55 protein-coding genes, 1 tRNA gene and 2 pseudogenes (1 of these 58 only partly in view) are annotated in these 55797 nt (G+C 68.8%); 28 read left to right on the top strand and 30 right to left on the bottom strand.

The genetic code is table 11. The features are described 5' to 3' along the window. From ftsW to NUV94_04450, 8 genes are all read right to left on the bottom strand, one after another. Positions 1-12: the 5' portion of a putative lipid II flippase FtsW gene (gene ftsW / locus NUV94_04485; GenBank protein ID MCR4392038.1), read on the bottom strand. The gene continues 1101 nt to the left of window position 1, outside the view; the window shows 12 of its 1113 coding nt (coding positions 1-12); its start codon is at positions 10-12; the stop codon falls past the left edge of the window. Positions 13-110: 98 nt separating this feature from the next. Further along, positions 111-1430 (bottom strand): Mur ligase family protein, encoded by a 1320-nt coding sequence (locus tag NUV94_04480; protein MCR4392037.1) that lies wholly within the window; start codon positions 1428-1430, stop codon positions 111-113. A 105-nt stretch (positions 1431-1535) separates the two neighbouring features. Next, the gene (gene ftcD, locus NUV94_04475; GenBank protein ID MCR4392036.1) at positions 1536-2444 is read right to left on the bottom strand and encodes a glutamate formimidoyltransferase; all 909 of its coding nucleotides are present in this window, start codon (positions 2442-2444) and stop codon (positions 1536-1538) included. Continuing rightward, positions 2425-2850, bottom strand: a complete 426-nt coding sequence (fabZ, locus tag NUV94_04470) for a 3-hydroxyacyl-ACP dehydratase FabZ (protein ID MCR4392035.1) — start codon at positions 2848-2850, stop codon at positions 2425-2427. Before fabZ ends, ftcD begins: the two co-directional genes overlap by 20 nt. Positions 2851-2856: 6 nt before the next feature. Continuing rightward, on the bottom strand, positions 2857-3645 hold the full coding sequence (locus NUV94_04465; protein ID MCR4392034.1) for an OmpH family outer membrane protein: 789 nt from the start codon (positions 3643-3645) through the stop codon (positions 2857-2859). A 29-nt stretch (positions 3646-3674) separates the two neighbouring features. Next, positions 3675-5789 (bottom strand): BamA/TamA family outer membrane protein, encoded by a 2115-nt coding sequence (locus NUV94_04460; GenBank protein ID MCR4392033.1) that lies wholly within the window; start codon positions 5787-5789, stop codon positions 3675-3677. Positions 5790-5818: 29 nt separating this feature from the next. Then, the gene (locus NUV94_04455; GenBank protein ID MCR4392032.1) at positions 5819-7342 is read right to left on the bottom strand and encodes a YifB family Mg chelatase-like AAA ATPase; all 1524 of its coding nucleotides are present in this window, start codon (positions 7340-7342) and stop codon (positions 5819-5821) included. Beyond that, positions 7323-7688: a YraN family protein gene (locus NUV94_04450; GenBank protein ID MCR4392031.1), complete on the bottom strand. Its 366-nt coding sequence runs from the start codon at positions 7686-7688 to the stop codon at positions 7323-7325. The genes NUV94_04455 and NUV94_04450 overlap by 20 nt, the downstream gene beginning before the upstream one ends. A gap of 55 nt (positions 7689-7743) precedes the next feature. Here NUV94_04450 and NUV94_04445 point away from each other — a divergent pair, with 55 nt between their 5' ends. The 5 genes from NUV94_04445 to coaD are packed head-to-tail and all read left to right on the top strand — an operon-like array spanning position 7744 to position 13515. After that, the gene (locus NUV94_04445) at positions 7744-9030 is read left to right on the top strand and encodes an amidohydrolase (protein ID MCR4392030.1); all 1287 of its coding nucleotides are present in this window, start codon (positions 7744-7746) and stop codon (positions 9028-9030) included. Between the two features lie 54 nt (positions 9031-9084). Continuing rightward, positions 9085-9357 (top strand): 30S ribosomal protein S15, encoded by a 273-nt coding sequence (gene rpsO / locus NUV94_04440; GenBank protein ID MCR4392029.1) that lies wholly within the window; start codon positions 9085-9087, stop codon positions 9355-9357. 5 nt (positions 9358-9362) lie between these two features. Continuing rightward, positions 9363-11723, top strand: coding sequence for a polyribonucleotide nucleotidyltransferase (gene pnp, locus NUV94_04435; protein ID MCR4392028.1), 2361 nt, complete (start codon positions 9363-9365; stop codon positions 11721-11723). Next, positions 11720-13003, top strand: a complete 1284-nt coding sequence (locus NUV94_04430) for an insulinase family protein (GenBank protein ID MCR4392027.1) — start codon at positions 11720-11722, stop codon at positions 13001-13003. The genes pnp and NUV94_04430 overlap by 4 nt, the downstream gene beginning before the upstream one ends. Then, the gene (gene coaD / locus NUV94_04425) at positions 13003-13515 is read left to right on the top strand and encodes a pantetheine-phosphate adenylyltransferase (protein ID MCR4392026.1); all 513 of its coding nucleotides are present in this window, start codon (positions 13003-13005) and stop codon (positions 13513-13515) included. Before NUV94_04430 ends, coaD begins: the two co-directional genes overlap by 1 nt. Positions 13516-13549: 34 nt before the next feature. Here coaD and NUV94_04420 read toward each other — a convergent pair whose 3' ends face one another. The 4 genes from NUV94_04420 to NUV94_04405 are packed head-to-tail and all read right to left on the bottom strand — an operon-like array spanning position 13550 to position 17562. After that, positions 13550-14095: a dihydrofolate reductase gene (locus tag NUV94_04420; GenBank protein MCR4392025.1), complete on the bottom strand. Its 546-nt coding sequence runs from the start codon at positions 14093-14095 to the stop codon at positions 13550-13552. 5 nt (positions 14096-14100) lie between these two features. Further along, positions 14101-15429 (bottom strand): 4-aminobutyrate--2-oxoglutarate transaminase, encoded by a 1329-nt coding sequence (gene gabT, locus NUV94_04415; GenBank protein MCR4392024.1) that lies wholly within the window; start codon positions 15427-15429, stop codon positions 14101-14103. Positions 15430-15436: 7 nt separating this feature from the next. Continuing rightward, positions 15437-16282: an MBL fold metallo-hydrolase gene (locus NUV94_04410; GenBank protein ID MCR4392023.1), complete on the bottom strand. Its 846-nt coding sequence runs from the start codon at positions 16280-16282 to the stop codon at positions 15437-15439. Further along, the gene (locus tag NUV94_04405) at positions 16279-17562 is read right to left on the bottom strand and encodes an alkaline phosphatase family protein (GenBank protein MCR4392022.1); all 1284 of its coding nucleotides are present in this window, start codon (positions 17560-17562) and stop codon (positions 16279-16281) included. The genes NUV94_04410 and NUV94_04405 overlap by 4 nt, the downstream gene beginning before the upstream one ends. A 69-nt stretch (positions 17563-17631) precedes the next feature. Between NUV94_04405 and serS the strand changes: the two genes are divergently transcribed. From serS to glgA, 5 genes are all read left to right on the top strand, one after another. Next, positions 17632-18903, top strand: coding sequence for a serine--tRNA ligase (gene serS / locus NUV94_04400; protein ID MCR4392021.1), 1272 nt, complete (start codon positions 17632-17634; stop codon positions 18901-18903). Continuing rightward, positions 18900-19670 (top strand): ABC transporter ATP-binding protein, encoded by a 771-nt coding sequence (locus NUV94_04395; GenBank protein ID MCR4392020.1) that lies wholly within the window; start codon positions 18900-18902, stop codon positions 19668-19670. Before serS ends, NUV94_04395 begins: the two co-directional genes overlap by 4 nt. Before the next feature lie 58 nt (positions 19671-19728). Further along, on the top strand, positions 19729-21399 hold the full coding sequence (locus tag NUV94_04390; protein ID MCR4392019.1) for a right-handed parallel beta-helix repeat-containing protein: 1671 nt from the start codon (positions 19729-19731) through the stop codon (positions 21397-21399). Next, positions 21396-22559 carry an ABC transporter permease subunit gene (locus tag NUV94_04385; protein MCR4392018.1) on the top strand — a complete coding sequence of 388 codons (1164 nt, stop codon included), beginning with the start codon at positions 21396-21398 and terminating at the stop codon, positions 22557-22559. The genes NUV94_04390 and NUV94_04385 overlap by 4 nt, the downstream gene beginning before the upstream one ends. A gap of 159 nt (positions 22560-22718) precedes the next feature. Next, positions 22719-24140: a glycogen synthase GlgA gene (gene glgA, locus NUV94_04380; protein MCR4392017.1), complete on the top strand. Its 1422-nt coding sequence runs from the start codon at positions 22719-22721 to the stop codon at positions 24138-24140. A gap of 184 nt (positions 24141-24324) precedes the next feature. Here glgA and NUV94_04375 read toward each other — a convergent pair whose 3' ends face one another. Genes NUV94_04375 through gltX form a run of 5 tightly spaced genes read right to left on the bottom strand, consistent with a single transcriptional unit; the run spans position 24325 to position 30162 of the window. Continuing rightward, positions 24325-25038, bottom strand: coding sequence for an ABC transporter permease (locus NUV94_04375; protein ID MCR4392016.1), 714 nt, complete (start codon positions 25036-25038; stop codon positions 24325-24327). After that, positions 25038-25943: an ABC transporter ATP-binding protein gene (locus NUV94_04370; GenBank protein ID MCR4392015.1), complete on the bottom strand. Its 906-nt coding sequence runs from the start codon at positions 25941-25943 to the stop codon at positions 25038-25040. The genes NUV94_04375 and NUV94_04370 overlap by 1 nt, the downstream gene beginning before the upstream one ends. Next, complete coding sequence (locus tag NUV94_04365) at positions 25940-26503, bottom strand: GNAT family N-acetyltransferase (protein MCR4392014.1); 564 nt, start codon at positions 26501-26503, stop codon at positions 25940-25942. Before NUV94_04365 ends, NUV94_04370 begins: the two co-directional genes overlap by 4 nt. Before the next feature lie 17 nt (positions 26504-26520). Next, a complete protein-coding gene (locus NUV94_04360) occupies positions 26521-28689 on the bottom strand; it encodes a sodium-translocating pyrophosphatase (GenBank protein ID MCR4392013.1) in 2169 nt (722 codons plus the stop codon). Positions 28690-28743: 54 nt separating this feature from the next. Beyond that, positions 28744-30162, bottom strand: coding sequence for a glutamate--tRNA ligase (gene gltX, locus NUV94_04355; protein ID MCR4392012.1), 1419 nt, complete (start codon positions 30160-30162; stop codon positions 28744-28746). Between the two features lie 169 nt (positions 30163-30331). On the opposite strand from gltX, the gene NUV94_04350 reads away from it, so the two are divergent. The 8 genes from NUV94_04350 (at position 30332) to NUV94_04315 (ending at position 36853) form a co-directional block, all read left to right on the top strand. Further along, on the top strand, positions 30332-31228 hold the full coding sequence (locus NUV94_04350; GenBank protein MCR4392011.1) for a hypothetical protein: 897 nt from the start codon (positions 30332-30334) through the stop codon (positions 31226-31228). Between the two features lie 92 nt (positions 31229-31320). Continuing rightward, positions 31321-31560 carry a helix-turn-helix domain-containing protein gene (locus NUV94_04345; protein MCR4392010.1) on the top strand — a complete coding sequence of 80 codons (240 nt, stop codon included), beginning with the start codon at positions 31321-31323 and terminating at the stop codon, positions 31558-31560. Then, the gene (locus tag NUV94_04340) at positions 31557-34034 is read left to right on the top strand and encodes a chromosome segregation protein SMC (GenBank protein MCR4392009.1); all 2478 of its coding nucleotides are present in this window, start codon (positions 31557-31559) and stop codon (positions 34032-34034) included. The genes NUV94_04345 and NUV94_04340 overlap by 4 nt, the downstream gene beginning before the upstream one ends. Beyond that, entirely contained in the window at positions 34021-34734 is a 714-nt protein-coding gene (locus NUV94_04335; protein ID MCR4392008.1) for a hypothetical protein, read from the top strand. Before NUV94_04340 ends, NUV94_04335 begins: the two co-directional genes overlap by 14 nt. Next, on the top strand, positions 34712-35257 hold the full coding sequence (gene scpB / locus NUV94_04330; protein MCR4392007.1) for an SMC-Scp complex subunit ScpB: 546 nt from the start codon (positions 34712-34714) through the stop codon (positions 35255-35257). The genes NUV94_04335 and scpB overlap by 23 nt, the downstream gene beginning before the upstream one ends. A gap of 74 nt (positions 35258-35331) precedes the next feature. After that, on the top strand, positions 35332-35766 hold the full coding sequence (gene rpsI, locus NUV94_04325; GenBank protein ID MCR4392006.1) for a 30S ribosomal protein S9: 435 nt from the start codon (positions 35332-35334) through the stop codon (positions 35764-35766). 4 nt (positions 35767-35770) lie between these two features. Further along, positions 35771-35989 (top strand): 50S ribosomal protein L31, encoded by a 219-nt coding sequence (gene rpmE, locus NUV94_04320; protein ID MCR4392005.1) that lies wholly within the window; start codon positions 35771-35773, stop codon positions 35987-35989. Continuing rightward, a complete protein-coding gene (locus NUV94_04315; protein MCR4392004.1) occupies positions 35990-36853 on the top strand; it encodes a DUF1385 domain-containing protein in 864 nt (287 codons plus the stop codon). Here NUV94_04315 and NUV94_04310 read toward each other — a convergent pair. The 7 genes from NUV94_04310 to NUV94_04280 form a co-directional block, all read right to left on the bottom strand. Beyond that, positions 36808-37659 carry a PHP domain-containing protein gene (locus NUV94_04310; protein ID MCR4392003.1) on the bottom strand — a complete coding sequence of 284 codons (852 nt, stop codon included), beginning with the start codon at positions 37657-37659 and terminating at the stop codon, positions 36808-36810. The two genes, NUV94_04315 and NUV94_04310, sit on opposite strands and share 46 nt — an antisense overlap. Beyond that, positions 37637-38038, bottom strand: coding sequence for a transcription antitermination factor NusB (gene nusB, locus NUV94_04305; protein ID MCR4392002.1), 402 nt, complete (start codon positions 38036-38038; stop codon positions 37637-37639). Before nusB ends, NUV94_04310 begins: the two co-directional genes overlap by 23 nt. Positions 38039-38043: 5 nt before the next feature. After that, a complete protein-coding gene (locus NUV94_04300; GenBank protein ID MCR4392001.1) occupies positions 38044-38562 on the bottom strand; it encodes an alkaline shock response membrane anchor protein AmaP in 519 nt (172 codons plus the stop codon). Position 38563: 1 nt separating this feature from the next. Further along, positions 38564-38941 carry an Asp23/Gls24 family envelope stress response protein gene (locus tag NUV94_04295; GenBank protein ID MCR4392000.1) on the bottom strand — a complete coding sequence of 126 codons (378 nt, stop codon included), beginning with the start codon at positions 38939-38941 and terminating at the stop codon, positions 38564-38566. Continuing rightward, positions 38934-39320 carry an Asp23/Gls24 family envelope stress response protein gene (locus NUV94_04290; GenBank protein MCR4391999.1) on the bottom strand — a complete coding sequence of 129 codons (387 nt, stop codon included), beginning with the start codon at positions 39318-39320 and terminating at the stop codon, positions 38934-38936. Before NUV94_04290 ends, NUV94_04295 begins: the two co-directional genes overlap by 8 nt. Positions 39321-39330: 10 nt before the next feature. Continuing rightward, positions 39331-39894 (bottom strand): elongation factor P, encoded by a 564-nt coding sequence (gene efp / locus NUV94_04285; GenBank protein ID MCR4391998.1) that lies wholly within the window; start codon positions 39892-39894, stop codon positions 39331-39333. 67 nt (positions 39895-39961) lie between these two features. Beyond that, positions 39962-40417 (bottom strand): DUF2227 family putative metal-binding protein, encoded by a 456-nt coding sequence (locus tag NUV94_04280; GenBank protein ID MCR4391997.1) that lies wholly within the window; start codon positions 40415-40417, stop codon positions 39962-39964. A gap of 120 nt (positions 40418-40537) precedes the next feature. Here NUV94_04280 and NUV94_04275 point away from each other — a divergent pair, with 120 nt between their 5' ends. From NUV94_04275 to topA, 3 genes are all read left to right on the top strand, one after another. Further along, the gene (locus NUV94_04275; protein ID MCR4391996.1) at positions 40538-40810 is read left to right on the top strand and encodes a co-chaperone GroES; all 273 of its coding nucleotides are present in this window, start codon (positions 40538-40540) and stop codon (positions 40808-40810) included. Positions 40811-40820: 10 nt separating this feature from the next. After that, positions 40821-42440, top strand: a complete 1620-nt coding sequence (gene groL / locus NUV94_04270; protein MCR4391995.1) for a chaperonin GroEL — start codon at positions 40821-40823, stop codon at positions 42438-42440. Positions 42441-42541: 101 nt separating this feature from the next. Further along, positions 42542-44788: a type I DNA topoisomerase gene (gene topA, locus NUV94_04265; GenBank protein MCR4391994.1), complete on the top strand. Its 2247-nt coding sequence runs from the start codon at positions 42542-42544 to the stop codon at positions 44786-44788. A 2-nt stretch (positions 44789-44790) separates the two neighbouring features. On the opposite strand, the gene NUV94_04260 is transcribed toward topA, so the two are convergent. Next, positions 44791-45735, bottom strand: coding sequence for a sigma-70 family RNA polymerase sigma factor (locus NUV94_04260; protein MCR4391993.1), 945 nt, complete (start codon positions 45733-45735; stop codon positions 44791-44793). Positions 45736-45985: 250 nt separating this feature from the next. Here NUV94_04260 and NUV94_04255 point away from each other — a divergent pair, with 250 nt between their 5' ends. The 4 genes and pseudogenes from NUV94_04255 to NUV94_04240 all read left to right on the top strand — a co-directional run bounded on the left by NUV94_04255 (position 45986) and on the right by NUV94_04240 (position 50317). Then, positions 45986-46825 (top strand): sulfide/dihydroorotate dehydrogenase-like FAD/NAD-binding protein, encoded by an 840-nt coding sequence (locus NUV94_04255; protein MCR4391992.1) that lies wholly within the window; start codon positions 45986-45988, stop codon positions 46823-46825. A 20-nt stretch (positions 46826-46845) separates the two neighbouring features. Next, positions 46846-48240, top strand: coding sequence for an NADPH-dependent glutamate synthase (gene gltA / locus NUV94_04250; protein ID MCR4391991.1), 1395 nt, complete (start codon positions 46846-46848; stop codon positions 48238-48240). A gap of 196 nt (positions 48241-48436) precedes the next feature. Beyond that, a pseudogene (locus NUV94_04245) lies at positions 48437-49465 on the top strand (Glu/Leu/Phe/Val dehydrogenase). Positions 49466-49570: 105 nt separating this feature from the next. After that, positions 49571-50317 (top strand): Crp/Fnr family transcriptional regulator, encoded by a 747-nt coding sequence (locus tag NUV94_04240; protein ID MCR4391990.1) that lies wholly within the window; start codon positions 49571-49573, stop codon positions 50315-50317. Here the strand turns inward: NUV94_04240 and NUV94_04235 are convergent. Beyond that, positions 50298-50948, bottom strand: a complete 651-nt coding sequence (locus tag NUV94_04235; protein MCR4391989.1) for a Crp/Fnr family transcriptional regulator — start codon at positions 50946-50948, stop codon at positions 50298-50300. The two genes, NUV94_04240 and NUV94_04235, sit on opposite strands and share 20 nt — an antisense overlap. Positions 50949-51250: 302 nt before the next feature. Here NUV94_04235 and NUV94_04230 point away from each other — a divergent pair, with 302 nt between their 5' ends. Together NUV94_04230 and NUV94_04225 are read left to right on the top strand one after the other, a co-directional pair. Further along, complete coding sequence (locus NUV94_04230) at positions 51251-52564, top strand: Glu/Leu/Phe/Val dehydrogenase (GenBank protein MCR4391988.1); 1314 nt, start codon at positions 51251-51253, stop codon at positions 52562-52564. A gap of 18 nt (positions 52565-52582) precedes the next feature. Then, positions 52583-52888 carry a nucleotidyltransferase domain-containing protein gene (locus tag NUV94_04225; protein ID MCR4391987.1) on the top strand — a complete coding sequence of 102 codons (306 nt, stop codon included), beginning with the start codon at positions 52583-52585 and terminating at the stop codon, positions 52886-52888. A gap of 18 nt (positions 52889-52906) precedes the next feature. Here NUV94_04225 and NUV94_04220 read toward each other — a convergent pair whose 3' ends face one another. After that, a complete protein-coding gene (locus tag NUV94_04220; protein MCR4391986.1) occupies positions 52907-53506 on the bottom strand; it encodes an HAD family hydrolase in 600 nt (199 codons plus the stop codon). 121 nt (positions 53507-53627) lie between these two features. Between NUV94_04220 and NUV94_04215 the strand changes: the two genes are divergently transcribed. Continuing rightward, a complete protein-coding gene (locus NUV94_04215) occupies positions 53628-54143 on the top strand; it encodes a nitroreductase family protein (GenBank protein MCR4391985.1) in 516 nt (171 codons plus the stop codon). Positions 54144-54191: 48 nt separating this feature from the next. Here the strand turns inward: NUV94_04215 and NUV94_04210 are convergent. From NUV94_04210 to NUV94_04200, 3 genes and pseudogenes are all read right to left on the bottom strand, one after another. Continuing rightward, positions 54192-54279: transfer RNA gene (locus NUV94_04210), tRNA-Ser, on the bottom strand. 69 nt (positions 54280-54348) lie between these two features. After that, the gene (locus NUV94_04205; protein MCR4391984.1) at positions 54349-55044 is read right to left on the bottom strand and encodes a glutamate dehydrogenase; all 696 of its coding nucleotides are present in this window, start codon (positions 55042-55044) and stop codon (positions 54349-54351) included. Positions 55045-55078: 34 nt separating this feature from the next. Next, positions 55079-55470 (bottom strand): annotated as a pseudogene (locus tag NUV94_04200) (hypothetical protein). Positions 55471-55797 lie beyond the last annotated feature (327 nt).

The raw sequence follows: 55797 nt of genomic DNA, 5'->3' as shown, positions 1-55797 counted from the left end.
GAGGCTGCCCATGCCGGGCTAGTGTGGTCCATATGTCCCCAAACCCAAAGGACCTGGGCGGCCAGGGGTCGGGCTATCGTTCCGGGGCGCGGGTGCGGAACGTCCTCGGGTTAGGGGACAGAGGGGACGTCGCCAGCGGACAGCTGGGCGAACGCCCGCCGAAACGCCTCGCCCCGATGGGCGTAATCCCTGAACTGATCAAAGCTGGCGCAGGCTGGGGAGAGGAGCACCGTGTCCCCAGGCTTGGCGACCTGGTACGCCCGGCGCAGGGCGTCCAGGGGGTCGCGGGCGAGCTCGTACGGGACCCCCCATCCGTCGAGGAGGGCGGCGAAGTACCGCTGGGATTCACCGATCAGCACACAGTGACGGGCCTTGTCCCGCAGGAGAGGAGCGAGGGCCTCGTACCCACCCCCCTTGTGTCGGCCCCCGAGGATGAGCACCACCGGCCCGGCGACCGCGCGCAAAGCGGCGGCGGTGGCATGGGCGTTGGTGCCCTTGGAGTCATCGACGAACGGGATCCCCCGGTATTCCCCTACCGGCTCCAACCGATGGGGCTGGCGGAGGGCCGGCTGGATCTCTCGGTACGAAGGTGGGCGCGCGGAGAGCTCGGGGAAGGCCGCGCATGCCGCGGCCCACGCCGCCCGAAGGTCGTCCCCAAGGTGAGCAGGAAGCCCCTCCCCCCACCCCGCCGGCAACACGGCCTGGGTGTAGTCCACCCCCCGGCCCCGCACCGCCACCCGGGCCAGGAGCTCGGGCGGCAGGACCGCCGTGTCGTCCGCGGTCTGGCGGGCGAGGATCCGCGCCTTGGCCGCGAAGTACGCGCCCAAGGTGCGGTGGTGGTCGAGGTGGTCGGGGGCGAAGTTGAGCCACACCGCGACCGTGGGACGGAACGCGAAGGTCCACTCCAGTTGGTACGAGCTCACCTCGAGCACCCACGGTCGCCCGGCGACCTCGTCCACGGTGGAGATGGCCGGACGGCCGATGTTGCCGGCCACCACCGGGGCGAGGCCCCCGGCCGCGAGGATCGCCCCGACGAGCTCGGTGGTGGTGGACTTGCCGTTGGTGCCGGTCACGGCGATCAGGACCTTGGGGCGGGCGAGGCGAAACGCGAGCTCGATCTCCGACCAGATGAGAAGCCCCTGCGCACGGGCCTCTTGGAGCACCGGGGCGTGGGAGGAGACCCCAGGGCTGGGCACGAGGAGGTCGGCGTCCAGGGCCTGCTCGCTGTGCCCGCCCTCCTCCCAGCGCACGCCATGGCCGTGGAGGAACCTCCGTTCCTCGGGAGAGAGGCGCCGCTTCTCCGAAAGGAACAAGGACACCTCGGCCGGGGCCAGGGCCGACACGAGGGCCCGCCCGGTCTGCCCCAGGCCGAGCACGGTGATCCGACGAAGGCCGAACGCCCACCCCACGGATCTCACCGCAGAGCGCACGGAGGACCCGAAGAGACCCGCGGTTCAGAGCTCAAGGGCAACCTCAAGAGCTGGAGGTGGTGTGTGGTGATCATCCTGCGTGCCGTCCGCGGTCGATGTCCAGGATCAGCCCAGGGCCTCCTGGATGCGTCGCTCGACCACCATGTCCGGGGAGAACCGCTCCAGGGCCAGGTAGTACTCGGCCACCTGGTCCAAGGCCTCCTGGGGCACGAGCCCCACGATCTCCGTTCCCACCACCGAGACCCCGTACCGGGCGGCCTCGCGGCGGATGCACTCGAGCACCCTCGGGATCGGGGTCTTCTTGTAGTTGGTGAGGTTCATCGACACCTGGACGATGCCCCGCTCGGCCAGGGAGATGCCCAGCGCCTTCACGTACTGGAATCCGCCCGAGGAGCCGCGCACCGCCTTGGCGATGGCCTTGGCCACCCCGAGGTCGGACGTGCCCAGGTTCACGTTGAACGCGATCAGGAACTCCCGGGCCCCGATGGCGGTGACCCCAGCGGTGGGGTGGACGGCCGGCTCGCCGAAGTCCGGGGCCCACTCGGCCCTCTGGATCTTGTCGGGGAACCCCTCGAACTCCCCTTTCCTGATCTCCGCGAGGTCCTGCCGCTCGGGGCGGGCCGCCGCCTCCCCGTACAGGTACACCGGCACCCGGAACCGCTCCCACACCTCCTGTCCAAGGCGGCGGGCCAAGGCCACACAGTCGGCCATGGTCACCCCGCGCACGGGGACGAGCGGCACCACGTCCACCGCCCCCATCCGCGGGTGCTCCCCCCGGTGCCGGCGGAGGTCGATCCGCGGCAGGGCGGAGGCGAACAGGGCGAGGAGCGCGTCCACCACCCCGTCCGGCTCCCCGACCAGGGTGAACACGGTGCGGTGGTGATCGGGGTCGGATTGCACGTCCAGCAGACGCACCATGGGCACGGCCTGCATCGCCGCGGCCATCGCCTCGATGGCCTCCCGGTCGCGGCCTTCGGACACGTTGGGCACCGACTCAATCAGCTTTTCCCACATCGACCTTGACCAGGGTAACCTCGGCCTCGGCCACGGTCTCGCCGTCCACCTCGGCCCGCACCTCAGCCACGATCAGGCCCGACCGGCGCCGCACCGCCCGGGCGCGAAAGGTGAGGCGGTCCCCGGGCACCACCGGGCGGCGGAACCGGGCCCGGTCTACCCCAGCCAGCACCACGAGCTCCCCTTCCGCAAACAGGAGCCCAGCGGCTTGGGCCATCCCCTCGACGATCATCGTCCCCGGCATGAGGGACGGGTACGGGGGACGGAAGTGGCCCTGGAAGTAGGGTTCGTTGACGGTGACGCACTTCTGGGCCACCACCTCGTTCTCCGTCCGCTCCACCACACGATCGAGGAGGAGGTACGGGTACCCGAGAGGCAGGCGGCGCTTCAGGGCCTCCACGTCCACGTCATCTCATCTCGCTGGGAACAGGTTCCACAACCGCTGCTCCACGTCCGCGGACAGGTCGACCACCGCCCCCTCCCGGCGGTACAGGACCACGTCCTTGGTGCGCAGGACGAGGTCGTACCCCTTTTCCTTGGCCACCTGCTGGGAGATCTCCAGGATCTTCACCGCCGCCACCTGCGTGAGGAGCTGATCGAGCTGCTGGAACGCGGCCCGCAGCTCGGTCAGCCGCTCGCTGAACCCCTGGGGATCGAGGATCGTGACCTGGGCCTCCCGGACCGCCTTCTCCACCTCGTCCGTGATCGGCTTGGCCTGGGTCCGCACGTTCTCCAGGTCCGCCCGGAGGTTGAGGAACCCCGGGGAGGCGATCATCTTGTCGAGCATGACGAGGTTGACCTTGAGGGCAGCCTGGATGTACTCCGCCTGGAGGCGGAGGTACCGCTGCTGGTACTGGTCGGGCTCGATCTTCCCCGCCGCGTAGTCGGCCTGGAGGTCCTGGATGTCCTCGGCCTTGGCCGTCATCGCCGCCCGCTCGGCCTCCACCTGGGGCAGGAACACCCGGGTGAACAGGGTCTCTGCGTCCACCACCCCCACCTTGAGCCCGGATCCGCCCTGGGTGATGCCGGCGACCCGGCCCTCCACCGCCGCCTGACGCTCCTCGAGCTTCACGATCCGGGACGTGAGCTCTTGCGTGTCCCCGTCGCCCTTGGGGGCGAACACCAGCCCGCCCACGATCCCGCCGGCGAACCCTAGGACCAGCGCCCCCACGAGCAGGGCCACCACCACGTTGATCTTCATCGCTTCCCTCCTATGCTGGTCATTCTAGCTTAAAACATCGGGCTCATCCCGAACTCGAACGCGGGCACCCACGAGAACGGCCGATCGGATGGCCAGGCCATGTCGATGCGCACGAACATGCCGGCGACGTACGCGGCGATCTCCAGCCCGATGGACGACTTCACCCGCCCCAACTGGGTCAGGTCCGCCCCAAGGTCCCAGAACAGCGCCAGGAAAGCCCCCTGGACGAGCTCGAACCGAAGCTCGGTGTTGAGCAAGGCCAGCCGGTCCGTGCGCACGCCCCTTGCCCCTCGCACCGAGTCCACCCCGCCCAGGTCGAACCAGAACCGCTCCGGCAGGCCCACGCCCCACCGCACGAGGACCCGCCCGGCCAGGGCCGCCCGGCCATCCCAGAACGGGGCCACAATGTCCACCGGCCAGAACCGGGAGAGTTCCGCCCGGAGGGACAGGTACTCCACCCCCGGGGCGAACAGGCCCGCCTGTTCCACCGCAAGGCGCCCCCGGTTTCCGGTGCGCGGGAAGAACGGGCTGTCCCGGTCGTCGTAGGCCAGGCCGACCTCGACCGCGGTCCGGGGGTCGAGCGCCTTCTCGTCCGGAACCTCCCACGCCCGCTCGCTGGTCAGGGTCAGGGTGAGGTCGAGGTAAGGGGCCATCGGGTAGGACAGGGTAGCGCTGCCCCCGAGGGTCACCGTGGTCGGGTCCTTTCCGGTCGCCTTGCGGTACAGGTCAAGGCCCACCAGATCGTAGACGGGGAAGGAATGGGCGCGGTAGCCCAGGCTCCACGTGGTGGAGCCGGCCTCCCCCAGCCCTTGGGCGAGGGATACCGACACATCTTGCGCAGTACCAAACAGGTTCTTCTGCGCATACGATAGGTTTCCAACCAGGCCCTTTTCCTGGGGGGAGTAGGTCATCGTCCCTTGGATGCTCCCCAGCTTCTCCTGCTCGGTCACGGTCACCGTGAGCAGGAGGCCCTCATCGGTCCAGCTCGGCTCCAGGCGCACGTCGCTGAAGTACCCGAGCGCCATCAGGGCCTGGCGGGCCGCGGTGTACCGGGCCTCGGTGAGGAGCTGCCCTTCCGCGAGGTCCATCACCCGGCGGATCACCCACTCCGCGGTCCGGGGGGAGCCGCCCACCTCGATCCTCTGGATCCGCCCCTCCTTCACCCGCACCCGGAGGATGCCGCCGGCAATGCCCTCCCCTACGAACTCCACCATGAAGTACCCCTCCCGCCGGTAGTACTCGTTGACCCCGGCGAGGGCGCGCAGGACGTCGTAGTTGGTGGCCGGTCCGGTGGGCAGGGGGGCGATCCGTCCGGTCAACCGGTCCAGGGGGAATGCGGTCACCCCGAGGAGCTCAATCCCCCGCACCGAGGCGGGTTCGGCGAGGACGGTTCGCTCCGTGACCTCCCAGGTCAGCCACACCCCCCCGTCGCCGAGCTCGGGGACCACGCCGGCCTGGGCGAAGTACACCGCCCGGCCCAGTCGGGTCAGGGTGGCCTGGATGTCCGAGATCTTCCCGAGCGCCCCCACCGGCACGGACACGAGGGCCCGCGCCTCCTCCTCCGGCACGGTGACGAGGCCCCGGAACCGGTGCCCCAGCACCGGGAGCTCCTGGATCTCGATCACCAGCTCCGCTCCGGGGATGATCCGCCCGATCTGGACGGTAGCCAGGTCCTTCTTGCGGTACTCCTCCAGGACCGCCTTGAGGGCCCCCTCCAGCTTGACCTGGTTCAAGACCTGGCCCGGCTTGATCCCGTGCTCCTTGAGGATCTCGCGGATCCTGGACTCGCTCGGCCGGGGCGGGCTCGCCAGCGCCGCCTGGATCCAAGACCATAGGGTCCCCGAACCTTTGGGGGCAGGCGGCACCCCCTCGATCGTGATCCGCTCGATCTTGGGGAACTCGACCACCCGGAACCGGACCACCACGATGTCCCCTTCCACGGCCAGCTCCGGGGTGACGCTCGCGAAGTACCCGAGGCCCGAGATGGCCTGGACCGCGGCCCGCACCCGCGCCGCGTCCACCGTGTCCCCGGCCTTGAACCCGACCGCGGCCAGGATCTCCGCGGTGGGCACATTCGCGCTCCCCACCACCTCCACCCGACCCACGGTGAACGGCTGCTGGGCCAGGGCCAACGAGGCCCACATCAGGACCGCACATAGGAACGCCGTGCGTTTCACGCTATCCCCTCCTCCGAGAACGCCCGGTACTGCAGGGCTTCCGCCAGGTGTTCGGGCTGGATGGTATCGGCCCCGGAGAGGTCCGCAATCGTCCGCGCCACCTTGAGCACGCGGACGTAACCGCGGCCGGTGAGGGCGAAGTGGTCCACCGCCCGAGCGAGGAGCTGCCGGACGTCCGGGGTCAGCCGGCACCACCGGCGCACCTCCTTCGGGCCCATCTCCGCGTTGGTGTGGATCCGGCCGTCCAGCCGCTGCCGCTGAACCTCCCGGGCCGCGCCCACCCGCGCCCGCACCGCCTCCGACGGCTCCCCTCCCCCCTCGCCGAGGAGCTCGTCCCTCGTCAGGCGAGGCACCTCCACGAAGAGGTCGATCCGGTCGAGGAACGGGCCAGAGAGCCTCTTCCGGTACTGCACGACCTCGTGGGGCCGACAGCGGCAGGGGCGCAGGGGGTCCCCGAGGTGGCCACACGGGCAGGGGTTCATCGCCCCCACCAACATGAACGAGGCGGGAAAGGTCACGCTCACCCCGGCCCGGACCACGGTGATCCGCTGCTCCTCGAGGGGCTGGCGCAGGGCCTCCAGGACCTTGCGGTCGAACTCGGGCAGCTCGTCCAGGAACAGGACCCCGTGGTGGGCAAGGGTGATCTCCCCCGGGGCGGGAACCCCATGCCCCCCGCCGACCATGCCCGCGTAGGAGATGGTGTGGTGGGGGGAGCGGAACGGCCGCCACCGGACGAGCGGCCGTTCCGGGGATAGCAACCCGGCCACGGAGTGGATGCGGGTCACCTCGAGGGCCTCGTCGAACGACAGGGGCGGGAGGATCCCCGGGAGACACCGGGCGAGGAGGGACTTCCCCGCTCCCGGAGGTCCCACCATCAGGAGGTGGTGGCCGCCGGCGGCCGCGATCTCCAGCGCCCGGCGGGCATGCTCCTGCCCGCGGACGAGGGCGAGGTCGATCCAGTCCGGCGGGTCCGCCTCGGGGAGCACGCGGGGGGCCGGGGGGATGTCCCGCTCCCCGGCGAGGAACGCCACCGCCTCCCCAAGGTCGGCCACCGGATAGACGAGGAGCCCCTCCACCAACGCCGCCTCGGGGGCCGAGGCCGCGGACACCATCATCCGGGTGAGCCCGGCCTCGCGGGCGGCGAGGGCCACGGACAGCGCCCCCCGCACCGGGCGCAGTCCCCCGTCCAGGGCCAGCTCCCCCAAGAACACGACCCCGCGGGTCCGCTCCGCAGGGACCTGCCCGGTCGCCACCAGCAAGGCCACGGCCAGAGCGAGGTCGAACCCGGCCCCTTCCTTCTTGAGGTCGGCCGGGGCGAGGTTGGCGGTGACCCGGAGCTGGGGAAAGGATCGGCCCACGTTGCGGATCGCCGTGCGCACCCGATCCCGGGCCTCGGACACCTCCTTCTCCGGGAGGCCGACGATGGTGAATCCGGGCAGGCCCGCCCCCACATCGCACTGGACCTCGACGAGCTTGGCCTCCACCCCGTACGGGGTCCCGCTAAGCACCTGGGCGAACATCCTCTTCGCCGAAGGCATCCCGTACGTGCCTTACCCCATCCGGGCCCACCGCCACCACGTCGAACCGCACCGGCACCTCCTCCGCCGTCCCCCCGAGGAACGCCTGCGCCGCTCGCCATAGGCGCTGCCGCTTCCCCGCGGTCACCGCCTCCTCCGGCCCTCCGAACCTCCCACTGGCCCGTCCCTTTACCTCCACGAACACCAACGTCGGCCCATCCTTGGCAATGATGTCGATCTCCCCGCCCCGCCAGCGCCAATTGCGGGCCACGATCCTCATCCCCTGGGCGCGAAGAAAGTCACACGCCACCTGTTCCGCCCACCTGCCCTCCATCTCCACTCGCCCCATGATAGCGCACCCAGGATTGGCCGAAAAAGGGGGCCTGGGTTTATACTCGTATTTCATGCGCATCCTCATCCGAGGGACAGCGGTGATCCCACGACCAGACCGGGGGGTGATCCCCCACGCCGACGTGGTGATCGAGGGCCGCCGGTACGCGGCGGTCGTGGAAGGCGGCGGGGCGGGAGGGGAGTTCGACCGGGTGATCGACGGGGAAGGACGCCTCCTCTTCCCGGGTCTGGTCAACGCCCACACCCATCTCGCGATGACCCTGTTCCGCGGGCTGGCTGACGACCTCCCCCTCATGCGCTGGCTTACGGAGAAGATCTGGCCGGCGGAGCGGAACCTCACCGGGGAGGACGTGTACTGGTTCTCCCTCCTCGGCCTCATCGAGATGATCCGGTCCGGGACCACCGCGTTCGCCGACATGTACTTCTTCATGGAAGAGGTGGCCCAAGCGGTGGACGAGGCCGGCCTCCGGGCCCTCCTCTCGTACGGGATCCTCGCCCCCACCCCGGACCGGATCGAGCCCGAGCTCGCCCGGGCCGAGGCGTTCGTACGCGAATGGGACGGAAAGGCCGAGGGCCGCATCCGGGCCGCCCTCTCCCCCCATGCCCCATACACGTGCGGGCCGGAGCTGTGGCGCAACGCCACCGCCCTGGCCCGGGAGCTTAAGGTTCCCATCCACACCCACCTCGCGGAGACGAAGGAGGAAGTGGACCGGATGCGGACGGAGACCGGGCGGTCCCCGGCGGAGTGGCTGGAGGGCCTGGGCGTGTTCGGCGTCCCCGTCATCGCCGCCCACTGCGTGCACATGACGGAGAAGGACATCGAGATCCTCGCCGCCCATCGGGCGAGTGCGGTCCATTGCCCCACCTCCAACCTGAAGCTCGCGTGCGGGATCGCCCCGGTCGCGGAGATGCTGCGGGGCGGGGTGAACGTGGCCCTGGGCACGGACGGGGCCGGCTCTGCCGGCGACCTCAACATGGTGGAGGAGACGCGCCTCGCCGCCATCCTCGCCAAGCAGAAGGCCGAGGACCCGGAGGCCCTCCCCGCCGCCGCGGCGTTGGCCTGCGCCACCTGGCGCGGGGCGGCCGCCCTTGGCCTGGGCAAGGAACTGGGTACAATAGAGCCCGGATGTCGGGCAGATGGGGTGCTGGTGACGCTCGACAAGCCCCATTTATGTCCCGGGCATAACCCGCTGGCGGACCTCGTTTACTCCGCACAAGGGGCGGACGTGGATACGGTGTTCGTCGACGGGCGGCTGCTGCTCGTCGAGGGCGAGCTCATGACCCTCGACGAGGAAGCGGTGATGGCCCGCTGCCGAGAGCTGGCCCGGCGCTTTCGGTAATTGAACCCCCCCCAGGCGTACGCCCGCTTGGGGACGGGCGATTGGAGGTGGAACGTGGCGCTCTCGAAGGAAGCAAAGCAGGAATTGATCCGAAAGTTCGCCCAAAGCCCCGCGGATACCGGCTCGACCGAGGTGCAGGTGGCCCTGCTCACGGCGCGGATCGAGCAGCTCACCGAGCACCTCAAGGTGCACCGCAAGGATTTCCACTCCCGCCGTGGCCTGCACAAGCTGGTGGGTCAACGACGGCGGTTGCTCCGGTACCTTCACCAAACCGCCCCCCGCCGGTACACGAGGCTGATCCAAGACCTGAACTTAAGAGGTGTGTGAAACGAATGCCAGTAGTTGAGGAAGCAGAAGTAGCAGGACGGGTTTTTCGACTGGAGAGCGGCGCTGTGGCCCGCCAGGCCGACGGCGCCGTGCTCGTGACCTGGGGCGACACCAAGGTCCTGGTCACGGTGGTGTGCGCGCCCACGGAACAGGACCTGGGCTATTTCCCCCTGCGGGTGGACTTCGAGGAGAGGTTCTACGCCGGGGGGAAGATCCCCGGGGGGTTCTTCAAGCGGGAGGGCAAGCCCTCGGATGAGGCGGTGCTGGCGGCGCGGTTGATCGACCGCCCGATCCGCCCCCTGTTCCCGGAGGGATACCGGGAAGAGGTGCACATCGTGGCCACGGTGCTCTCGGCGGAGAAGGACGCCCCGCCGGACGTGGCCGCCCTCCTCGGCGCCTCTGCCGCGCTGCTCATCTCGCCGGCCCCGTTCCAGGGGCCGGTGGCCGGGGTGCGGCTGGGCATGGAAGAGGGCCGGATCGTGGTCCACCCCAGCGATGAGGTCCGGGAGAAAGGGCCGATGGACATCGTCGTCGCCGGGACCCGGTCCACGGTGACCATGGTCGAAGGGCACATGCGGGAGATCGCCGAGGACCAGGTGGTCGAGGCCATCCAGACCGCACACCAAGTGATCCGGGAGCTGATCGCCCTCCAGGACCGGTTCGCCGCTCGCCATGCGGTGACCAAGCGCGAGGCGGTCGCCCCCTCGGCCGAGGAACAGGCGGTGCGGGAGCGGGTGAAGGCCCTGGTGTGGGATCGGCTGAGCGATCTCAAGCGGGCGCCCAGCAAACGGGCGCGGGAGCGGTTGGCCGAGGCCCTGGCCGAGGAGGCCGCGACCGCGGTGGCCGCCGGCTGCCCCGAGGAGGAGCGGACGCGGATCGAGAGCCTTGCCATGGCTGCGTTCGAGGACGTGTACCGGGAGTTCGCCCGCCGACTCGTCCTGGACCGGGGCGAGCGCATGGACGGCCGCCGTCCGGACGAGCTCCGGCCGATCACGATCCAGGTCGGGCTCCTTCCCCGGGTGCACGGGTCGGCCCTGTTCACCCGCGGCGAGACCCAGTCCCTGGGCACATGCACCCTCGGCGCCACCCGGCGTGACGCCCAGATCGTGGACCTGATGATGGAGGATGGTCTGAAGCGGTTCATGCTCCACTACAACTTCCCCCCGTTCGCGGTGGGGGAGGCCGGCCGCATCGGGCCGCCGTCCCGGCGGGAGATCGGGCACGGCCGCCTCGCCGAGGGGGCGCTCGCGGCGGTGCTTCCATCCGAGGACGAGTTCCCGTACATCATTCGCGTCGTGTCCGAGATCATCGAGTCCAACGGGTCTTCGTCCATGGCCTCGGTGTGCTCGGGGTGCTTGGCGATGATGGACGCTGGGGTCCCCCTCAAGCGTCCGGTGGCCGGGGTGGCGATGGGCCTGGTGGGGGACGAGGCCACCGGGCGGTACGTGGTGCTCACCGACATCATCGGCCTCGAGGACCACTTTGGGGACATGGACTTCAAGGTCGCCGGGACGCGGGACGGGGTGACCGCGTTCCAGTTGGACGTGAAGACCGGGGGCATCTCCGCCGACCTCATGCGCGAGGCGCTGGCCCGGGCCAGGGCCGCCCGCCTGGCGATCCTCGACCTGATGGAACAGGTCCTGCCGCGACCGCGGCCCAGCCTCTCCCCGTACGCGCCGTGCCTGGACGTCCTGCACATCAACCCGGACAAGATCGGGGCAGTCATCGGCCCTGGCGGCCGGGTCATCCGCAAGCTCCAGGAGGACACGGGCACCGAGATCGACATCGAGGACGACGGCACGGTGAAGATCGTCGGCGACTCCGCCGACGCCGTGGCCCGCGCCCGAGAGATGATCCAGGAACTGACCGAGGAGCTGGAGGTCGGGATGACGTTCCGGGCCAAGGTGGTGCGCCTGGCCCCGTTCGGGGCGTTCGTCGAGCTCCGCCCCGGCGTGGACGGCCTGGTCCACATCTCCAACCTGTCCGATGGCTACGTGAAGAAGGTGGAGGACGTGGTCCAGGTGGGCGACGAGGTCATGGTGGAGGTGATCGGCGCCGACGACACCGGGCGCCCCCGGTTCAAGCTGGTCCAGGAGAAGCCAACCCTCAAGGTCGGGGACATCGTGCCCGGCAAGGTCACGAACGTCGTGGACTACGGGGTGTTCGTGGAGATCGCTCCGGGCGTGCGGGGGCTGGTGCACAAGTCGCGGCTGGGGGCAAAGGCGGAGCCGGATCAGGTGGCCAAGAAGGGCGACCGGATGCTGGTGGAGATCCTGGAGATCGACGAACAGGGCCGCGAAAAGCGGTACAAGCTACGGCGGGTGCTCCCCGAGAGCCCGGTGCACGTCGAAGGCGCCGAGGGATGACCGAACTCTACCCCGGGTGCTGGGCGGGGAAGGCGTCGAGCGGCCTCGAGCTCTTCGTGGAACCGATGGCCCATCTCCGGTCGGTGGCCCTCGGGTTGTGGGTGCGGGCCGGGGGCCGGAACGACCCGCCGGGGAGGGAGGGCCTGGCCCACCTCGTGGAGCACATGACGTTCAAGGGCACCGAGCGCCGTACCGCCCTGGAGATCGCCCAGGCCATCGATGCCCTCGGCGGGCACCTCAACGCCGCCACCACCAACGAGTACACCTCGTACTTCACCACCGTCCTCGATCACGGGCTCCCCGCGGCCCTGGAGATCCTCCAGGAGCTGGTGACCTCTCCCCGGTTCTCCCCGGACGACCTCTGCCGGGAGCAAGTGGTGGTGGGGGAGGAGATCCGCACCCTGGACGATGATCCGGAGGAGGTGGCGTTTCAGCTCCTGGCGGAGGAACTGTGGCCCGCGGGGCACCCGTTGGGCCGACCGGTGATCGGCCGCCTGGACTCGGTGGCCCGGATCCAGCCGGACGACCTGTGGGGGTTCTTCCACGACTGGTACCGGCCGGGGCGGATGACCCTCGTCGCCTGCGGCAAGGTGGACCCGGAACCCCTGCTCCTCCAGGCGGAGGAATTCGGGGCGGGGGGAAAGGATGACCAGACCCGGCCCCGCTTCCCCCCGCGCCCGGGCAACGGGGTGGCGGTGGCGGAGCGGGAGATCCAGCAGGTGCACGTGGCCCTGGGGTTCCCCACCGTGCCGGCCGCCTCCCCGGACCGACACGGTCTGGAGGTGCTGAACGCCCTCCTCGGCAGTGGCGTCAGCTCACGGCTGTTCCAGCGGATCCGGGAGGAGCTGGGCCTGGTGTACGCGGTGTTCTCGGTGACCGCCTACCACACCGATGCCGGGTCGCTCGCCGTCTACGTTGCCACCGAGGAACGGAAGCTCCCGCAGGTGCTAGATCTCATGTGGGCAGAGATCCAGGAGCTCGTTCGCACCCCCCCGGACGAGGCCGACCTCGCCCGGGCGGTCCAGCGCCTGACCAGCGCCTTCCTGTTGGGCCTGGACAACCCGAACGGGCGCATGGTCCGCCTCGGCACCGCGGCGGCGTTGGGCCGTACGCCCCTGCCCCCGGACGAGGTGGTGCGGCGCCTGAGCGCGGTGACCCCGGACGAGGTGCAGGAGCTGGCCCGGCGGTTCCTCGCCCCGGAGAAGGCGGCATGGGCGGCGGTGGGGCCGTCGGCGGAACGGCTGCGGCGCCTGATGCGTCCTCACGTGGCGGTGACCTGATGCGCGTCGCCCTTTACCCGGGGAGCTTCGACCCCATCACCTACGGGCACCTGGACATCCTCAAGCGGGCCAAGCGCCTGTTCGACAAGCTCATCGTGGCCGTGGTGGAGAACCCGCGCAAGGCCCCCCTGTTCACCGCCACCGAGCGCCGATGGCTGGTGGAACAGGCGCTAGCTGAGGAGGGCATCGCAGAGGTGGAAGTGATCACCTACTCCGGGCTCCTCATCGAGTGCGCCAAGGAACTGGGGGTGGCAGCGGTGGTGCGCGGGCTCCGAGCGACGTCGGACTTCGACTACGAGTTCCAGCTCGCCCTCACCAACCGCGACCTCGACAGCGATATCGAGAGCGTGTTCCTGATGACCGCGGGCCAGTACTCGTTCCTGTCCTCATCCATCGTCAAGGAGGTCAAGCAGTACGGGGGGGACGTGTCCAAGTTCGTGCCCGCGTGCGTGGAGCGGGCACTGGCGGAGAAGTTCGGGCAGGCAACGCCGCGGGGGAAGACCAAGAAGTGATGGATCCCCGTGGAGAACACGCGTAGGTACCCGGTCATGCCGTGGTCGGGGGCCAGGACGAGCCGCGTGTCCGCGGCGGCCGAACCCGTTCGTAGACCAGAAACGCATGGGGGTAACGGCTCCCCGCATCGGCGCTCCCCTCATCCCGCCACACCTCCCTCCACTCACGGAGATCGACCCGGGGAAAGCACACGTCGCCCTCGCAGTCGGCGTCGATCCGGGTCAGGTACAGCCGGTCGGCCAAGGGCAGAAACGCCCGGTACACCTCGGCCCCGCCGATCACGTACACGTCCTGACCTGGGAACCGGGCAAGGACCTCGTCGATGGAGCGAACGACGAGGCAACCAGGGGCAACGAACGCGGGGTCCCGGCTGAGGACGACGTTCGTCCGCCCGGGCAGCGGCCCGCCGATGGATGCGTACGTCCTCCGACCCATCACCACCACGTGGCCCCACGTGAGCTTCCGGAACCGGGCCCGGTCCTCGGGGAGGTCCCACGGAACCCTCCCCCCACAGCCGATGACCCCGTTCCGGGCCACCGCGGCCACAATGAACACCCTCGGCCGCCGTGCTTTGGCCATCCCCCTCACTTCACGGCCGCAGCGAACGCCTCTCCGAGCACGGCTAACCCTTCGGCCAGGGCGTCGTCCGGGGTCGTGAGCGGCACCAGGAACCGGATCACGTTCCCGTAGAGCCCGGCGGTGGGGAACACGACCCCGCGGCGCAGCGCCTCCTGCTGCACGGCCTTGGTGATCTCGGGCGCGGGTTCCTTGGTCTTCCGATCGCGCACGAGCTCCATCGCCATCATCGCCCCCACGCCCCGGACCTCGCCGATCACCGGAAAGTGGCGCGCGAGGTCTCTGAGCCCCTTGGTGAGCACCTCGCCGATGTGCACGGCGCGGTCGAGGAGCTTCTCCTCCTCGATCACGTCCAGCACCGCGAGCGCCGCGGCGCAGGCCACCGGGTTGCCGCCATAGGTGCTGCCGATCGCCCCCGGGATCGGGGCGTCCATCACCGGGGCCTTGCCAACCACCGCCGACAGGGGGAGTCCCCCGGCGATGGACTTGGCCACGGCGATCAGGTCCGGCTCCACCCCGAAGTGCTCGCACGCGAAGAACTTGCCCGTCCGGCCGACCCCGCACTGAACCTCGTCGGCCACGAACAGAAACCCGTAGCGATCGGCCAAGTCGCGCAGAAACGGGAGGAACTCAGGGGGAGGGACGATGAACCCGCCCTCCCCGATCACCGGCTCCACCACGACACAGGCCACCTCCCGTGGGTCCACGAGCGAGAGCATCCGGCGCTCGATCTCGGCCATGGACACCGGGGTCCGGTAGGGATAGGGGTAGGGCAGGCGGTACACGTCCGAGGCATACGGGCCGAATCCAGCCTTGTACGGGATCGCCTTGTGGGTCATGGTCATCGTGAGCAGGGTCCGGCCGTGGAACGCGTTCTCGAACACGAGCACCGCCTTCCGCCCCGTGGCCGCGCGGGAGAACTTGACCGCGTTCTCGACCGCCTCGGCCCCGGAGTTGAAGAACGCGCACTTCTTGGGGGTCGAACCAGGGGCGAGCTTTCCAAGCCGCGCCGCCAGCTCCACCAGGGGCGCGTAGGGGATGGCGGTGAAGTCGGTGTGCAGACACCGGCTGGCTTGGGCCTGAACGGCGGCCACCACCTTGGGGTGGTTGTGCCCGACGTTCATCACCCCCCACCCGCCGGAGAAGTCGAGGAATCGGTTGCCGTCCAGGTCCTCAACCACCACGCCCTCGGCCTTGGCCGCCACGAACGGGGCCAGGGTCCCGAGCGGTTTGGCCACGACCTGTTCCTTCTGAGCCATCACCGCCCTGGACTTCGGCCCAGGGACCTCGGTGACGATCCGGATGTACTTGCGCGCCAATGTGACCTCCTGATGCACCGATGCGTTATTCCAGGGTGACAACCTCGTCCGGGGGGATGAGCCGGACGCTGAACGGGAGCTTTTTCTGGGCGACCTCCCGCTCCACCGCCGCGAGCTCTCCCCGGTACCGGCTCGATATGTGGAAGGCAATCAATTCCTTTTGCACCTCCGCCTTCCGCGCGACCTCGATCGCTTCCCAGAGGGTGGCGTGTTTGTACTCCTTCCGGTCCTCCTCGGCAAGGAACGTCGCCTCGTGGCAGAGCACTTCCGTGCCCTGCACCAAGGCCGGGTTCAGCGGCACGGAGTCGCCGCCGTAGGAGAACAGGTACTGCACGTACTCCTCGGAGATCTCGTCCTTCCTTCCGGCCCGCACGAGGCCGAGGATCTCGTCCTGGGAGAACCCCCGGTAGTCGGGCTTGAGCCGCCGACGGACCTCGGCCACGTTGTACCCAAGCGAGGGCTCGCCACGGCTGTGCACGGTGGCGAACGCCTCGATGTACCGCGGCATCCGCCCCGGAAGAAGGTTCACCCGATCCCCGGGCTGAAGCGGAATCCACTCGAGGTGGTATTGGAGGCGGCGGTTGGTGCGGGCGAAGTAGTGGATGAGCTCGCTCACGAAGTGGCTCCCGGCCGGGTAGTGAACGCGGAGCTCCTTCTCCTGATCGCCCATGGCGTTGTTGCGGATGTTGATGAGCCCCATCAGCCCGGAGATGTGGTCGGCGTGGCCGTGGGAGAGGAACACGTGCTTGATCGCGAACACACGGTTCTCGAGGAAGATGCTCACCCCTTCCCCGCAGTCGAACAGGATCCGGTCCGGGGCGTAGTACATCCATGTGGAGTACAGGGCCTTGGAGTAGGCGATCAGTTTCATGGCCTCACCAGCGGTTGTCCTTCGAACTCGCCCGGGATGGGCAGCCCAAGCAGGGCCCACACCGTAGGCGGAACGTCCAGGATCGTCCCCGGTTGCGCCTCCCGCCCACGGATCCAGAGAAACGCCCCGTCCAACGTGTGCCCGCCCTGGCGCGGGGAAGGGCGGAACACGGGCCCTCCGTCCCAGCGGCCGCGCAGCTCGACCCCGGGAACGGGCAGCACCACCAGGTCCGGGCCCAAGCTAGCCCGCGGCCCGCGGTATACGTCCGCACCGGCCAGCACATCCGCCACCGCGGGCGCCCCGTCCGGCACCTTGAGCTCGCGCAGGGCAGTTTCCACCCGGGCGAGCCACCGGTCCCCATCGTCGGGGGCGATCCAGCCGTCCCGCTCCCGCCCCCGACGGAGGAGGTACACGCGCCCCGGGGTCAGGCTGTACGCGGCCGAGCCCGGCTTGACCCGCGAAAGGCCCGCTCCCGCGTCCCCAAGCTGGAGGAGGCCCGCCTCCACGAGGTGGGCGTTGAGGTCCACCTCCCACCGCGCGTCGGCGAACCCGTGGTCGGACAGGAGGAGAAGCTCCGTCCCCTCCGGCAGCGCGTCCACCACCTCGGATACGGCTTCCGCCACCCGCTCGTAGGCCGCCCAGAACCCCCGGTGTTGGGGGCCATCGGGCTTTCGGGAACGGAAGAAGAAGTGGTTCACCCGGTCGGTGACCATGATGTGGAAGTGGAAGAGATTCCAGTCCTCCCGCACCAGGCGCAGCGCGACCCGCCGCTGGCAGTCCAGGGATCGCCGGGCTTCCGCGAAAAACCGTTCGGGCTCGGCCACCAGCGCCGGATCGGGATCCACCACGTATCCCCCTTTCACCAGGTCCCGGGCCAACGCCTCGGGATACGCGGCCCGGGCCAGGTCCGGGGCGGGGAACCCGGCCACCAGCCACCCAGCGATCGGCCGCGCCGGGTAGGTGAGCGGCAGGTTCACCACGGCCGCCCGTCCGCCGACCCGCCCGAGCCGGTCCCACAGGGTGGGGGCAGCGAGGTCCCACGACGTGGGCAGCCGTTCCCGCATCGTCCACGGGTCGCGGTCCACGAACCCGTAGATCCCGTGGGTCCCTGGGCCGACCCCGGTGGCGTAGGTGGCCCAGGCCACCGACGAGATGGGGGGGATGGTGGACCGAAGCGGAACTGCCGCCCCTTGGGCCCAAAGCGCACCCAGGGGCGCGAGCCGCCCGGAGGCAAACGCCTCCTCCACGAGCGAGCCCGGCACCCCATCCAAGCTGATCACGCAGACACGTTCGTTACGGTGAAACGCCATGGACCCCCTGAAGCGTCAGGATTATACTGGCGTCTAACCATGCTCGACATACGCACGATTCGAAGCGATCCGGACCGGGTTCTGACCCGCCTCCGCCGCCGCGACCCCACGATCGACCTCGCCCCGCTCCTTGCCCTGGACGAGGAACGGCGGGAGCTCCTGAAACGGGTTGAGGACCTACGTCGCCGCCAGAACGAGGGCTCGGAGGAGGTGGCCGCCCTGGCTCGGGAGGGCCGTGCGGCCGAGCGCGACGCCCTCCTCGCCGAGCTGCGGGAGGTGGCGGCGCAGCGGAAGGACGCGGAGGAACGCCTCGCCCAGGTGGAGCAGAAGCTCTCGGCGGAGCTCCTCACGCTGCCCAACATCCCCCACGATTCGGTCCCCACCGGGACCAAGGAGGAGAAGGTCGTCCTCCGCTCGTTCGGGGAGCCGCCGGCGTTCGACTGCCCCGCCAAGCACCACCTGGCTCTCGCCGAAGACCTTGGGCTCCTGGACATGGAGCGGGCGGCCAAGGTGGCCGGGGCCCGGTTCCCCATGTACACGGGAGAAGGGGCACTCCTGGAGTTCACCCTCATCCACTGGATGCTCGAACTCCACGCGCGGGACCACGGGTACCGCCCCATCCTCCCCCCGATCCTCGCCAACCGCACCTCGTTCCTCGTGTCCGGGCAGCTCCCCAAGTTCGAGGACGAGCTCTACCGCTGTCCCGAGGACGGCCTCTACCTCAACCCGACCGCGGAGTCGCTGCTTGTGAACCTCCATCGGGACGAGATCCTGTCCGAAGAGGATCTCCCCTTGCGGTATGTTGCCTACACCCCGTGCTTCCGCCGTGAGGCGGGGAGCTACGGGGAGGAGCAGCGGGGCCTGATCCGCGTCCACCAGTTCAACAAAATTGAGCTGTTCCACTACACGACCCCGGAGCGGTCCTACGACGACCTGGACGAACTCGTCGGCCACGCGGAAGCGATCCTCAAGCGTCTCGGCCTCCACTATCGGGTGGCCCTCCTCACCGCCCAAGACCTGGCCCAGCAGTCGGCGAAGACGATCGACCTCGAGGTGTGGCTTCCTGCTCAAGGCCGCTACTACGAGGTCTCTTCCTGCTCGAACTGCGAGGACTACCAGGCCCGGCGAGGGAACATCCGGTATCGGCCGGCCCAGGGGGGCCGACCGCGGTTCGTCCACACCCTGAACGGGTCCGGACTCGCCACGTCCCGGCTGTTCGCGGCCATCCTCGAGCAGAACCAGACCGCGGACGGGAAGGTCACCCTGCCCCCAGTGCTGGCCGAGCGCCTCGGGGAACGCACCCTGGAATGACCGCGATCGTCGCCGAGGGGCTGACCAAGGTGTTCCGGGCCCGGCGCGGCCCGGTGCGGGCGGTGGACGGCCTCTCGTTCACCGTGGAGGAGGGGGAGATCTTTGGCCTCCTCGGCCCTAACGGGGCCGGCAAGACCACGACCTTACGGACGCTCGCCACCCTCCTCCGGCCGACCGCGGGCCGGGCCGAGGTGTACGGACACGACGTGCGCAAGGATCCCCAACGGGTGCGGGAAGTGCTCGGGTTCCTGGCCACGGAGACCGGCCTGTACGAACGGCTCACCCCGTGGGAGACGCTTCTCTTCTTCGGCCGCGTGTTCGGCCTTCCTCAATCGGAGGTGGCGGGACGGGCGGAGGCGGTGCTCACGACGCTGGGGTTATGGGAGCTCAAGGACCGGCGGGTGGGGACGCTGTCCACCGGGGAGCGGCAGAAGCTCTCGTTTGCGCGGTGCCTGATCCACGACCCGCCGCTCCTCGTCCTGGACGAGCCTACCGCCGGGCTCGACGTGTTCGTGGCCCGGGCCGTGGCGGACCTCGTCCTGGAGCTCCGCGAGGCGGGGAAGACCGTGCTCCTCTCCACCCACAACATGCACCTCGCCGAGCGGCTGTGCGGGCGGGTGGGGATCATCCACCGGGGGCGGCTGGTGGCGGTGGGGACCCCCGACGAGCTGGGGGCGGCGGTGGGAGGCGCGGACTTCGAGGAGGTGTTCTTCCGCACCTTGGAACGGGCGGGGCTGTCCTTCGGTGGGGCGAAGGCTGTCCCTTAACGGACGGGGAGTGGCGTGGTACCATGGCCCCGGGTTAGCTCTCTTAAGGAGGGGGAAGATGCGCAACGCCATCGTGTTGCTGGCCGTGATGGGGATGGCCGCCCTGGCCTGGGGTCAGGGATGGGGCCCGCACGCCCCCATCTTCATCCACGGCGACGACCAGTTCACCTGGGAGAACGGGGTGACGGGCGGCTCGGGCACGGCGGAGGACCCTTACGTGATCGAGGGCTGGATCATCGACACCAAGGGCTACGATTACGGGATCTACATCGACCACACCCGCGCCCACTTCGTGATCCGCAACTGCCAGATCCGCTATCCCCAGGAGAAGGCGGGGATCATGCTCTCGGCCGTGCGCAACGGCCGCATCGAGGGCACCAGCGTGTACGGCGGCCGAGTAGGGATCCACCTCCTTGCGACCAGCGACACCGTCGTCACCGGAAGTGCCATCGGCTACTGTGACTACGGCGTCGTGGTCTCCACGGCCTCCGAGCGCAACGTGATCTACGGCAACAGCGTCATCGGCTGCGGGTTCCCGGCCCAGGACGAGGGGCGGGACAACCGCTGGCACCACGAGGGCCGGGGCAACCACTGGTCCGACTACCGCGGCCCGGACCTGAACAAGGACGGGATCGGGGATACCCCGTACGAGTTGGTCCCGGATCGCTATCCCCTCATCGAACCGCCGGTGAAGCTGCCGGAGGGGGCCGCCCCGATGCGCACCGTCAACCTGTCCCAGGTCGGGGAGCGGGGGATCGTGGCCCTGGCCCCGGGGAGCTTGCTCCGGCTCACCGCCACCGACATCGGGGTCGGGGTGGACAAGATCCTGTACCGCTTGGACGGCGGAGAATGGATCGCCTACAAGGACCCGTTCCCCCTCCCCGGGGGCCGGGCCATAGTGCGCATGGAGTACTACGCGGTGGACAAGCTGGGGAACCGCGAGCCCGTGAAGTCCCTGACCATCTACCTCGACATCCAGCCGCCGGTGACGCGGATCGTCGCCGGCGACCCACACTACCTCGCCCCGGACGGGAAGCTGTGGGTCACGTCCCGCACCCCGCTCGAACTTAGGAGCGAGGACGCGTCCGGCACGGCCAACATCTTCTTCCGCATCGACGAGGGGGCGTGGCGGAACTACATCGAGCCGTTCACCATTCCCGGCCCGGAGGGCCCGCACAAGGTCGACTACTACGCGATCGACCTCTACGGAAACCGGGAGGCGGTCCAGTCGGCGGTCCTGTGGAAGGACGACTCCGCTCCCTCCACCCAACCGTCCATGGCCGAAGGGGGCAAGCCCCCTTTTGAGGAACCGGCGCCGAAGGCCCCGGTGACGGAAACCCCGGTCCCTCCGGCGCCGCAGCCGCCTGTGACGCCCCCGGCGCTGACGTTCCGGATCACCCTGACCCAGGCCAATCTCGTGGAGGACTTGGGCGTGGGGTCCGACTGGAAGCTCAGCTGCGCGCTGAACGGCGAGGTGAAGGAGATCCAGACGGCGTCCCTCCCCCTCCTCCTGTACCGTGGGGCGGCGACGGAGCTCAGCCTCACCCTGTGGGCCACGGAGGTGGACGAGGCCCAGGACGACGTGGGCGAGCACGTCCTCACCCTGTCCCCGCCGTGGACGGTGGCGAGCTACGACCTCGAGGTCGTGGTGTACGAGGACGGCGTGCAGACGAGCGAGAAGCTCGCGCGCTGGCGGTTCACGGTGGAGGTGACCGAGGCGGGCCGGTGAGCGGCGTGTGGTCGCTGTTCGCCAAGGAGATGCGGCAGGCGGTCCGCGATCGGCGGACCGTCTTCATCACCGTGTTCTTCCCCCTCGTGTTCTATCCGCTCCTCTTTGGCTTCATGGGCGGGCTCATCCGCAAGGAGGAAAGCCGCCTCGCCGAGCTTGTCCCCCGGGTGCTGGTGGTGGCGGAGGGGGAGGATGCCCTGGCGCGGGCGTTGCGGGAGGCCAGGGAGCTTGAGGTGTGGTTCGTCCCCGACGTCGCCGTGGGCAAAGAGGAGCTCACCGGGGGATACGCGGACGTGGTGCTGGAGGTTCGGCCGGTGCCCGAACGGGGCGAGCTCGGCTACGCCCTCACCCTGTACGGGGTCGGGACGCGCCCCGAGGCCCAGGCCGCGGTGGCCAAGGTGAAGGCGTTCCTCCAGGCGTACTTCCAGGGGGTGGTCCTGGCCCGGCTGAGCGACCTCGGGATCGATCCCAAGGATCTCGAGCCCCCGTTTTCCATTGCCGTGGTGGACGTGGAGGGAGAGACGGCGCTGGGGCGGATGCTCCTCTCCCGGATGCTCCCCTATTTTCTGGTCCTGTCCATCATCTCCGGGGCGATGGGGTTCGGGGCGGAGATCACCGCCGGGGAGAAGGAGCGGGGGACGCTGGCGACCCTGCTCGTGTCCCGCCTCACCCGCACCGAGGTCGTGGCCGGGAAATTCTTGGCCATTCTCGCCGTGTCCCTGACCACGACGTTTCTTTCCGCGGTAGGGCTGCTCCTGGGGATTCGGTCGTTCGGGGCCGGGCTGGGCGGATTGTCCCTCGCCGCCGCGGGGTGGATCCTCGTGCTGCTTCTGCCGCTGGCGATGGCCCTGGCGGCGGTGGTGCTGATCGTGGGGAGCTTCGCCCGAAACCAGAAGGAGGCGAGCGCGTACCTTCTGCCCCTGGTGATGCTGATCGTGCTCGTGGGCGTATCCACCATGGTCGGGACGGCCGAGCCCCAAGGGGCGCGGCTGGCGATCCCCATCGCCGGGCCTCTAGCCGCCATCCAGCGGGCGCTGGCGGGCACACTCGCCCCGGCTGAGGTGGGGTGGGCGTTTCTGTCCTCGCTCGCCTTGGCCCTTGGCCTCCTCGCCATCGCCGTGCGCGTGTTCCGGTCGGAGCAGGTCCTGTTTCGGGTCTAGATCCCCTCCTGCCCCTAGACCGGGGAGGCGATCCCGGTCAACCCAAGGGACCTGCGTTGGCCTTGCCTCCCTTGGCCCAGGCGGCGCCGGGGGCGGTTTGACGCGGCCTGTCCGCCGCGGGATAGTGGAGGGCGCACGGAGGTGAACAAGATGCGGGTCATGTTCGTTGCAGCGGAGGTGGCGCCGTTCGCCAAGGTGGGGGGCCTGGCCGATGTGGCCGCCGCCCTGCCCCGGGCCCTGGCCGAACTGGGGGTGGAGACGGCGGTGGTCGCCCCCAAGTACCGGGTGGTGGCGGAGAGGGGGAAGCTATCCCGGGCTGCCCGGTTCACCGTCCCCGTGGCCGGGGAGGAGAAGCCGTGCACCGCATACCGGGGGACACTGCCCAAGAGCAAGGTCCCGGTCTACTTCTTGGGACACGACCCGTACTTCGACCGGCCGGGGATCTACGGGGAGAAGGGCGGGGAGTACCCGGATTCCCTGGCCCGGTTCACCTTCCTCTCCCGGGGGGCGCTCGCCCTGGCCGAGGCGCTGGCGTGGCGGCCGGACGTGATCCACGCCAACGACTGGCACACCGCCCTCATCCCGGTGTACCTCCGCCTCGGGAAGGCGGGTCTTCGCGCCAAGACCGTGTTCACCATCCACAACCTCGCCTACCAGGGGTGGTTCCCGGCCGACCAGGCTAGCGCCATCGGCCTCGATGCGGAAAGCATCCGTTTTCTCGCCATCGGGAACCACGTCAACCTCCTCAAGGGCGGCATCCAGGCCGCCGACCTCCTGACCACGGTCTCCCCGCGCTACGCCGTGGAGATCCTGGACCACGGGGAGGGCCTCGAAGCCGTCCTGCGGGCACGCAAAGACGACCTCGTGGGGGTGCTGAACGGGGTGGACTACACGGTGTGGAACCCGGCCCGCGATCCGTACCTGTGGGCGGCGTACTCCGCGGACGATCCCGCGGGCAAGACCGAGAACAAGCGGCGGCTGCGGGCGGAGCTTGGGCTCGTGGACGACGGAAGCCCCCTCGTGGGGATGATCTCCCGCCTCGCCGAGCAGAAGGGGTTCGACCTGGTAGCCCAGGCGTTTGACCGGATGATGGCGCTCGGCATCCAGTTCGTGGTCCTCGGCACCGGCGACCCCCGGTACGAGGCGTTCTTCCAAGAGGCGGTGGAGCGGTACCCAGGCCGGGCCAAGGCCCTGATCGCGTTCTCCGAGGAATGGGCCCATCGGATCGAGGCCGCGGCCGACATCTTCCTCATGCCGTCCCGGTTCGAGCCGTGCGGCCTCAACCAGATGTACTCGCTGCGGTACGGGGCGGTACCGGTGGTGCGGGCCACCGGCGGGCTCAAGGACACGGTCCACGAGTGCGACCCGGTGCGCGATACAGGGAACGGGTTCACGTTCACGGACTACACCGCGGACGCGATGCTCGAGGCTCTGGGACGGGCGGTGCACCTCTTTCGCCGGGATCCGGCGGCATGGCGGCGGCTTGTGCAGCGCGGGATGCGCGAGGACCACTCCTGGACACGGTCGGCCCAGGTACACCTGACCCTGTACGAGCGCCTGCTCGGCCAGCAAAGCCCGTGATGCGTGACGGGTATAGGCGAAATGCGACCGCAAACGGCGCGGTACCCCATCGTCCTCCTGCCGACGACTTCGGCAACGTGATGCGGCGGACGTTCCCTCGGTGAAATAAGGCCCGGGGGCGGCGATTCAGATCGAACGGTGCCGGATGAAATCGCAATCCCCGGAGCCCCTGGAGAAAAACCGTTCACTTCCATCGAGTGAGGATCTCCTCACGGCGGAACAGCTTCGTCGCGAGGTAGAGGAGGCCGAGGTCGAGGAGGACGAGGAGCCCCCCCTCCAGGATCACCAGAACCAGGTTCACCACGGTCATGCGGGCGGAGTAGACGATGAGGGGGATGAGCGAGGGGACCACGGCCAGGCCGGAGAACTGGTACGCCGCCCGGGGGTCGCTCGTCCGAGAGGAGATGAGCATGGACACGAGGACCCCGAACAGGGCTAGCAGCGGTGACAGGACGAAAATGGAGAGGAGCCACGGCACGGACAGCACGCCGGCCGGGATCTCCCCGAGGATGATCCGGGCCGCGATGACGAACAGCCCGAACACCCCCCACGTGAGAGCGAGGGCGGGCACCACTGCCACCAGCGCCTTCCCCACGAAGATCTCCCAGTCCGTAAGCGGGGTGGCGAGAAGGGGCTCGAGCGTCCCCTGCTCCTTCTCCCCGACGATCGAGTACACGGCGAGGGTGACCGGGATCATCACCGGGAGGACGAGGAAGTACATGAGCGCCGTGTTGAAGAGCGCAGCCTGGGCTCCCGGGGGAAGGCCCCGCCCCTGCCAGACCATGAACCCGGCGAATCCCCCCATGATGAGGGGAAGAAAGAGCGCCCCGTATAGGACCATCTTGATCTTGAAGAGCTCTTCCCACTCCTTCCGCACGAGCACCTTAAGCCGGGCCATCACTCCCCTCCCATGAGCTCAAGGTACACGTCCTCGAGCGTCCGCTCCAGCCGGGTCACGTACCGGATCTCCGCCCCCAGCTCCACCAGCCGCCGCACGAGCGCCGGGTTATCCCGGTCCGGATCGTCCACCTCCACCGTCAAGGAAGCTCCATCCAAGCTCGCCCCCTTGACAAACGGAAAGTCCAAGGCGCTCACGAGTTCCGGCCGTGGGTTCGCCAGCTCCACCACCACCCGGGTCCCGAACATCCTCCGCTTCAAGGCTTCCGGCCTGTCCAGGGCGATGAGGCGCGTGCGCAGCACAGCGATGCGCTGGCACAGCTCCTCCGCCTCCGGGAGGTTGTGGGTGCACAAAAGCACCGTGCGTCGCTCGCTCGCCAGCTCCCCGATGAACTCCCGCACCGCGCGGGCGCTCTCCGGATCCAGGCCGGAGGTGGGTTCGTCGAGGAACAGGACCTTCGGCTCGTGGACGAGGGCCCGCGCCAAAGCCAGCCTCTGCCGGAGACCCTTGGACAGCGTGGCCACCGCCTCGTCGCGGCGGTCCCAGAGGCCCAAGCGCTCCAGGTACCGCCGCGCCTGGGTCCCCGCGTCCCGCACCCCGTAGAGCTCAGCGAAGAACAGGAGGTTCCGCCGGACGGACAGGCGCTTGTAGAACCCGGGGGTCTCGGTGAGGACCCCCACGATCTTACGGATGGCCTGATCGTCCCGTCCCACCTCGTACCCGCCCACCCATGCCCGGCCCGAGGTGGGGGCGAGGAGGCAGGCGAGCATCCTCACGGTCGTGGTCTTCCCGGCCCCGTTGGGGCCAAGGAGCCCGAGGATTTCCCCCTCCCGCACCTCCAGGGCCAGGTCCTCCACCGCCGTTCGGGCGCCGAACCTTCGGGTCAGTCCCTCCGTACGGATCATGTCCCGACCTCCCTCGTGCGTGCCCCCGGCCATGCCTCAGCCCTTAGCCCCATCACCAGGATCTCCGCGCCCTTCCCAAAGAACAGCTGGGCGATCCGCAACCTCCCCTCATGGGCAAACCCCACCTTCTCGTAGGCGCGGATCGCCCGGGTGTTGGACGCCTGCACGTGCAAGGAAACCCGGCGCAACCCCAGGGTCCCGAACGCATGATCGAGAAGGAGCGAGAGCGCCTCCGGGCCGTAGCCCTGGCCCCAGAGGGCCTTCTCCCCGATGACGATGCCCACCTCCGCCGTTTCCCTTATCCAATCGATCCCAAACAGCCCGCAGATCCCGATGGGCCGGCTACCTCTCCTGAGCACGATCGCGAAGTGAACCCCGTCAGGAGCTGTGTACAGGCGCTCCACCCGCCCACCGCGGGCCGTGGGGAGGAGCGACCATGCCGGCAGGAGGTACCGGCCCACCTCGCGGTCGACCACCCACCGCTGGACGCGCCCGAGGTCCTCAGGCCCCACCGGCCGCAGGGACAGGCGCTCCCCGATCAGCTCCTCCGCCTGGGGCATCCTTTCCCCGACCCCGGTCACCGCATGAAGAACGGGATGACCGGGAACAGCGACGCGAACAGGAGCGAGATCACGCTCATCAGCTTGATCAGGATGTCCAGCGATGGCCCCACCGTGTCCTTGAGGGGGTCCCCCACCGTGTCCGCGATCACCCCGGCGGCGTGGGCCTCGGAACCCTTGCCACCGAAGTGCCCTTCCTCCACGTACTTCTTGGCGTTGTCCATCGCCCCTCCCGCGTTCGCGCAGTAGATGGCGAGCATGATCGCCGAGAGCAATGCCCCCACGAGGAACCCAGCCAGCGTGTACCGCCCGAACAGAAGCCCGACAAAGAGCGGCATCCCCAGGGCGAGGAGGGAGGGGAGCACCATCCGCCGCACCCCACCGTGGGCGGTGATCGTGATGCACCGCCGGTAATCAGGCGACTCCTCCCCGGACATGATCTTCGGGTTCTCCCGGAATTGCCTCCGGATCTCCTGGACCATCACGTCCGCGGTGCGGGACACGGCCCGGATGAGGAGGGCGGAGAACACGTAGGTGACCATCGCCCCCACGATCAGCCCGGCCACCACCATCCCCCCGATGGTGGGGTTGATGATCGGGATGTCCGGCACGCGGACTTCGTCCGCTCGTCCCGCCGCCGACCATAGATACGCCGCGATCAGCCCGAGCGCAGCGAACGCCGCCGACCCGATGGCGAACCCCTTGCCGATGGCAGCGGTGGTGTTGCCGATGGCGTCCAACTGGTCCGTGCGCTCCCGCACCGACGGATCGAGCTTGGCCATCGTCGCGATCCCGGCGGCGTTGTCCCCGATCGGACCGTACGAGTCCACCGACACCGTCATCCCCACGAACGACAGCATCCCCAACGCGGCGTAGGCCACCGCCAGGAGCCCCCCGAGCTGGTACGCGACCACCATGGCCACGGCGATGATCAGACACGGCCACAGGGCGGACATCATCCCCACCGCCATCCCCTCGGTGACCCCCACCGCAGCCCCCGACTGGTAGGCCTTGGCCAGCTGCCGGGTCGGCTTGTACCGGCTGGATGTGTAGTACTCGGACACGAACCCGATCGCGACCCCACTCACGATGCCCAGGATGGCCGCGTAAAACGGGACGAAGTTCAGGGGAGAAAGCCAGGTGGAAAGGGCGGCGAACCCGGCGGTGAGGAGGGCCCCGAGCCGGGTCCCGTTCATCAGAATCCCCTGCATCCCTTGCTCCCGACGGGAGAACCGGATGTAGGCGATGGCGATGAGGCAGGCCACGATGCCCCCGGTCACGTACAGGATCGGGAGCAGGGCGAACCACCAGAAAGGGGTGGCGAGGTTCTCCCCCAGGCCGAACTTGGCGAGAAGAACCTGGATGTCCGGGTTCCCCCGCCCGACGTAGATGTACAAAGAAATGACGATCGCGGAGATGACCGCCCCCACGAACGACTCCAAGAGGTCCGCCCCCAGTCCCCCCACGTCGCCCACGTTGTCCCCGACGTTGTCAGCGATCGTGGCCGGGTTGCGCGGGTCGTCCTCAGGGATCTTGAGCTCGACCTTCCCCACGAGGTCGGCGGCCATGTCTGCGGCCTTGGTGTAGATGCCTCCCCCGACGCGGTCGAACAGGGCCACCAGCGACGCCCCGGCGGAGTAGGCGGACACGATGAGGGCCGCCTTGATGAAGTTCACGTCCGCCCCGGGGATCCCGAAGATGGTCTTGGTGTGGATGTAGAGGACCTCAGGGTCGAACTCCCGCCGGAAGAGCCAGATCACCAGCACCAGCCCGCCTACAGCCAGGCCGGCCACCGCCATCCCCATCACCGACCCCCCGGAGAACGCTACGTTCAGGCTCTCTTTGAACGAGCTCTGGGCGGCGTGGGTGGTGCGGGCGTTGGCGAGCGTGGCCGCGTTCATCCCGATGAACCCGGCGGCCATGGCGAGACCCGATCCAACCCAGAACGCCACCGCCACCTCCCAATAGAAGAGCGCCCACAGCACCGCGCCCACCACGGCCAGGGTGATCGCCATCACCTTGGCCTCCGCGAGCATGAACGCCCACGCCCCCTCGCGGATGTACCCCTGGATCTCCCTCATCCGCTCTGTCCCCCGATCGCGGCGAGCTACCCAATACGTGGCGTAGGCCGACCAGGAGAGCGCTGCCACCGAGACCAGGGCCGCGGCCCCCAACATCAACCCCATGAAGCCTCCTTTCCATGTGGTCAAACGACAGTTGGAACCAAAATCGGTGTTACTCTACCCGTGTCGCCCTTCGCCCTCAAGGGCCAGCTCGAGCCGGGCCCGTACCTCGTCCGCCCCGAGGACGGCGCAGACCAGGGCGAGCTCCATCCCCTCCGAGCGCCCGGTGAGGGCGAGGCGCAGGGCGTGGAACACGTGCGTGCGGGGTACCCCGACCTCGTCGGCCACCGCCTGCACCAAGGGCCGCAGGTCGTCCCGCCCCAGGGACCGGGGCAGGCGGGCGAGGATACCCTCCAGGATCCGCGGGGCCGCCGCGGCGGCGAGCCCGGCCCGGACCTCGGGGGGGAGATCCGGCGGCCGGAGCAGCACGGCAAGATCGGGGTGCGCGGCGAGCTCGGCCAAGGTGGAGACCGAAGGGCGGACCGCGTCCAGTGCGGCCGCGAGCCGTGCCACGGGAACCCCGTCGGCGATCGCCCCGAGAAACGGCCGGGCCCGGGCGAGGAGCTCCTCCGGGGGGAGGCGCAGGAGGTGCTGGCGGTTGAGCCAGCGGAGCTTTTGGAGGTCGTACACCTGGGGAGGAAGTTGGACCTGGCGGAGCGAGAACGCGCCCACGAGCTCGTCCCGTGTGAACATCTCCTGCCCCGTCCCCGGGGACCACCCGAGGAGGGCGAGGTGGTTCACCACCGCCTCAGGGAGGAACCCTTGGGCCCGCAACGCCTCCACCGACGTCGCCCCGTGCCTCTTCGAGAGCTTCTTCCGGTCCGGGCCGAGGATCATCGACAGGTGCCCGAACCGGGGCGGCTCCCAGCCGAACGCCTCGTACAGCCAGATCTGCTTCGGGGTGTTGGAGAGATGATCTTCGGCCCGCAGGACGTGGGTGATGCCCATCTCGTGGTCGTCCACCACGCACGCCAGGTTGTAGGTGGGGGTGCCATCCGACTTCTGGATCACGAAGTCCCCGGTGGTCAGGCGGCGGAACCGGACCTCGCCGCGCAGGAAGTCGGAGAACGCCGTGGCCTTGGCCTCCTCGGGGACGCGGAACCGGATCGCCGGGCGGCGTCCGGCGGCCAGGTACCGCGCCCGCTCGGCCTCGGTGAGCCGACGGCAGTGCCCGTCATACTCGGGGATCTGGCCGCGCGCGAGCCGCTCTCGACGGCGGGCGGCGAGCTCGTCCGGGGGGCAGAAGCACGGGTAGGCGAGGCCCTTCTCCAGGAGCGCCTCCACGTACCGGCGGTACAGGGGCAGCCGGTCCGATTGAAAGTAAAGCTCGTCCCAATCAAGCGCCAGCCAGCGCAGCGCATCCAGGATCCCCTCCGCAAACCGCCTCTCGGACCGGGCAAGGTCGGTGTCCTCGATGCGCAGGATGAAAACTCCCCTCTCCTGACGGGCCCACAGCCAGGTGTAGAGGGCAGTACGGGCACCGCCCACGTGGAGCTCCCCGGTCGGACTTGGGGCGAAACGGACCCGGATGGCCATGGTCCTCGGGATTATACGGACGTGCCACCGGGAACCCGCCGCGGAGCCAGACACGTGTCCTCCCCGGGGACGACAAATCCCCCTCCCCGGACGCCCAGCGGGCCGTGTAGGGCACGGTGATCCAGGCTACCGTGGGCGTCCGGACGCCGGAAAGGAGGTACGGTCAACGATGATGAAGCGATGGGTGAGCGGGATGATGCTGGGGGCGATCCTCCTCGGCGGGGTGGTGCTGGCCCAAGGAGGGGTCCAGCTCCCGCCGAGTACAGAAGAGATCGCCGCCATGGAACGCGCGTTCAGCCAGGTCACGGAGTTCTTCGCCACGCTGATCTCCGAGCTCAAGGGGGCGGTGTCCACGCTGAACGCCGCCGATCAGGACATCCTCGCCAAATACCGGACGCTCGCGGTGCAGCTCAAGGACGCCGAGGCCAGGATCCTCCAGCTCCAGGACGTGTGCGCTCGGGTCCCCGCCCTCGCCAAGGGGGTGGAGGGGCTGTCCGCACGGCTGGAGGAGGCGTGGGCCAGGATCGGCGAGCTCCGGGCTGATGTGGAGGCCGGCAAGCAGACCGACCAGGAGCTGGCCGCGAGCATCGCCCTCCTCGCCGACAACTTGGAGAAGACCAAGAACCAGTTGATGGCGGCGATCGCCGAGCTGGGCAACAAGATGTCGGACATCGCCCGCCAGGCCAGCGATCACGAGACCCGCATCGCCGCCCTCGAGGCCCAGGACATCGGGTCGCTGCAGCGGCGGGTGCTGGCCCTGGAACAGGCAGCCCAGGCCCTGCAGATCAAGATTGAGAACAACCGGGAGAAGGTCGCGGGCCTCGAGAAGGCCCTCGGCGGGTTCACCGCCGACCTCGCGGCGACCAAGACCGCCCTCGGCGCGCTCACGGCCAAGGTGGATGAACACGAGGCCCGATTGAGCACGGTGGAGACCACGGTGGACGGGCTGGACGTGAAGGCGGTGCAGGAGGCGCTGGGCATGGCCCAGGGCCTGGCCACCATCGCCCTCCTCGCGGGGATCGCGGCCCTGGTCCTGTACTTGGTGGGCATGGGCGGCGGTGGCTGAGGCACGAGACGGGGCGCGGTGCACTCCGCGCCCTCTCTTTTGCCGATCCACGTAATGAACGTTATATTCGTAACACGCCCGGGAGGCGCGGGATGGACCCGGTTGGAGAGAAGCTCAAGCGGTACCGCCTACATCGCGGCCTGAGCAAGCGGGCACTGGCAGCGGAGCTGGGCGTGTCCGTGCCCACCATCCTACGCTGGGAGGAAGGGATGAGCCTGCCCAACGACTACAACCGCTACAAGATCGACCAACTCCTGGAGGGCCAGGGCCCGCCCCACCCCGCCGAACGCCCGCGCCTGGTGCTCCTCAGCCTGTTCGACCCGACCCCATGACCACGGCGATCCGACGCCTGACCATCCACGGGTTCAAGTCGTTCCGCCGCCGCGTGACGATCGACTTCTACCCCGGGTTCACCGCCATCGTCGGCGAGAACGGGTCCGGCAAGTCCAACATCCTCGACGCGCTCACGTTCGTCATGGGGCGGCGTTCCCAGGCCCTGCGCGCGGAACGGGTCGAGCATCTCCTCCACGTCCCCCCACGCGGGGAGCCGGTGGCCGAGGCCGAGGTCACACTGGTCTTCGACAACCGGTCCGGCATGTTCGACGAGCTCCTCCCCGCCCCGGCGGAGGAGGTCATCCTGTCCCGCCGCATCAACCGCACCGCCTCCACCTACCGCCTCCAGGGCCGCGTCTGCTCGGCCCGCGAGGTGGAACAGCTCCTCTCCCTGGCCCACATCGACCCAAGCGGCTACCACATCGTGGAACAGGGGATGGTCATCGACGTGCTGGAGCGGTCCCCGCGCCGCCGCCGGGAGATCCTGGACGAAGTAGCCGGCATCGCCGCCTACGAGGAGCGCAAGGTCAAGGCGATCGAGGAGCTCGGGCAAGTCAAGGAGCGGCTGAACACGAGCCGCATCCTCCTCGCCGAGCGTCGTCAGCGCTTGAGCGAACTCCATCGCCAGCGCGAGGCGGCCCTGGAATACCAGGCCCTCATCGCCGAGCGGGACAAGCTCGCCGCGACCTTGCAGTGGCGGCGGTGGGAGGCGCGCAAGGCGGCGCTGGACAAGGCCCTCGTCCACGCGGACCGCGCCCGGGACGAGATCGCCTCCCTCGCCGCGGAGGTGGATCGCCTGGACCAGGAGATCGAGGCCCGGGAACGGACGATGTCCCAGGCCAAGCCCGCCGTGGACGACGAGACCACCGACCTGGTACGCCGAGTGGAGCGGCTGCGCGGGGAGCTCGCGGCCAAGGAGGCGGAAGCCAAGCTCACCGAGCGGGAGATCGCCTCCCTCAAGGAGACCATCGCCGACATGGCCCATCTCTTGAGCCAGGGCGAGCGCCCGCCCCCCGCGGTGACGGCGATCCTGGACCTGAAATGGGACGGGGTGCTGAACACACTTGGGGAGCTGGCCCGCCCACGGGAGGGCATGGAGCTCGCCCTGGCCACCGCCCTGGGCGGCCATGTCCACGACCTCGTGGTGGAAAGCCGCGACCTCGCCCTCCGGTGTGTCCGGTACCTCAAGGAGAACGGGATCGGACGGGCCCGGTTCTTGCCCCTGGATCGATTGAGCGCGCCTGCCGTCTCGGCCAAGGCCCGCTCGGCAACCCGCCTCCCCGGGGTGCTGGGCCTTGCCATGGAGTTCGTGGATTGCCCGGCCGAGGTCCGGCCGGCGCTCCTGTACGTGCTCGGCGATACCTTGGTCGCCGAGTCCCTGGAGGCGGTGCGGACCGTGGACGGGGTCCGGGTGGTAACCGTGGACGGGGACCTCCTGGAACGGGGTGGGGCGATCGTCGGCGGGGCCCCGGGCAAGCGGTCCGGGCCGAACCTCGCCCCTCGCCAGGCCCAGCTCCGCAAGCGAGAGGAGGACCTGGCCCGTCTACGCCAGGAGGTGGAGCGCCTGTCGGCGGGGCTCACTGCCGCCGAGGCCGAGCTCGCGGAGCGGTCGCGCGCGGTGGCCCAAGCCCGGGCGGCCCGGACCAGCGAGGAAGGGGAGCTCCAGGCCCTGCGGGAGCGCCGGAAAGAGGCGTACCGGGAGCTGGAGCGGCGGCGGGCAGTGCTCTCCCGGTGCGAGCGGGAGGCCGCGGAGATCCAGGGGGAGCTTGCCGCGCTGGGGGAGGTGGCCCCGCCCCCCGACGGGGGCGAGCCCGGGTCCCCGGAGGTGCTCCAGGCCCGGCTGCGCCAGGCCGAGCGCCGCATCGCCGAGCTCGGGGCCGTGAACCTACGGGCGATCGAGGAGTACGACGCGTTCCTCGCGGAGTTCCAGCTCCTGAAAGAGCGGGTCGGGACCCTGGAGGCGGAAAAGCACGAGATCGAACGGTTCATCGGCGAGATCGAGACCAAAAAGCGGGAGAAGTTCCTCGCGACGATGGAGACGGTGTCGCAGGAGCTCGACCGCCTGTTCCGGTATCTCTTCGGGGGCGGGGAGGCCCGGCTCGCCCTGACCGAGCCGGGGAACATCGGGTCCGGGCTCCTCATCGAGGCCCGGCCCCCGGGCAAGGAGCCGCGCCTGCTCGATGCCCTGTCCGGTGGGGAGAAGACGCTGGTGGCGATCGCGTTCGTGTTGGCCCTGGCCGCCGGCCGGCCGGCCCCGTTCTACCTCCTCGACGAGGTGGACGCCGCCCTGGACCGGGCCAACTCCGAGCGCTTGGCCCACCTCCTTCGGGAGTACGCGCGGGATTCCCAAGTGATCGTGATCTCCCATAATGAGGAGCTGGTGCACTATGCAGACCGGGTGTACGGGGTGACCATGCGCGACGGGGCGTCCGAGGTGGTGGGAATGGAGCTGATCCACGATGCCCGAGCTTGAGGCCTTTGAGCCGCAGCGGTTCGTGAAGGCGGATTGGGAGGAGGTGTTCCGCCAGGTGACCCGCGACCTCAACCCGTGGACCCTGGACCTGGTGGAGCTGGTGGGCCGGTTCCGCGCGTACGTGGCCGAACGGGACCTGGAGCTGGCCGTTCCCGGGCGGATGGTGCTGGCCAGCTCCGTGCTTCTGCGCATGAAGTCGGATTGGGTTCGGGACGGCGGGGCGCCGCCGACGATGGCCGAGGCGCTGGACGAGATCACCGCGGAGATAGCGATCGCGGACGAAGAGGAGCCGGCCCCAGTGTACATCGCCCCGGAGCTGTGCCTCCCGATCCGCCGGCAGCCGCGGTCGCGGCCTACGCTCGCCGACCTGCGCCGGTCCCTCAAGGCGGCGTTGGCCAAGCAGGGGCGCTCCTCCCGCCCCGCGGCGAACCTGACCGCGGAGGACATGGGGATGGACGTGGAGCGGGAACCGTTCACGCGCCGGGTGGTGCGGCTCCTCAGGTACCTCCTGACCCTGGTCAACGGCCAGCGGGTGATCCCGTTCCAGGCCGTGGCCCCGGACGGGGATCCCAAGGAGCGGGTGGCCCGGTTCCTTGAGCTCCTCCACCTCGATGCCCAGGGCAAGATCCGGGTGTTCCAGGAGGAGTTCCTGGGGGAGATCCTGATCGAGGTCCCGGATGGACGCCAAGGCCCTGGTTGAGGCGGCCCTGTTCGTGGCCGACCGCCCCCTTTCCCTGCGCCGGCTCTCCCAGGCCCTGGGGCTCGCGGAGGAGGTGGTGGGGACGGCGCTCGCGGCGCTGGCCGCCGACCTCATCTCCCCGGATCGGGGGCTCGAGCTCGCCCAAGAAGGTGGCGGGTACACGCTGCGGGTTAAAGGGGAATTGGCGGAGCGGGTCCGGCCACTTGCCCCGCACCAGGACATCCCCGAGCCGGTGCTGCGTACCCTGGCCGTCATCGCCTGGAAGACCCCCATCCTCCAGTGCGAGGTGGTGAAGCTCCGGGGGCAGCGCGCCTACGGTCATATCCGGGACCTCGTCGCCCGCGGGTTCGTCCAGGCCCAGGACCAAGGGCCCACGAAAGTCCTGTCCGTAACCCCTACCCTCCTCCGCTACTTCGGGGTGGCCACGCTGGACGAACTCCGGGCCCAATTGGAGGCGGACACCCCGAGGCCCTCCGGGGCGCCCGCTTCCCACCACGGCCCCTCCCCCGAGCCCGCAGGTTGACGGGGCTCTGGACACCGGGTAGGATGCTGGCTGGATTCCGACGATCGGAGGTGAACGTCCCCTTGGAGCAAGTCATGGAAAGCGCACCCCGTCCCTCCACCGCCACCGGCGGCGCCGTCCACGGCGTCGGCCGACGGAAGGAAGCGGTGGCCCGGGTCTACCTGCGGGAAGGCGCAGGGCGGGTGTGGATCAACGGACGTCCGGCGGAGCAGTACTTCGCTGCGTTCTCGTTCGTGAAGGATTACCTGAACCGACACCTCCTCACCCCGTTCTACATCACCGGCACCTTGGGCCGCTACGACGTGCGGGCCCGGGTGGCCGGCGGTGGCCCCACCGGGCAGTTGGAGGCGGTCCGGCTCGGAATTGCCCGTGCCCTCGTCGAGGTGGCCCCGGAGTTCAAGAAGCCGCTCAAGGACGCGGGCCTCCTCACCCGCGACGCTCGGGAAGTGGAGCGCAAGAAGTACGGCCATCGCAAGGCCCGGAAAAAGGAACAGTACTCCAAGCGGTGAGACGATGAAAAAGGACATCCATCCCGAGCTCCACCGCACGGTGATCCGCTGCAGCTGTGGCGCCGAGTTCGAGACCCTGTCCACGAAGAAGGACCTGCACGTGGACGTGTGCTCCCGCTGCCACCCGTTCTTCACCGGCGAGTCGCGCCTGGTGGACGCGGAGGGGCGTGTGGAGCGGTTCGCCCGCAAGTACGGCAAGGACTGGCAGGCGAAGTCCACGTAGATGCCGATCGGGGGCCAGGCGGTCATCGAGGGGGTGATGCTCCAGCACGGCCACCGCGTGGCGGTGGCCGTGCGCACCCCAACGGGGGAGATCGTGGTCGAGCCCGTGCCGGCGGTGGCCCCATTTCCGCGCGTCGAGCGGATCCCATTCCTGCGCGGGCCGATCAAGCTCTACCAGATGCTCGCCCTGGGCCTGCGCGCCCTGCAGCGGTCCGCCGAGCTCGCCTATCCGGAGGAGGCCCCAGGGTCACGGTGGGGGTTCGCCGTGACCATCATCCTTGCGCTGGTGCTCCTCGTGGGCGGGTTCATCGTCCTGCCCCTGTACCTGGCCGGGCTGACCCGCGTGGGTCACCCGGTGCTGTTCAACCTGGTGGAGGGGGGGATCCGGGTGGCCCTGTTCTTCCTCTACCTGTACGCGATCTCGTTCCTGCGCGACATCCGCCGCGTGTTCCAGTACCATGGGGCGGAGCACAAGGTGGTCCACGCCTACGAGGATGGCCACGGCCTGTCCCTGGCCGCAGCCCGGGGCAAGAGCCCCCTCCACGCCCGCTGCGGCACGAGCTTTCTCCTCCTGTTCGTGGTGGTGGCGATCCTCGTGTTCTCCGTGGTGGTCACCGACAGCTGGTGGGTCCGGCTCGCCGGACGGCTCCTCCTCCTCCCGGTGGTGGCGGCGGTGGCATATGAGCTTTTGCAACTGGGCGGGCGCTATCCCCACGCGTGGTGGCTGCGCCCGCTCCTCTGGCCCGGGCTCCTTCTGCAGCGGCTGACCACCCGGGAGCCGGCCGACGACCAACTGGAGGTGGCCCTGGCCGTGCTGCGCTACGTCACCGAGGACGCGGCGCGGAGCCTGTCCACCACCGCGTAGGGCACCCGCACCCGGCCCACGCTTTCCTTCACCGACCCCGGCCCGTGGTCGTCGGAGCCCCCGGTGGGGATGAGCGCAAGCTTCGCGGCCAAGGCCTCGATCTCGGCCGCATCCACGTGCACCGCCCGCTGGGACTGATCGTAGGGGTAATAGGTCTCCACCGCCGCCATCCCCTGGGCGGAGAGCGCGGCCAAGACGGGCTCCCAATCGGTGAACGGCAGGAACCCGGGGTGGGCGAGGGCGGCCACCCCGCCGGCGCTACGGATGGCGGCGATCACCTGGCGGCTGGAGGGGCGGGGGAGGGGGACATAGCAGGGGCACCCTTCGGACAGGTACCGTTGGAACGCGTCCTCATAGGTGGCCGCCACTCCCCGCCGGACGAGCACCGCCGCGAGGTGCGGCCGGCCCACCGATCCCGCGGCCTCCCCGGCCACCTCCTCGAGGTCGATCCCCACCCCCAGCACCTCCCGACACCGCCGTACCATCTCCTCCATCCGCCGCCCCCGCGCCGCCGCCATCCACGCGAACAGCTCCTGAAGCGCCGGCTGCCCAGGGGTCAGGAAGTACCCGAGGATCTCCCCCCGCTCCCCCAGCACCTCGGCCTTGACCTCGACCCCGCAGATCACCTCCACCCCGTCCACCTCCACACAAGGGGCGATGAGGTCGGGGCCAATCGTGTCGTGGTCGGTGATGGCGATGCAGGAGAGCCCGGCCGCTTTGGCCCGCCGGACCATGCCCGGGACGTCCAGGGTCCCATCCGACCAGCGGGTGTGGAGGTGGAGGTCAGCCCAACGTTCGCCCGTCACCGCGTCGTTCCTTCCGCTCCCGGTCCAGGATCCCGTTGACCACCGCCGGCGCCCGCTCGGTCCCGTACGCCTTGGCCAGTTCCACCGCCTCGTCCATCACCACCTCCGGGGGGGTATCGGTGAAGAGGAGCTCGTAGAGGCCAAGGCGCAGGATGTTGCGATCCACAAGGGGCAACCGGTCCAGCCTCCAGCCCATGGCGCGGGCATCGATGACGCGGTCGATCTCCTCCTGATGGGCGAGGATGCCGGCGAGGAGGGACCGGGCAAACGCGGTTTCTCTCCCCAGGTCCTCGTCGGCGAGGAGCTCCTCAGGGGACAAGGGCAGGAACTCCCGCCGGTAGAGGCTTCGGAGGACGGCTTCCCGGGCCCGCCGGCGCACGGCCGCTACAGATTCTTTCGGGAGGCGCCCCGGACGACGAGGCGGACCTCGTGCACCTCAAGCCCCGTCTTGGCCGCTACTTCCTGGGCGAGCAAGTTCTGGAGGCGCTCCGCCAGGGGCGGGATCTCCTCCTCGGCCGGGAGCTTGAGGACCACCCGCAGGGCCACCCCTTCGCCCACCGGGCGCAGGGCCACCCGGAACCCGGTGAGCCCGAGCTCCCCGGCGAGGAGCCCAGCCGCCAATTGCCGCACGGTATCCGGGCAGATGAAGATCTCCCCCTTCGGCCCCGACCGCCGCAGCGCCCGCCGGGCCGCCCGGCGCCGGAGGGCGAGCGCCGCGATCACCGCGGCCCCGGCCAAGAACGCGGCGGCGAGGATCCCCAGCACCGCCCGCACCAGCACCGGGTTCAAGGCCCTCCCCCCGCTGATCCACACCTCCGGCGTCCCCCACGCCGCACCCACGGCCGCCGCCACCGCGACGAGAAGGAGGATCACCCCCTCCAACCCCAGCAAAAAGCCGCCCACGTCATCCCCTCCTCTCCCCCGGCTTCCCCCCCTCCGGGAACACCACCCGCACCACCTCCACGTCCACCATGTCCACCGGCAGCGCGGTCATCTTCTCCACCTCGGCCTTGACCTTCTCCTGGAGCTGCTGGGCCACCTCGTGCACCACGTACCCGTACACCACGCCCACCTTGAGGCCGATCTTCACCCGGCCTTCCGTGAGCTCCGTCTCCACCAGCTTGCGCACCGCCTCCCCCTTGGGCAGGACTCCCCCTTTGGGCGGGGCAATCCCCTCCACCTCGGTGGCGATGACCCCAGCGATGGTGGCGATGACGTCCTTGGAGATGCTGATCTTGCCTTCCTCGGGACCGCCCTCGACGTACTCCGCTTCCTTAGGCATCCTCTCCGCCCTCCTCCAGCATCAGGATCTCCTCAGGTGGGACCACCTGCCGGACATACACATCCACCCGACCGACCGACGCCCCGATAAACCCTTCCAGGTCCTCGCGCACCGCCTGTTGAACCCCCTGGGCTACCTCGTGCACCGGGTAGCCGAGGACAACGGCGATGCGCAGCTCCACGTCAACGGTATCGCCGTGGATCGAGGCCTGCACTCCTTCTTCGGGGCCGGCGAAGATCCCGATGATCCCGCCCCCGCCCCGCAGGGGCCGCACCCCCTCGACCCGCTCCACTGCCCGAGCGGCGATGGCCGTCAACACCTCCTGGCGCACCACCAACCGGCCCAGGGGTTGCTTCAGCTCCAGCTTCTGTTCCGCCATCCTCGCCCCCTTACCCTACCCGCTCCACGTACGCCCCGGTGCGGGTGTCCACCCGGATCACCTCGCCCACCGTCACGAACAACGGCACCTTGACGACCAGCCCCGTCTCCAACGTGGCCGGCTTCTCCCCGCCGGTGGCCGTATCGCCCTTGACCCCGGGCGGTGTCTCCACCACCCGCAGGTCCACGAAGTTCGGCGGCTCCACCTTGACCATCTCCCCATGGTAGAAAAGGCCGGTGAAGTCCAGGCCCTCCACCATGTACCCACGGATCGGCTCCACCGCCTCCGCGGGGACCTCGTATTCCTCGAACGACCCCTTGTCCATGAACGTGTACTTCCCTCCGGCCTGATATAGGTATTGGAGGGGCCGGACTTCCAAGAACGCGATCTCGATGTTGTCCGAGTCCCGCAGGATCTCCGTAACCACCCGTCCGGTGCGCATCCCCCTGAGCTTGGCCCGGACGAACGCGCTGCCCCGGCCCCGCTTCACATGCTCGAACTCCATCACCTCGTAGAGCTCGCCCTGGTAAAGGATCGTCATCCCCCGCGTGATCTCACCGATTGAAATCCCCATTGTATCCTCCTGGAACCTATCCCCTTTATACCACCCGCCCCCGAGAGGTACAACCGCCTGCGCGGGGTCACCGCCCGCGCCGGAGGCGGGTCACGCCCCGGTCGAGGAGGACATGGAGAAGCTGGGGGAGGTAGATGCCCACGAGCACAGGGAGGACGGAGTCCCGGGGGAACGAGCTGGGGAACGGGACCCCGGCCACGACATGGAGGACGGTCCACACCGCACCTCCTACCACCACCAGGTAGGCGAGGCGGGTCAGGGGGCCGAACACCGGCGAATGGGAGAGGCCGCGGTGGCGGAACAGGGCGGCGTAGGGAGCCCACAGGAACCGGGCCGCCCCCCAGCGGCGGGCGGCGGCGGTGTGGACGAGGTCGAGGTCGGGGGACAGGAACAAGCTCGCCCCCACGTACGCGGCGGTGAACAGAACGAGCGGGGTTCTTTCCACCCCGAGCGTCCCGCCGATCGCCGCCCACACCGGCAGGGTACCGAGCTCACATGCAAGGTGCGCCTTGCCCGAGGGCACAGGACACTGTACCGGCCAAAGGAGCTGGAGACAACCTTGACTTGCCCAGTGGGGACGGTACAATCCACTCCGGTTAGCAGCTTGCACCCCAGAGTGCTAAACCCACGATAGGAGGTGACGATGAAGGTCAAACCGTTGGGCAATCGGGTGCTCGTCAAGAAGCTCGAAGAGGAGGAGCGCCGGACCCCGGGCGGCATCGTCCTGCCGGAGTCGGTCAAGGATGAGAAGGCGATCAAGGGCGAAGTGGTCGCCCTGGGCACCAGCGAGAAGTTTGAGGTAAAAGAAGGCGACAAGATCCTGATCTCCGCTTACTCAGGAACCGAAATCCGCATGGGCGAGGAAAAATACCTGCTCGTGAAGACCACCGACATCCTCGCCATCGTTGAGGAATGAGGAGGTGACCATGGCCGCCAAGGACGTGGTGTTCGGAGAAGAAGCGCGCCGCAAGATCTTGACCGGTGTTGAGAACCTGGCCAGCGTGGTCCGGGTCACGCTCGGCCCCCGTGGGCGCAACGTGGGCATCGAGAAGAAGTTCGGGTCCCCGGACATCGTCAACGACGGGGTGACCATCGCCGAGGAGCAGGAGTACAAGGACCCGTTCGAGAACATGGGGGCCCAGCTCGTCAAAGAGGTGGCGTCCAAGACCAACGACGTGGCCGGGGACGGCACGACCACCGCCACCATCCTCGCCCACGCGCTCGTCAAGGAGGGGTTCAAGATGGTCGCCGCCGGCGCCAACCCGATGGCCCTGAAAAGGGGCATGGAGAAGGGGGTTAAGGTGGTGGTGGACGAGCTCAAGAAGATGTCGCGGAAGCTGTCCACCAAGGCCGAGACCGCCCAGGTGGCGTCCATCACTGCCCACGACCCGGAAATCGGGCGGGTCATCGCCGACGCCATGGAGGAGGTGGGCGAGGCCGGGGTGATCACCGTTGAGGATTCCGACACCATCGAGACCTACTACGAGGTGGTGGAGGGGATGCAGTTCGACCGTGAGTACATCTCCCCGTACTTCGTGACCAACCCCAAGAAGATGGAGGTCGAGCTGGAGAATCCGTACATCCTCATCACCGACCGGGAGCTGAAGAACGCGATGGAGCTGATCCCTCTCCTGGAGAAGGTGGCCCAGGCCGGCCGCCCGCTCCTCGTGATCGCCAAGGACGTGACCGGGGAGGCCCTGTCCACCCTTGTCCTCAACAAGCTCAAGGGGACACTGGCCTCGTGCGCGGTCAAGGCCCCGGGGTTCGGAGACCGGCGCAAGGCGATGCTGGAGGACATCGCCATCCTCACCGGCGGGGTGGTGGTGGCCGAGGACGCGGGGATGGAGATCAAGAACACGACCCTGGACATGCTCGGCCGCGCGGAGCGCGTGCGCGTGGACCACGAGGACACGACGATCATCGGCGGCAAGGGCGATCCCGAGGCGATCAAGGCCCGCATCGAGCAGATCGAGGAGCAGATCAAGACCACCGACAGCGACTACGACCGGGAGAAGCTGGAGGAGCGGAAGGCCAAGCTCGCCGGCGGGGTGGCGGTGATCAAGGTCGGCGCGGCCACCGAGACCGAGCTCGAGGAGAAGAAGCACCGCATGGAGGACGCCCTCGAGGCCACCAAGGCCGCGGTGGACGAGGGGATCCTGCCCGGCGGTGGGGTGGCCCTGCTGCGGACGATCAAGGCTCTCGGGAAGCTGGAGAAGGAGCTGGAGGGCGACGAGAAGGTCGGCGTCCAGCTCCTCAAGAAGGCCCTGGAGGCCCCGGCCCGGCAGCTCGCGGAGAACGCGGGGTTCGAGGGCGCGGTGATCGTGGAGCGCCTGAAGCAAGAGAAGGACGCGATCGGGTTCGACGTGGTGGCCGAGGAGTTCCGGGACATGTTCGAGGCCGGGATCATCGACCCGACCAAGGTCACCCGGTCGGCGCTGCAGAACGCGGCGTCGATCGCCGGGATGCTCCTCACCACGGAAGCGCTCGTGGCGGAGATCAAGGAAGAAAAGAAGGAGACGGTCCCGCCTCCGCCGCCGGAGTACTGACACAAAGGGACAAGGCCCTGGCCGTACGGCCGGGGCCTTTCTTTTCCCGGGTCCCGCCTTGCGCTCCCCGGGGGTCACCCCGATAATGCCCGGCCGAACCTATGGCCAAGCACGTGATCATCGTGGAGTCGCCCACCAAGGCCCGTACCTTGGCCTCGTACCTGGGGAAGGAGTTCCTCGTCCTGTCCTCAAAAGGCCACGTGCGGGACCTCCCGGAGCGGGAGCTCGGGGTGGACGTGGAGAACGGATTCACCCCGAAGTGGGCGGTGCGAGACCACAAGCTCGTCGCCCAGCTGCGAGAGAAGACCGAGGACGCCCGGTGCATCTACCTCGCCACCGACCCTGACCGGGAGGGGGAAGCCATCGCCTATGACCTCGCGGAGCTCCTCGGCGATGGGGACCGCTACGCCCGCGTCCTTCTGTACGAGATCACCCCCGACGCGGTCCGCCAGGCTCTGGCCGCTCCGGGGGCGATCGACCTCGCCAAGGTCGAGGCCCAGCGGACGCGGCGGATCCTGGATCGCCTGGTAGGGTACCAGGTGAGCCCATTCCTCTCGCGGGTGCTGGCCGGCCGCCGGTTCGAGGGCCTCTCCGCAGGGCGGGTGCAGTCGGTGGCCCTACGGTTCATCTGCGATCGGGAGCTGGAGATCCAGGACTTCGTTCCCGAGCCGTACTGGGAGATAGCGGCCGTCTTCCCCACCGATCCTGCGTTCACCGCCCGGCTCGACGGGAAGCTCACCGCGCGGGAGGCCGTAGAGGCGCTCACCGCCGAGCTCCGCGGGGCCCGGTTCGCGGTGGAGAAGGTGGAGGAAGAGGAGGTCCATCGCCGGCCCTCGCCCCCGTTCATCACCTCCACCCTCCAGCAGGCAGCGGGGAACGAGCTCGGGTTCTCCCCCCGACGCACGATGCAGATCGCCCAGGAGCTCTACGAGGGGGTGGACATCGGCGGGGAGATCGTGGGCCTCATCACCTACATGCGCACCGACTCGGTGCGCCTGAGCGACTCCGCCATCGCCTCCGCCCGATCGTTCATCAAGTCTCGGTTCGGAACGGAGTTCCTAAGTCCAAAGCCCCGCCGGTTCAAGAACAAGCACCGGGCCCAGGACGCCCACGAGGCGATCCGCCCCACCCAGGTCGCGCGGACCCCGGAAGACGTGGCCCCGTACCTCACCGCGGAGCAGCGGAGGCTGTACGACCTCATCTGGCGGAGGTTCGTCGCCACCCAGATGGCCGACGGGCTCTGGCGGCGGCGGAAGTTGTCCATCCGGGCCGGACAACACCTGTTCCAGGCGTCCACGTCATGGCCGGAGTTCCCCGGGTTCGCCGCGGTGCTGCCAGTGGCCAAGCTCGACGACGAGGGCAACCCGTTGCCGGAGGGCATCCCCGTGGGCGCCGTGCTCCCTGTCCCGGAGATCCAGGTGGAGGAGCATAAGACCGAGCCCCCCAAGCGGTACACCGAGGCCGGGCTGGTGCGCAAGCTCGAACAGGAAGGGATCGGGCGCCCCAGCACCTACGCCACCATCGTGTCCGTGATCCAGGACCGTGGCTACGTGTACCGGGAAAACGGGGCCCTCCGCCCGACCCTGCTCGGCCACATCGTGACCGACTTCCTGCGCCTGCACTTCCCGGAGACGGTGCAGGAGGCGTTCACCGCCGAGATGGAGGCCGACCTCGACCGGATCCAGGAAGGGGAGCTCGGCCGGGACGAGGTCCTGCGCGCGTTCTACCGTTGGTTCTCCAAGCGTCTCCAGGCGGTGGAAGACGCCCTCAGCCAAGGGAGGAAGCCGTTCCGGGTCATGACAGACGTGGCGTGCCCGACGTGCGGAGCGCCGATGGAGGTACGGGTGTGGAAGGGCGGCCTGTACCTCGGCTGTTCCCGCTACCCGGAGTGCCGGACGACGAAGAACCTTCCCCCGAACGCGGCGTTCCGCTACCGGCCGGATCGGGTGGAGGTGGGCGATGGCCTCTCCGCGGCCGAGTCCGCTCCGTCGACCCCGTGCCCGACGTGCGGGACCCCCATGACCGTTCGCCACGGCCGCTACGGACGGTACCTGGCCTGTCCGAGCTGCAAGGCCACCACCGCCGTGCCCACCGGAGTGGTGTGTCCGGCGTGCCGGGAGGGGGAGCTGGTGGAGCGGTTCGGGAAACGTTACGGCACGTTCTACGGGTGCTCCCGGTACCCGGACTGCCGATTCCGCCTCTCGGGCCGACCGGTGGAGCCATGTCCCACCTGCAGAGCGGGGGTCCTGTACGAGGATCCCCGCCACGGGACACGCTGCTCGAACCCGGAATGCCCGACCCGGGCCCAGACCCTCTCCGCCGCGGGCAGGGGGATGACCGCCGTTTGAGGTCAATCCTCGTCGAGGATCTGGCGGAACCTCTCCAGCTTCCGCAGGACGTCGGAGTCGCGCAGCTTCTCTAGCCCTTCCTTCTGGATCTGGCGCACCCGCTCCCGGGAGATCCCGAAGATCTCCCCCACCTCGTCCAGGGTCCTCGGGGGGTTGCCATCGAGGCCGTAGCGGAGCTCGATCACCCGGCGCTCCCGGGGGGTGAGCCGTTCCCGCAGCGCCTTCTGCAGCTCCTGCTTCAGGAGCTCCTTGAACGTCTCCCAGGTCGGGGACACCGCGGCCTCATCCTCGATGAAGTCCCCCAGCACCGCCCCTTCGTCCTCGTACCCAATCGGGGTATCGAGGGACGCCGTGTACTGAGCGGTCTTCTTGGCCTTGACGATGTTGTCCACCGTGGTGTCCAGCTCCTCGGCCAGCTCCTCCAGGCTGGGGCCGGTGCCGTGTTCCTTCACGTGCTCCCGCTCCGCTTGGTGGATCTTGCGGATGAGCTCGTTGATGTGGGTCGGGACGCGGATCGTGCGGGAGCGGTTGGTGATCGCCCGCAGGATGGCCTGGCGGATCCACCACGTGGCATAGGTGGAGAACTTGTACCCCTTGCGCCAGTCGAACTTCTCCACCGCCTTCATCAGCCCAAGGTTCCCCTCCTGGATCAGGTCCAGGAACGGCAGCCCGCACCCCCGGTACTTCTTGGCGATGGACACCACCAGGCGCAGGTTGGCCTCGGCCAGCTTCTCCTTGGCCGCCTTGTCCCCGGCCTCCACGCGCTGGGCCAGCTCCACCTCCTCCTCCTTGGTCAGGAGGGGGACACGGGAGATCTCGTCGAAGTACGTCCGGATCGGGTTCTCCGGGGAGCGACGGCCCTCGTCCTCGTCGTCAAACCAGGAGAGCTCCTCGTCCGCGAGGCTCTGTTCCTCGTTCACCTCGTTGCCAAACCTCACTACTTCCATTTACCCTCACTCCTTATTGGATTGGTTCGCACTCAGGGGCAAAAATATAAGGGGGAAAACCAACCCTTATAGCCACCTAAGACTATAGCACGAAATCCCGCGCTTGTGAAGACCCTCGAAGACCTCTTCAGATCGCGCTCACTTCCGCCATGGCCACCTACACGGCGCTTCGCCCCCCACCCGAGGCCGCCCCCATGGCGGGGCAACTCCGGCCATAATTAAGGAAACAATCAAGGGACGGTGAACAACGGTGAACAAGGTCATGGACAAGAGGGCCCTTGGCCCGGGCATCGTGGAGTTCACGGTGGCGGCCCCGCTCATCGCCCGCAAGGCACGGGCCGGCCAGTTCGTGGTCGTGCGCGCCCACGAGCGGGGGGAGCGGATCCCCCTCACCCTCGCCGACTGGGACAGCGCGAGCGGGACGATCACCCTGGTCGTGCAGGAGGTGGGCAAGAGCACCCGCGAGCTCGGGGAGGAGTTCGCGGTCGGCGACGCCATCCGCGACGTGGCCGGCCCCTTGGGCACCCCGTCGGAGATCATGGCCTACGGGACCGTGGTCTGCGTGGGGGGCGGGGTCGGGATCGCCCCGATCTACCCCATCGCCCGCGCCCTCCACGACGCGGGCAACGAGGTGATCGCCATCGCCGGCGCCCGCACCAAAGAACTCCTGTTCTGGCTGGACCGGCTGGGGCAGGTCTCCGATCAGCTCATCGTGACCACCGACGACGGCAGCTTCGGCAAGAAAGGCGTGACCCCCGCCGCGCTCCAGGAGGTGCTCCAAGCGCGGCGGGTGGACCACGTATGGGCGATCGGCCCGGCGATCATGATGAAGTTCTGCACCCAAGTCTGCCGGGAGTTCGGGGTCCCCATCACCGTGTCCCTGAACTCGATCATGATCGACGGCACCGGGATGTGCGGCGGATGCCGGGTAGAGGTGAAAGGAGAGAGCCGGTTCGCGTGCGTGGACGGCCCCGAGTTCCCCGGGGACCAGGTGAACTGGGACCTCCTCCTCGCCCGGCTGGGGACGTTCAAGGACGAGGAGCGGTGCGCCCTGGAGCGGTACCTCGCGGCGAAGGGGGTGGCCCGGTGATCCGCCCGACCCAAGTGCCGATGCGCGAACAGGACCCGAAAGCCCGCATCCACAACTTCGACGAGGTCCCTCTTGGGTACACCCCCGACGAGGCGTTGGAGGAAGCGGCGCGCTGCCTCCAGTGCAAGAACGCCCCGTGCGTCAAGGGATGTCCGGTCAACGTCGACATCCCGAAGTTCATCCGCGAGATCCGCGACGGCGACTTCCGCGGCGCCATCGCCACGATCAAGGAGACGAACAACCTCCCCGCGATCTGCGGCCGGGTGTGCCCCCAGGAGACCCAATGCCAGGCCCCGTGCACCCTCGGGCGCAGGTTCGAACCGGTGGCGATCGGACGCCTGGAGCGGTTCGTCGCTGACTGGGAGTACGAGAACGGCGTTTCGATTCCCCGGGTCGGCGACCCGACCGGGTTCCGGGTGGCGGTCATCGGGTCAGGTCCGGCCGGACTGACCTGCGCCGCCGACCTCCGGCGCCTCGGGCACGCGGTGACCGTGTTCGAGGCGTTGCACGAGCCGGGCGGGGTGCTGATGTACGGGATCCCCGAGTTCCGCCTCCCCAAACGCATCGTCGGGGCGGAGATCGAGGGCCTCAACCGGATGGGGGTCGAGATCCAGGTCAACGTGGTCGTCGGCCGCACCCTGACCATCGACGAGCTCCTGGCCGATGGGTACGCGGCGGCGTTCGTGGGCACCGGGGCCGGGTTCCCCAAGTTCCTCGGGGTGGCCGGGGAGAACCTGATCGGGATCTACTCCGCCAACGAGTTCCTGACCCGGGTCAACCTGATGCGCGCGTACCTGTTCCCGGAGTACGACACCCCGGTCAAGATCGGGAAGCGGGTGGCGGTGGTGGGCGGGGGGAACGTGGCCATGGACGCCGCCCGCACCGCGCTGCGCCTGGGGGCGGAGCAGGTGATGATCCTGTACCGCCGCACCGAGGCGGAGATGCCGGCCCGCGCCGAGGAGGTCCACCACGCCAAGGAGGAAGGCATCGAGTTCCACACCCTGGTGAACCCGGTGCGGTTCCTGGGGGAGAACGGCCGGGTGGTGGATGTGGAATGTATCCGCATGGAGCTCGGGGAACCGGACGAGTCCGGCCGCCGCCGGCCGGTACCGGTGGCCGGCTCCAACTTCGTCCTCCCCGTGGACACAGCGGTCATCGCCATCGGGAACGAACCCCATCCGCTCGTCCCCCGGACCACGCCGGGCCTGGACGTGGCCCGGGAGGGCACGATCGTCGCCGACGAGGACGGGTGCACGAGCCGGGAGGGCGTGTTCGCGGGAGGGGACATCGTCACCGGCGCGGCGACGGTCATCTCGGCGATGGGCGCGGGCAAGCGGGCCGCCTACGCGATCCACCGCTACCTCGCCAAGGGGCGCGCCGGGCGGAAACCCGGACCTCCCATCGCCGCCGCGTAGCCGATCGGCCCTCCCTTCCCAGAATACGTTACCACCATGGCCGATTCCGCCCCATGATCCTTTCGAATGACGGCATTATCGTGTCTTCTTTGCGAACAATGCCTTGGCAAAAGCCATGACATCCTCTAAGATCGCGCCGAGGCGGGGCACGGTGGCGCCCCACTCAGCCAAGGGAGGAGGAAGCATGGAGATCGGCATGAAGACCAGCTTGAACCCGTTTACGATCGCCCAGCGTCAGCTCGATGAAGCGGCCCGATTCCTCGACTTGGACCCTGATCTGCACGAGCTTTTGCGCTGGCCGATGCGCGAGTTCCACGTACGGATCCCGGTGCGGATGGACGGTGGCGCGGTCCGGGTGTTCGAGGGGTTCCGGGTCCAGTACAACCGGGAAGGGAGGGGTGGCGTGCAACCCCAAGGAGATGAGCCCGTGGGAGCTGGAGCGCCTCGCCCGGGGGTACATCCGCGCGTTGGGCCACTACATCGGCCCCGACGTCGACGTCCCCGCCCCGGACGTGTACACCAACCCCCAGGTCATGGCGTGGATGCTCGACGAGTACGAGACGATCACCGGGCACCGCGCCCCGGGTGTGATCACCGGGAAGCCCCTCCCCCTGGGCGGGTCCGCCGGCCGGGGCGATGCCACCGCCAGGGGTGGCATGTACTGCATCCGCGAGGCGGGGAAGGCTCTGGACATCCCCCTCGCCGGGGCCACCGCCGCCATTCAAGGCTACGGCAACGCCGGGCAGTACGCCCATAGCCTGGGACAGGAACTCCTTCGGTGGTCGGCTTCCCCGGGGCCAAAGGCATCACCAACGCGGAGATCCTGGAGCTCCCTGTGACGGTGCTGATCCCGGCCGCGCTTGAGAACCAGATCACCGCCGCCAATGCCCCCCGCATCAAGGCGCGCATCGTGGCCGAACTCGCCAACGGCCCCACAACCCCAGAGGCGGACCAGATCCTCCACAAGAACAAGGTCTACGTGATTCCCGACTTCCTGTGCAACGCGGGTGGGGTGACCGTATCCTACTTCGAGCAGGTGCAGAACGCGTACAACTACTACTGGGACGAGGCCGAGGTCTACAAGCGCCTGGACCAGAAGATGACAACGGCGTTCCACGCCGTACATAACACCGCCCAAGGGCACAAGGTCCACAACCGTCTCGGGGCCTACCTCGTGGCCGTATCCAGGGTGGCGGAGGCGGTGAAGCTGCGGGGCTGGGCCTAGCGTAGGGACGGCCGAGGGCCATCGTGGGGGGCGCTCGCGAGCGCCCCTCTTTCCTTCCGCGTGGTGTAAACCCACGACAGGTATTAGAATTCAAGCGACATAACCATGCCCAAGATCACGCTCAAGGAATCCCCGGCCAGCTGCCTGGCCAAGGCCTTCCCCAGTCTGACCGATGAGGAACGGGGAGCGCTCGAACGCCTGGCCCTCGTGCTCCGGTTCGACGCCGATGAGCTCATCGCCCAGGAGAGCTCCTACTGCTCCGGGGTATACGTGGTGTGTCAGGGGCTCTTGTACATCGGCAAGTACGCGCCCAAGACCCATGAGAAGCGGGTCTTGCGGTTCCTCACCCCGGGGGAGTGGTACGGCCTGGAGCCGTTCTTCCTGGGCCGCGAGCCGGTGAACCTCCAGTTTGCCCGGACCATCGTCGAGTCCACCCTCCTCTTCTTCGACACCGCCCGGTTCCGGGCGTTCCTCCAGCATCACCCCCAGGCCCTGTTCGACCTATGCCGGTGGTTCGGCCGGGAGGTGGCGATGCTCGAGTTCAAGCTCACCCGCGAGGCCACCGAGTCCGCCGATCGGAACCTCGCCCTCCTGCTTTTGGCCCTGGCCAACAAGTACGGGACCCTGAACACCGATGGCTCGGTGCTCCTCGATCTTCCCATCACCCGGCAGACGATGGCCGAGCTCCTCGGGGTGTCGGTGGAGACCTTGATGCGCATGCTGCGCCGGTTCCGCGAGCGGGGCCTGATCCAAACGCACCGCTCGGGGATCAAGATCCTGTCCAAGGAAAAGCTCGATGAGCTGGCGCGGACCCCCGAGCTTTACCTGCACATCATCGAGGAGACCCTATAAGCGCCGCTTCTCCCAGGACCGTGCGCAACCGATCCCGGTCCCCTACGATCTCCCCCTCCGCCTGCTCCACCACCCCCATCCTGGCAAGCTGGGTCAAGGCTTGCCGGACGGTGTGCCGGGAGAGGCCCAGGAGGGAGGCGAGAAGGGTCGTGGACACGGGCAGGCGCACCTGGTCTCCATCGTCCTCGCCCCACCGCATCAGGAACCACGCCAGCACCCGTTCCGCGTGCTCCCGGTACAAGGCGAGGGCATGCCAGTCCAGCACGCTCTCGGCCAGGCTAGACAGGACCAGCTCCCGAAATTGCTCCTCCGCCAAGGCCTCGTTCCACACGCCGGCAGGGGCGAACCTGAGGATCGCCGCGGTCAATGCCCGGGCGAACCCCCAATACCGAGGGGGGATGTCCAACCGCCACGCCTCGACCCCAAGGAGGTCCCCCGGCCCGGCCACCCCCACCGGTTGGGAGGTGCCGAGCACGTAACCTCCCCGTATCACCAACCCCTCGGCCACCACGTACACCCCGGCCGCGAACGCGCCTTCCTGAAAGATCAGCTCCCCCGCGCCGTAGTGGACCTCGAGCGTTCCCGGGAGGGCCTGGAGCTCGGCGAGCAGCCGCTGTCTTCGTCCAGCCATGACCTGCCAACGATGCCCCAAACCCAGGCCCACCGAAACCTAGACTGACAAGTGATTTCTCGGCAATGTGGCACCCTGCTCTCCCCCAATCCACAAGGCAAAGGTGATCATCTGGGGGCATCGATATCCGTCAATTGATCACGAATTGCTTGTCATATCGATGTTTGCTTCTCGCCATGCTGTAACCCCTGGCGGGCATGAACACGCGCCTGTTCATGCAAAAAGGAAGCGCTCATTCCTCCTGAGTGGCAATGTGAATTGCCTACTGCGCCTCTAGGCTTTCCGTCGAGGAGGTGCGAACGATGACGTCCGATAAGGCTGGACAAGCGCAAGCCACGGTGGAGCGCGCCCTCAAGGCCACCGAGGTCAACCCGTACGAGATGTTCCGGACCCAGGTGGGCCTGGCCGGCGAGAAGCTCCGCCTCCCCGTGGACTTGCTGGAGATGGTCAAGCGCCCGGAGCGGGTGTTGGAGGTATCCGTGCCGGTGCGCATGGACCACGGGGGGATCACGGTGTTCACCGGCTACCGGGTGCAGCACTCCTCGGCCCGAGGGCCGTGCAAGGGGGGCATCCGCTACCACCCCGGGGTGACGCTGGACGAGGTCAAGGCGCTGGCGGGATGGATGACGTGGAAGTGCGCGGTGGTGGACATCCCGCTCGGTGGGGGCAAGGGCGGGATCGTGTGCGATCCAACCACCCTCTCGGAAGGGGAGCTTGAGCGCCTGACCCGGCGGTACACGGCGATGATCCTCCCCCTCATCGGCCCCCAGCACGACATCCCTGCCCCGGACGTGAACACGAGCGCCCGGATCATGAACTGGATCATGGACACCGCCACCGTCCTCCGGGGCGAGCCGATGTACGCCATCGTCACCGGCAAGGACCTCGCGGTGGGCGGGGCCCGCGGGCGCCGGGAGGCCACCGGCCGCGGGGTGATGATCGTAACCCAGGAGATCCTGAACCGGCTGGGGCGTGGCCTCGCCGGGACCACGGTGGCCGTGCAGGGGTTCGGCAACGTGGGCTCGGTGGCAGCGCTGCTCCTGCACGAGAGCGGGGCTAAGGTGGTGGGGGTGTCCGACGTCTCCGGGGCCCTCCACAGCCCGAACGGCCTGAACATCCCCGAGCTCGTGGACTACGTGGCCCACTCCCCCAAGCACCTCATCGCCGGGTACACCGCCCCCGGAGTGGAGGAGATCCCCGGCCCCGAGGTGCTCACCCTGGACGTGGACGTCCTGATCCCAGCAGCGCTTGAGGGCCAGATCACCGAGGACAACGCCGCCCGGATCCGGGCCAAGGTCATCGTGGAAGGCGCCAACGGGCCAACCACCCCGGAGGCGGACGTGATCCTGGAGGAGCAGGGCCGGGTGGTGGTGCCGGACATCCTGGCCAATGCCGGCGGGGTGGTGGTGTCGTACTTCGAGTGGGTCCAGAACCTGCAGAGCTTCTACTGGGAGGAGGGAGAAACCAACGACCGCCTGAGCCGCATCATGCGCCGCGCGTTCCAGGCGGTGTGGGATTACGCCCGGGAGCGCGGGGTCTCCCTGCGGACGGCAGCGTTCATGCTGGGGCTGGAGCGGGTGGTGCAGGCGATCCGCCTGCGCGGGATCTTCCCGTGATCCCAAGCACCCCCGAGCTTGCTCCTGGGCCCGACGTTTCGCGCGGTGTACATCTACGGGAGCACCCTGGAGAACCGAGCCCGACCGGCTTCAGACGTGGACATCATCGTGTGGGTTCAACGCAAGACGGACACCGTGGAGAGCCTGCTCCGGCGGCTGGACCACCTGTTGGCGAGCGGCTATCGGACGCTGGCCGGGTGCGAACACCCGGAGCATCTGTTCGACTTCCACCTCGTGGACGATGCGGACGTGGAGCTGGGGCGGGGGTACGGGGCTGTCGTCCGCTCGGTGTGGACCGCCCCCATGTGCCTATGGCGTAGGTGAGCTGAACCGCTTGCTGGTTCAAGGGACCCAGCGGGCCAGGAGGTCTCGGGCCTCGGCGAGATCCTGGACCTCGTGGTAACTGGCCTCGGGCGGGAAGAACGGGCGCATCCACTCCTCCGGCCGGACGAGGATCACCTGGGCGATCCCGGCCTCGTGGGCGGCGATGAGGTCGAAGTGGGAATCGCCGATGACCACCGCCTCCGCCGGCAGGACCCCAAGCTCCTCAAGCGGCTGCAGAAACGCGGCCGGGGCCGGCTTCATCGGGCCATTGTCCCGGGTGAACACGAGGTTGAACGGGAGGCCCGACCGGGCCAGCACGGCCGTAGCGCTCTCGCGTGAGTTGTTCGTAACGAGCACGCACTTCACGCCCCGCCCACGCAGGAAGGCCAGGAGTTCCCCTGTCCCGGGGCGGAGGGCCCCCAGCGCCACCGCCCGTGCCTCGTGGCGGCGCAGGACCTGGATGCCCCGCGCCTGCTCCTCCGGGGGAAGCTCGGCGAGTTGGACCAACAGGGGCCGCCCGTCCTCGGGTAGGCCCAACTCACGACGGACCTCGGCCATCCGTACCGGGGACACCCAGATCGTGCCGTCCATGTCGATGAGCGCCGCTCGGATCGCCATCAGGAACCCTATGGTACCGTGAGGGCGTCCGCCGCGAGCACCGCGGAACCCGTGCCGCCGTCGATGCCCGCCTCACCACGGGTAACATCTGCGGGAGCCATACAGGCGAAAGGAGGGCGCTATGGACGTGACGGAGGCCATCAAGAGGCGCCGGTCGGTGCGGAAGTACACCGGGGACCCGGTGACCGAGGACGACGTGCGGACGGTCCTCACCGCGGCGATCTGGGCGCCGAGCGCGGGCAACGCCCAGCCGTGGCGGTTCATCGTGGTCCGGGACCGGGCGCTCCGGGAGGGGCTGGTCGGGGCCGCGCACGGGCAGCGGTTCCTGGCCGAGGCCCCGCTGGTGATCGTCGTGTGCGCTGATCTCCTGCGGGCGCAGCGGGCGTACGGGGAGCGGGGGGTGACCCTGTACTGCCTCCAGGACACGGCGGCGGCGATTCAGAACATGCTCCTGGCCGCGACGTCGCTGGGGCTGGGCTCGTGCTGGGTGGGGGCGTTCGACGAGGCGAAGGCCAGCGAGCTCCTCGGGCTTCCCTCAGGGCTGCGGCCGGTTGCGCTGATCCCCCTCGGCCGGTTCAAGGAGCCCTCCCCACCGCGGGAGCGCCGCCCCCTCACCGAAGTCGTGGAATATCGCTAGAACTTGACTGGGTCCCCAAGAAGCCGTAAGGCTTCTTGGGGTGAAACCTGGCGGAGGGAGTGGGATTCGAACCCACGGAGCCCGAGGGCTCACCGGTTTTCAAGACCGGCGGTTTCGGCCGCTCACCCATCCCTCCCCGGGGCGATTCTCGGGCCGCCCGCCCGCGGGTGCAACCGGACGGCGCCCCGCAGCCCCCTGGGCCCGATCACGGGAAGATGCCGCGGTTCGTATAGACCTTCTCCAAACGGGATAGGGCAACGATGTAGGCGGTGGTGCGCCAGTCCGTATTGACCTCCCGGGCCCGATCGCGGACCCGAGCGTAGGCGGCGACCAGGATCCGGTGGAGCTTGGCGTCCACCTCCGCCAGATCCCAGAACTCGCTGCGCTTGTTCTGCAACCACTCAAAGTAGCTCACGATCACCCCACCCGCGTTGCAAAGCACGTCGGGCAGGACGTCGATCCCTTTCTCTTGGAGGATCCGATCGCCATCGGGATCGGTGGGGCCGTTGGCACCCTCGGCAACGAGCCAGACCTTGAGGAGGGGGGCGGTGGTGGCGGTGATCTGGTTCTCGAGCGTCGCCGGCACGAAGACATCGGCCTCCATGCTTAGAAACTCATGATGCTCAACCGGCTGTCCGCCGGGGAAGCCACGCACCCCTCCCGTGGCCTTCACGTAGTCCGCCACCGTGTCGGCATCGATCCCCCTGGGGTTGGCGATCGCTCCGGTATGATCCTCGACCGCCACCAGCTTCGCCCCTTGCCGCTTCATGAGCCGCGCCGTCCAGGAACCCACGTTCCCGTAGCCCGAGACGATGTAGGTCAGGTCCGCGAGCTGCACCCTTTTGTCCTTGGCCCACTCCTGGATGCAGTACACCACGCCCTGGCGGTCGCCTTGTCCCACCCCTGGCTCCCGCCGGCCTCGATCGGCTTGCCCGTCACCACATGGACCGAGCGAAACCGCTCGTGGGGAGGAAGGGTGGAAAGGTAGGTGTCCAGGATCCACGCCATGATCTGGGATTCGTGTTCACGTCCGGGGCCGGGATGTCGTACTCCGGCCCGATGTTGTTGCCGAGCGCGTAGGTGAACCGCCTGGTAATCCGCTCCAGCTCAGCCTTGGACTACTGAGAAGGATCGAGCTGGACCCCCCCTTTGGCGCCGCCGAACGGGATGTCCACGATCGCTGATTTCCACGTCATCCAGGTGGCCAGCGCCCGTACCTCATCGATGTCCACCGACGGGTGGTAGCGGAGGCCGCCCTTGAACGGACCGAGGGCTCGTTGTGCTGGACCCGGTATCCGGTGAACACCTCGATCCGCCCGTCGTCCATCTTCACCGGGAAGTGGACCACGATCTCGTTGGTGGTGGCCGACAGGATCTTGCGGATGGCCAGGTCGAGCTTCATTTGGATATAGGCCTACATGACCTGTCAAGGCCGCGAGCTCACGACGCATCGCGGCCACCTTGGGCTGCTCCGGTCCCAGCGAGGACTGGTTGCGGCGCTGCGGACGAGGCAACGCGCTTCTCGTGGTCAGGGTCTGAAGAACAAAGGTCTATGCACGGAACAAGATCTGAACATCCCGCTCGGATGTTCAAGTGGGCCATGCGACCTCCCTTAGCTCGTAGTCCCGTCCCTGTTTCATCATCGACCACATGA

The sequence above is a fragment of the Candidatus Acetothermia bacterium genome (assembly GCA_024653305.1).
In the GTDB taxonomy this organism is placed as follows: Bacteria; Bipolaricaulota; Bipolaricaulia; order Bipolaricaulales; family Bipolaricaulaceae; genus JACIWI01.
The sequence above is the reverse complement of the archived record's forward strand: the minus strand, read 5'-3'. Positions and strand labels throughout refer to the sequence as shown.

Excerpts from the sequence above, each read along its gene's own strand:
- NUV94_04465 (MCR4392034.1), bottom strand. The coding sequence starts at position 3,645 with ATGAAGATCAACGTGGTGGTGGCCCTGCTCGTGGGGGCGCTGGTCCTA.
- NUV94_04410 (MCR4392023.1), bottom strand. The coding sequence starts at position 16,282 with ATGAAACTGATCGCCTACTCCAAGGCCCTGTACTCCACATGGATGTAC.
- NUV94_04420 (MCR4392025.1), bottom strand. The coding sequence starts at position 14,095 with ATGGCCAAAGCACGGCGGCCGAGGGTGTTCATTGTGGCCGCGGTGGCC.
- NUV94_04445 (MCR4392030.1), top strand. The coding sequence starts at position 7,744 with ATGCGCATCCTCATCCGAGGGACAGCGGTGATCCCACGACCAGACCGG.
- NUV94_04275 (MCR4391996.1), top strand. The coding sequence starts at position 40,538 with ATGAAGGTCAAACCGTTGGGCAATCGGGTGCTCGTCAAGAAGCTCGAA.
- NUV94_04390 (MCR4392019.1), top strand. The coding sequence starts at position 19,729 with ATGCGCAACGCCATCGTGTTGCTGGCCGTGATGGGGATGGCCGCCCTG.
- pnp (MCR4392028.1), top strand. The coding sequence starts at position 9,363 with ATGCCAGTAGTTGAGGAAGCAGAAGTAGCAGGACGGGTTTTTCGACTG.
- rpsI (MCR4392006.1), top strand. The coding sequence starts at position 35,332 with ATGGAAAGCGCACCCCGTCCCTCCACCGCCACCGGCGGCGCCGTCCAC.
- NUV94_04350 (MCR4392011.1), top strand. The coding sequence starts at position 30,332 with ATGATGAAGCGATGGGTGAGCGGGATGATGCTGGGGGCGATCCTCCTC.
- NUV94_04395 (MCR4392020.1), top strand. The coding sequence starts at position 18,900 with ATGACCGCGATCGTCGCCGAGGGGCTGACCAAGGTGTTCCGGGCCCGG.
- topA (MCR4391994.1), top strand. The coding sequence starts at position 42,542 with ATGGCCAAGCACGTGATCATCGTGGAGTCGCCCACCAAGGCCCGTACC.
- NUV94_04295 (MCR4392000.1), bottom strand. The coding sequence starts at position 38,941 with ATGCCTAAGGAAGCGGAGTACGTCGAGGGCGGTCCCGAGGAAGGCAAG.
- scpB (MCR4392007.1), top strand. The coding sequence starts at position 34,712 with ATGGACGCCAAGGCCCTGGTTGAGGCGGCCCTGTTCGTGGCCGACCGC.
- NUV94_04370 (MCR4392015.1), bottom strand. The coding sequence starts at position 25,943 with ATGATCCGTACGGAGGGACTGACCCGAAGGTTCGGCGCCCGAACGGCG.
- NUV94_04345 (MCR4392010.1), top strand. The coding sequence starts at position 31,321 with ATGGACCCGGTTGGAGAGAAGCTCAAGCGGTACCGCCTACATCGCGGC.
- NUV94_04220 (MCR4391986.1), bottom strand. The coding sequence starts at position 53,506 with ATGGCGATCCGAGCGGCGCTCATCGACATGGACGGCACGATCTGGGTG.
- NUV94_04230 (MCR4391988.1), top strand. The coding sequence starts at position 51,251 with ATGACGTCCGATAAGGCTGGACAAGCGCAAGCCACGGTGGAGCGCGCC.
- glgA (MCR4392017.1), top strand. The coding sequence starts at position 22,719 with ATGTTCGTTGCAGCGGAGGTGGCGCCGTTCGCCAAGGTGGGGGGCCTG.
- ftcD (MCR4392036.1), bottom strand. The coding sequence starts at position 2,444 with ATGTGGGAAAAGCTGATTGAGTCGGTGCCCAACGTGTCCGAAGGCCGC.
- NUV94_04375 (MCR4392016.1), bottom strand. The coding sequence starts at position 25,038 with ATGGCCCGGCTTAAGGTGCTCGTGCGGAAGGAGTGGGAAGAGCTCTTC.
- serS (MCR4392021.1), top strand. The coding sequence starts at position 17,632 with ATGCTCGACATACGCACGATTCGAAGCGATCCGGACCGGGTTCTGACC.
- NUV94_04235 (MCR4391989.1), bottom strand. The coding sequence starts at position 50,948 with ATGGCTGGACGAAGACAGCGGCTGCTCGCCGAGCTCCAGGCCCTCCCG.
- NUV94_04455 (MCR4392032.1), bottom strand. The coding sequence starts at position 7,342 with ATGTTCGCCCAGGTGCTTAGCGGGACCCCGTACGGGGTGGAGGCCAAG.
- gltX (MCR4392012.1), bottom strand. The coding sequence starts at position 30,162 with ATGGCCATCCGGGTCCGTTTCGCCCCAAGTCCGACCGGGGAGCTCCAC.
- NUV94_04365 (MCR4392014.1), bottom strand. The coding sequence starts at position 26,503 with ATGCCCCAGGCGGAGGAGCTGATCGGGGAGCGCCTGTCCCTGCGGCCG.
- NUV94_04335 (MCR4392008.1), top strand. The coding sequence starts at position 34,021 with ATGCCCGAGCTTGAGGCCTTTGAGCCGCAGCGGTTCGTGAAGGCGGAT.
- NUV94_04290 (MCR4391999.1), bottom strand. The coding sequence starts at position 39,320 with ATGGCGGAACAGAAGCTGGAGCTGAAGCAACCCCTGGGCCGGTTGGTG.
- NUV94_04215 (MCR4391985.1), top strand. The coding sequence starts at position 53,628 with ATGGACGTGACGGAGGCCATCAAGAGGCGCCGGTCGGTGCGGAAGTAC.
- coaD (MCR4392026.1), top strand. The coding sequence starts at position 13,003 with ATGCGCGTCGCCCTTTACCCGGGGAGCTTCGACCCCATCACCTACGGG.
- NUV94_04340 (MCR4392009.1), top strand. The coding sequence starts at position 31,557 with ATGACCACGGCGATCCGACGCCTGACCATCCACGGGTTCAAGTCGTTC.
- rpmE (MCR4392005.1), top strand. The coding sequence starts at position 35,771 with ATGAAAAAGGACATCCATCCCGAGCTCCACCGCACGGTGATCCGCTGC.
- gltA (MCR4391991.1), top strand. The coding sequence starts at position 46,846 with ATGCGCGAACAGGACCCGAAAGCCCGCATCCACAACTTCGACGAGGTC.
- groL (MCR4391995.1), top strand. The coding sequence starts at position 40,821 with ATGGCCGCCAAGGACGTGGTGTTCGGAGAAGAAGCGCGCCGCAAGATC.
- NUV94_04260 (MCR4391993.1), bottom strand. The coding sequence starts at position 45,735 with ATGGAAGTAGTGAGGTTTGGCAACGAGGTGAACGAGGAACAGAGCCTC.
- efp (MCR4391998.1), bottom strand. The coding sequence starts at position 39,894 with ATGGGGATTTCAATCGGTGAGATCACGCGGGGGATGACGATCCTTTAC.
- NUV94_04240 (MCR4391990.1), top strand. The coding sequence starts at position 49,571 with ATGCCCAAGATCACGCTCAAGGAATCCCCGGCCAGCTGCCTGGCCAAG.
- NUV94_04360 (MCR4392013.1), bottom strand. The coding sequence starts at position 28,689 with ATGGGGTTGATGTTGGGGGCCGCGGCCCTGGTCTCGGTGGCAGCGCTC.
- NUV94_04450 (MCR4392031.1), bottom strand. The coding sequence starts at position 7,688 with ATGGGGCGAGTGGAGATGGAGGGCAGGTGGGCGGAACAGGTGGCGTGT.
- NUV94_04315 (MCR4392004.1), top strand. The coding sequence starts at position 35,990 with ATGCCGATCGGGGGCCAGGCGGTCATCGAGGGGGTGATGCTCCAGCAC.
- NUV94_04430 (MCR4392027.1), top strand. The coding sequence starts at position 11,720 with ATGACCGAACTCTACCCCGGGTGCTGGGCGGGGAAGGCGTCGAGCGGC.
- NUV94_04460 (MCR4392033.1), bottom strand. The coding sequence starts at position 5,789 with ATGTGGGCCTCGTTGGCCCTGGCCCAGCAGCCGTTCACCGTGGGTCGG.